The following is a 57,671-nucleotide window of genomic DNA, read 5'->3' as shown; positions in this document are numbered from 1 at the left end:
CGCCCAGCGCCGTGACCCCGCCGCGCACGTAGCCCGTGAGCGGCTGGACCTCCTTCAGCGACACGGTGTCGACCTTCCGGTCGCCGGTGAGCCTCGCCATCGCCTTGAGATCGAGCTGGGCGTTGCCCGGCACCACCGCGAAGCAGACGCCGTGGCGATCGCCGCGCGCCACCAGCGTCTTCCACACCTGCTCCGGCGGCAGGCCGATCTTTCTGGCCACGGTGCCCGCGGTCAGGTCGCTCGGGTCGACCTCGTAGGTGCGCAGCTCGTACGGGATGCCGAGGCTGTCGAGGATGCGCGCGGCGTTGGTCTTCATGGGGGTGAGCCGGGCCATGCTATACGCGCCGGCTGCGCCGATGACGACCGAGAAGAAGCTCCCCGAGGGCCGGCTGAACCGCTTCGTCCGCCTCGCGGGCCTCGGGGCGCGCGCGGGGGCGGCCCACCTGCTCGGGCGGCGGGGCGACGCCGCCGCGGACGCCGCGGCGCACGTGGCCGAGGTGCTGGGCACGATGCGAGGGCTCGCCGCGAAAGTCGGCCAGATGGCGAGCTACGTCGACGGCTTCGTCCCCGAGCCAGAGCGGGCGGCGTACGAGGCCGCGCTGCGCTCGCTCCGCGCCGCAGCGCCGACGTCGTCGCCCGAGGCCATCCGCGCGGTCGTCGAGGAGGACCTCGGGGCGGAGATAGGCGAGCTCTTCGCGGCCTGGGATGACGCGCCGTTCGCGAGCGCCTCCATCGGCCAGGTGCACCGCGCTGCGCTCGCGGATGGGCGCGAGGTCGCCGTGAAGGTGCAACACCCGGGGATCGACCGGGCGCTCGCGAGCGACCTCGAGAACGCCGGCGTGCTCCAGGCGATCGTCGGCGTGGTGGGGCCCAGGGCGCTCGACTCGAGGCGCGTGCTCGAGGAGGTCAGGGCGCGTTTCCTCGAGGAGCTCGACTATGTCCTGGAGGCGGAGCGACAGCGCTATTTCGCGGGCATCCACCGGGGGGATCCGACCATCCACATCCCCGAGGTCGTCGCGGGTCGCTCGTCGCGGCGCGTGCTCACCGCGGAGCTCGCGCGCGGCGCGACGCTGGAGGAGGCCGCGACGCGCGACGAGCGCACCCGGCGCGCCTACGCAGAGACGCTGTGGCGCTTCGTCTTCAAGGGCAACCTCGTCGGCGGCATGTTCAACGCCGATCCGCACCCGGGCAACTACCTCTTTCACGCGGACGGCCGGGTCACCTTCCTCGATTTCGGCTGCGTGGAGCCGCTCGACGGCGAGCGGCTCGAGCACGGGCGCGGGATGCACATCGCGGCGCTCCGCAAGGACGAGGCGGCGTTCGCGCGCCACGCGGCGCTCATCCTGGGCACGCGCGGCGGGCGGTTCGAGGAGCTCTCGCTCGCGTACACGCGGCGGTGCTTCGAGCCGCTGTTCAGCGCGCCGTTCCGCGTCTCACGTTCGTATGTGATGGGCCTCGTGGAGGGCGTGAAGGCCATCAAGCAGCAGATCCTCGTGAAGGACAGCGGTTTCGTGCAGCTGCCGCCGGGCATGCTCTTCCTGAACCGGCTCCAGTTCGGGTTCTACTCGGTCCTCGCGCGGCTCGACGTGGAGGCCGACTACGCCGCGGTCGAGGGCGCCTTCTTGCGAGAGGCGGGGCTGCTCGGGTAGGCGGCCTCGCGCGCGGCGCCGGCTCAGCGCGGGCGCCGGTCGTGGAAGAGGAGCATCTCGATGGTGCCGGCCTCGCGGAGCCAGGGCTGGTCGTGCGGGCCCGGCAGGACGCGGAGGGTGTGGGGGATGGACCGCTTCGCGAGCTGCGAAGCGAGGGCGGTGTTCGCGTCGCGGAACGGGTCTCCCTCGCTGGTGAGCAGGTGGAGGTCCCGCGGGCCCGCCGCGGCGATGGCCCTGGCGAGCCGGTCGGCGTAGGCAGGGGCGCGGTGGGCGCTGATGGCGGACTGCACGCCGCCGAGGGCGCCGAAGAGCTCGGGCCTGCGGAGGAACACCTCGACCCCGACGTAGCCGCCGAGGGAGCAGCCGTCGAGCGAGGTGCGGGCCGCGTCGTCGAACGCGGGCGCCTCGGCGCGGGCGCGGGGGAGGACCACCTCGGCGAGCCAGCGCGCGTAGCCGTCGAGCGCCGCGGAGGGGTTCGAGGCCTTGTGGACGTTGGGCGTGAAGGGGCACGCGATCGCGAGGCCGCGGAACGGCCGCGCCGCGAGCGCGGCGTTGACCTCGGCGAGCCGCGCGTCGGTCCAGTCCTTCCGGCGCGAGGTGCGCCCGAGCGGCGGGCGACGCAGCCGCTCATAGGCCGACCCGAGGCCGTAGCGCGAGAGCCACGCGAAGGCGCCGAGGCGCTCGTCGCCGGTCTCGCCGAGGCCGTGGAGGAGCACGAGCAGCGGCACGCGCTCGCCCGGGGCGAGGTGCTTCGGGACGAGCAGCGTGAACCGCCGGCCGAGGGCGCGCTCGCCGGGGACCTGGAGGTCGCGGACGTCGTAGGCGGGCGAGGAAGCGGGGGGAGGCGGCGAGGGTGGCGCGGGGTCGGCGAGGGCGGCGCGCGGGGCGAGGGCGGCGGCGCACAGGGCCAGGAAGGGGCGCCGGTGGAGGAGCATGCGCCGAGTGTCGCAGCTCCGCGGCCGTCAGCCAGCCCGCACCCGCGCATCGAGGCGCGCGGCGCGCGGCGTCTGCGAGCGGCGTCCGGGAGCGGCGCTGCGCGGGCGGTGGCCTTTCGGGATCTGACGCCAGGTCATCGAGCCCCAGAGTTCCTGGGAAGACGCTCTTCCAACGCACGTCCAAAACACCGAAGCACCGGAGTCGCCCCCTTCGCAGCCCGCGGCTTGACTCGGCTTTATGCGGTCGTAGGCTCCCTGCGACGGTGTCGCGCCGCTGCGCGCTGTTCTGGATGGACCGCGGCGGCGCGCGGATGGAACCGTATCGTGCTCGACAGAGCCGATCAGGGAAAACGAGCTATCGACATATTCTGACATGCGGTGTTGGCGGCCGCGGGCGGCGCCACCGGGGCTTGTCGAAGGGGGACGGTCATGTGGATCCAGATGGGGGCGATCGCGCTCGCGGCGGTCGCGGCGGCCGGTTGCGCGCACGCGAAGGGGGGCCGAGGCGCGGGCGATGTCGTGTACCTCGACCAGGGATGGGGCGACGAGGAGCGCCGGATCTTCTACCGTACCTCCCAGGGCGCCAGGCTGGTCCCGGTCGGGTGGTTCTTTGCGCTCGAGCGCGAGGACAGCGCCGAGCGGCTCGCCGCGAGCGACTATGTGGCGCGCTATCACTTCATCGAAGATCCGGACGCGAAGAACAACCCGGAGCGCCTCCCGGTCGGGTTCGCCAGGGACGTCGACCCCGCGACGGGCGAGGTGTACGTCGGGTTCACGTGCGGGACTTGCCACACCCGCCAGATCTCCTATCGTGGCGCGAAGATCCGGATCGACGGCGGCCCTGCGGTGATCGACGTGGTCGCCTTCACCGATGCGGTCTTCGGCGCGCTCGACCGCACGCTGAAGACGCCGGAGAAGCTGGATCGCTTCGCCAGGGCCGTCCTCAAGGACCGGTACGGCGAGGACTCCACGCGTGCCTTGCGAGCGCAGATGGAGAAGATGCTGGAGGGGGTCCGGCTGCAAGCGTTTACCGGGGGCGCGGCGGGGCCCCACGCCGCCGTTGCAGGGTTTGGCAGGCTGGACGCGCTCGGGCGCGCCGGCAACCTGCTGTTCGGTCAGCTCAATCCGGAGAACCTCCGCGCGGCCAACGCGCCGGTCGACTATCCCCACCTCTGGGATGCGCCGACCTACGACTGGGTCCAGTGGAACGGATCCATCCTGCAGCCGATGGGGCGCAACATCGGGGAGGCCCTGGGGGTGGGCACGCACACGCGGCTCGACCCTGCGCCGCAAGGGGCGAGGGTGCAACTCCAGTCGAGCATCCGGGTGGACAACCTGCATCTGATCGAGCAGCAGGTCGAGAAGCTCCGCGCGCCGCGCTGGCCAGAGCACCTGCTCGGCAGCATCGATCGGGAGCGGGCGTCCCGCGGCGGGCATCTCTACAGGATGCGCTGCGCGAGCTGTCATGACCCTGGGTGGACTCCCCCGAGCGAGCACGGCAAGCGCTTCCGGGTAGCGACGATGTCCCCGCTCGAGCTGATTGGCACCGACCCGACCCACGCCGTGAATTTCAACGAGCGCACGGCGGATCTGGGGGCGCTCGGGCTCGGGAAGATGGGGATGGCGCAGGCGCTGGAGCTCGGCACGTCGGCGATCCGCGACATGAAGTACGAGGAGTACGGCCTGTCGGCGGCGCAACGGCTCGTGTGGGACGGGTATCGCCCGAACCGTTGGCGCGCGCCGCGGGCGTACAAGGCGCGCGAGCTCAACGGGATCTGGGCGACGGCGCCGTACCTCCACAATGGCTCCGTCCCGAGCCTGTACGAGCTGCTCCTGCCGGCGGAGCGGCGCTCGAAGAGGTTCTACCTCGGCAGCGCGGAGTTCGACCCGAAGCACGTGGGTCTCCAGGTGAAGCCCTTTCAGGGAGGGTTCGAGCTCGTGACGGACATCCCCGGCAACTCCAACGCCGGGCACGAGTACCGCGACGGGCCGCTCGGAAACGGCGTCATCGGGCCCGCGCTGACCGAGCAGGAGCGCTGGGATCTTGTCGAGTACCTGAAGACGCTGTGACGGGCGCGCGCCTGGCGAGGCGCGCCGGGCCATGGCGGTGCGGGGGGAGCGCCGCCTGCTGGCCTGCCGGAGGGGGCTCGAGGGTCGCCGCGGAGGAGGTCCGGGCTGCCAGGGGCTGACAGGAAATGCCCGAGACGAGCGCGGCGGGGTGGACGCGCCGGGCGCGCAGCGGGTACACCGACGCGCCCATGGACACGACGCACGACGCGACGGACGACGAGGTCGGGCAGACGCGCCCGATCCACCCTGAAGATCAGGACCCCAAGCTGTGGAAGGGGAACGGGTGGACGGCGCGGGTGATCAAGAACGAGGACGACGACGGGTGGGCAGTCGAGATGACCTGCGACGGCCAGAGCGAGCCCTCGCTGGTGGGGCCGTGGACGATGGGGCGTGACAAGAAGAACCCGAAGCCCCTCGACGCGAGCGCCTTCGCCACCCTGGTGAAGACGGCGAACGAGATCCTCTCGCGGCACGCCCAGCAACGCCGGGCGCAGCTGCACCGGAGCGTGACGACGGTCGTCGAGGGCGGCGCCCGGATGCGGGTGGACCTCGACATCGTGCCCGACGAGGACGATCCGCACGCCATCCTCACCGGGCGAGACGCGGCAGGGGAGACCGTGAAGCAGTCGAGGGTGCCCCCGAACTTCAAGCTCACCGCCGACAGCGCGCGGATGTGGCTCGAAGGGGGCGTTCCCGAGCCGTGACGGGCGCGCGGCCGGCGATGGTCCGGTGATCTGGCGATGAGCGAGGCCGAGCTCCGCCTGTGCCAGCTCAGGGGGGCGCTGGCGCAGCCGCAATGAGCTGCAGCACAGCGGGATTCAGGCTCAGCCCGGGTGGATCGGCGTCCAGGCCGGCGGGTCGCTCGCCGGGAACGATTCGTCCGAGGCCTCGTCCACCGGCTCCCACCCCTCGCGCTGCGAGAGCGCCCCGCCGCGATCGAGCGGTGTCTGCGGGCTCCGCTCCTTCCGCGTCTTCTCCCTCGTCGCCTCGGGTCCGGCCGCGGCGCCTTCAGGCGCTTCCGGCTGTCGCTCCGCTGCCTTCTTCTCCTTCGCTCCCATGCCTCACCCTCCGGCGCTCCCGTGCCCGACACGACAGGTGGAGCCGCCGAGGCGTGCCGCAAGGGGACCCCGGGCTGGATCGAGACCGCTTTCGCTCGCTCCTCCTCGCTCAGCGCGCCGGCTCAGCCTCGACGAATCGCTCGAACACGGCCTTGCGCAGCAGCTTCGGCGGCAGGATCCCCTGGGCGAGCACGAAATCATGAAATCGCTGCGCATCGAAGCGAGGGCCCATCATGGACTCGACCTCTGCCCGGAGCTCCATCAGCCGGGTGAACCCGTAGAAATACGACGTCGCCTGTCCCGGCGCGCGGAACGTGTAGCGCTCCACCTCGGACTGAGCGAACGGCGCCGACAGCACCACTTCCTGCTCCAGGAAGGCGCGCGCGGCCGCAGGCGTGATCTTGCCGGCCTGGAGCTCCGGGTCCAGGAAGGCGCGCGCGGCCCGCAGCAGGCGGTATTGCAGCGAGACGAGCTGACCGTCGGGCGGCATGAACGGGAACACCAGGGCCTCGGAGTACAGCCCCCACCCCTCGGTGTTGGCGCTGTTCATCGCGAAGACCACCCGGGCGATCGAGACGCCGCGCTCGACGAGCGAGGCGAACTGGAGCTCATGCCCGGGGCGCGCCTCGTGCGCGGTGAGCGTCCACGACGCCGCTGCATGGGTGAAGTCGTCGATCTTCTGCAGCCCGTCCGCGGCGCCGGGGGGGCTCGGGAGGCTGAGCGGCAACACGAACTCCCCCTCTTCCCCCTGGTTGCCGAGCAGCCGCGGCGGCCGCATGTGGGGCGCTGGCGACTCGGCGCTCTCGGCGGCGGTGCCGAGCCGGATGCGCGCAGGCCGCTCGGGCAGCGTGACGAGGCGCTCTTTCCTGATGATGTCCTCTATCTGGGCCAGCCGCGCCTTGTAATGCGGCAAGATGGCCTCGCCCACCAGCTGCTCTTTCTTCAGGGCGCGGATCACATCGCGGTAATCCGCTTCTGGCAGCTTTCGCGCCCTGGCGACCGAGCTCGAGAGCTCCTGCATCTGCGCCGTCAGATCCTCGAAGGCGGCGTGGGCCAGGGGCGCAAGCTCGGTGGGCGGCAGATCGACCCCATGCGACTCGAGCGCGAACGCATAGAGCGGCCGCGGCAACGCGAAGTCGGTCCGCGCCCGGGGGAGCACCTCGCCGCGCAGCGCCGCGTCGTACGCCTCGAGCTGGCGATTCAGCGCCGCGAGCGGCTCGTCATGGCCGCTGATGCCGTATTTCCTGAAGAGCTCACCGATGCCCTCCCGCACGCGGGCATTCGTGGCGAGGTGCCGCTCGATCTCCATCCTGGGCGGGGCGAGCAATCCGGGCTTCCCGAGGTCCTCGCGGAGCCTCGCCAGGGCCTGCTCGGCGATGGGCACGTAGCCCGCCTCCATGCCGGCATAGCGCCGCAGGCGCGTGCGGGCCGCCGCCCGCCGCGCCGGTGGTACCCGGTCGTCCAGCAGGTTCGAGATCCCCTCGAACACGAGCCCCGTGACATGCACGTACGTGACGCTGTACTTCTCCTCGAGCTCCGAGCCCCGCACGGCCCGGGCCGCGGCGTCCAGCAAGATCTGCAGATCCTCGGCGACCGCCGGGTCCTTCTCGGTTTCTCGTCGCTTCTGGAGCTCCACGATGGCCGCGCGGTAGGCCGTGCGTTTCTGCGCCTCGACCCCGGGCGAGAGGTCCGCGATCTGCCGGTCCGCGCGCTCGATCCCCAGATAGCCGGCGCGCTCCGGCGAGAACCGGGCGAGCACGTCGAGCAGGATCTTCGCGTGCTCGTTGCTGCGCTCGACCCAGGCCGGGAGTCGCCGGGCCGCTGCAGGTGCCGAGCGCGCGGCGGGCGCCGTGCTCTCGGCCGCCGAGGGCGCCGGCGAGGGCAGGGGAGCCGGCGCGGCGGTCGGAGGCGGGGCGCCGCGGGCGCACGCAGCGGCGAACAGGGGAACGAGGACGAAGGTGCGGAGCGCGCGCAGGGCCATACCGCACACCTTGCGACGCCGTCGCCGCGCGCCAACGGCAACGCGGGGCAAATGCAGACGGCGTGAGCCCAGCTCAGCTGTGCTCGAGCGGGAGCCCCGCTTTCACCCAGCCGCTCGTACCGCCATCCAGGTTGTAGAGCTGATTGAACCCGAGGCGCTCGGCGAGCTTCGCCGCCGTGAGGCTGCGGGCGCCCTTCGCGCACACGAACACCACCCGATCGCGCGGCAGGGCCCGCTGCGGATCCGCTCTCAGTTGATCGAGGGGCACCAGCCGCGCGTGCGGGACGTGTCCGACCGACCACTCGCGTGGCTCACGCACATCCACAACGTCCACCTCCCCGCTCTTGATCAGCTCGTCCGCGTCCCTGGGCGATATCGTCTGGATCATGCGTCCATTATAACGGACGCGTGCGACGGTGGCAACCCGGGGGACACAAGTTCGCCGTCGAGACGAAAACCTTCGAAATCCCGTGTGTTCAGCCTGTTTCGAAGATCCAACCAGGGGGTTGAGCGGCGAGGGCGGCTGACAGAGGCCAGCGGTGTCCGTCTCAGCGGATCCGTCTCAGCGGATCCGTCTCAGCGGACAGCCGCCGGGCGGCCAGGTCAGCGCGACCTCCCGATCTGGATCCGATGCAGCGCGTCAACCAGCGCGTCGATGTCCTCGCACGTGTTGTAGGGGGCGAGCGACGCGCGCACGGTGCTCTCCAGGCCGAAGCGGCGCAGGATCGGCTGCGCGCAGTGGTGGCCGGAGCGCACCGCGATGCCCTCCCGGTCGAGCGCCCCGCCCACGTCCTCGGTGCGTTGCCCATCGAGGACGAAGGAGAGCACGCCCGCCTTGTCGGCCGCGGTGCCGATGAGCCGCAACCCGGGGACGGTCGCGAGGGCGTGGGTGGCGTAGTGGAGCAGCTCGTGCTCGTAGCGGCTGATGTTCTCGATCCCGATCCGCGTCACGTAGTCGAGCGCGGCCCCGAGGCCGACCGCGTCCGCGATGTTGCCGGTGCCGGCCTCGAAGCGCGCGGGCGGCGGATGGTAGATCGTCCGCTCGAAGGTGACGTCCGCGATCATGTTGCCGCCGCCCTGCCAGGGCGGCATCGCGTCGAGCACCTCGCTCTTGCCGAAGACAGCGCCGATGCCCGTGGGACCGAACACCTTGTGGCCCGAGAACACGTAGAAGTCGCAGTCGAGGAGCTGCACGTCCGCGCGCATGTGGGACACCGCTTGCGCGCCGTCCACGACCACGCGCGCGCCGTGCCGGTGCGCCATCGCCACCATCTCGCGGGCGGGCGTGATGGTGCCGAGCGCGTTCGACACCTGCGTGATCGAGACCAGGCGCGTCCGCGGGCCGAGCAGCTTCTCGTACTCCTCGAGGATCACCTGGCCCCGGTCGTCCACAGGAGCGACGCGGAGCCTGGCACCCTTCTCGGAGCAGAGCTGCTGCCACGGCACGATGTTGGCGTGGTGCTCGAGCCACGTGATGACGATCTCGTCGCCCGGGCCCACGTTCCTCCGGCCCCAGCTCTGGGCGATCAGGTTGATCCCCTCGGTGGTGCCGCGCACGAACACGATCTCGCGCGTGGACGGGGCGTTGATGAAGCGGCGGGTCGCCTCGCGCGCCGCCTCGTACGCGTCCGTCGCGCGGGCCGCGAGCGCGTGCGCCGCGCGGTGGATGTTCGAGTTCTCGTGCTCGTAGAAGTACGAGAGCCGATCGATGACGGCCCGGGGCTTCTGGGTCGTCGCCGCGTTGTCGAGCCAGACGAGCCGCTTGTTGTGGACCCGCTCCTCGAGGATGGGGAAGTCGCGGCGGATCGCGTGGGGGTCCAGGATGCCGGCGGAGCCGCTCACGCCGCGGACCAGCGCCGGATCCACGGCGCTGATCTCGTGCGCTTCGACCTGGGGAGGGCCGACGGGCGACTCGATGCCCAGCGCTGGCGCGCCGGGCACGAAGTAGGGGTCGGCGTCGCGGTTCGCGAGATCGCCCAGCACCGGGATGCGGAGCACCTCGTCGGCCGCTCCCAGGCTCAGCGGATCGGAGCCCACGAGCGGAACGCGGACGAACCCGGCGTGCACCGCCGAGTCCGGCAGCGACAGCTCGCCGGGGAAGGCGGGCGTCGCGCCGGAATAAGCGGGGACCGAGCCGGGAGCCGGGGGCGCCGCGGCGGAAGAGGCGGGGGCTGACCCGGGGTAGACGGGGGCCGCCGCCGCGGACGGCCCCGCAGCAGCCGGTGGCGTCGCGCCAGGCGCCTGCACGGGCGGGGAGGGCGACAGCGACGGCGAAATGCCGGGCAGCGACGCCTCGCCGGGGGAGGTAGGCGCCGCGCCGGAAGACGTGAGGACCGAGCCGGGAGCCGGCAGCGCCGCGCCGGAATAAGGGGGTACCGAGCCGGAATAGGCGGGTACCGAGCCAGAATAGGCGGGGGCCGACCCGGGGTATACCGGGGCCGCCGCCGCGGACGGCCCAGGAACCGGCGACGGCGACGCGCCAGCCGCCGCCAGGTGCGGGATGGGTGACTGCGACGGCGCCGCGCCAGGCACCGGCGCAGCCTGCGCCGCCGCCCCCTGCTTCAACGGCGCGCCGAGCATCTCGTTCGCGAGCTGCGCGATCACCGCGGCCAGGGAGGCGGGGTCGAAGCCCGGGACGTCGGGCGCGGACGCGGGCGCGACGCCGCCCGGCGCCGAGAGCGGCACGTTCGAGGGCGCGATCCCAGAGCTCCCTACGGCGCGAGTTACCTGCGGCAGAGCACCCTGGAGATCCGCTGTCAGGATCTCACTTGTACTCATAGTAGCTGTCCACCTGGACGCCCTCGAGCACGCCGAGCGCATCTTCGGTCAGAACGGCCGCCGAGCAGTACAGGGACGCGAGGTACGAGGCAGCCCCGAGCTGGTTGATGCCCATGAAGCGAATCGACAGGCTCGGGCTCACCTCGCCCGGGATCCCCGGCTGGAACAGGCCCACGACACCGCGCTTCTTCTCGCCGGTGCGGACCAGCAGGATATCGGTCTTGTTGCCCGCGAGGTGCAGCTTGTCGGTGGGGATGAGCGGGAGGCCGCGCCACGTGAGGAACGGCGAGCCAAACAGGGTCACCGTCGGCGGCGGAACACCGCGCTTCGTACATTCGCGACCGAACGCCGCGATGGCCCGCGGGTGCGCGAGGAAGAAGGCGGGCTCCTTCCACACCTTCGCGATCAGCTCATCGAGATCGTCCGGCGTGGGGCCAGCGCCGCGCGGCTTGATCCGCATGCTCTCATGCACGCTGTTGAGCAGGCCGTAGTTGCCGTTGTTGATCAGCTCGTCTTCTTGCTTTTCCTTGAGCTTCTCGACGAGGACGGTGAGCTGCTCCTTCACCTGATCCATGGGGCTGCGGAACAGGTCGGAGATCCGGGTGTGCACCTGGATCGTCGTGGTCACCGTGTTGAGCACGTACTCGCGCGGCTGCTCCTCATAGTGGATGCGCGCCACGGGCAGCTCGGCCGCGTCATCCGGGCTGCAATCGACCGCGAAATCGTTGCTGGCGACCCGGTTGAGGCGGTACACGCCTGCTTCGACGGGTGTCCAGGGGAGCAGCTGTACGAGCCAGCGCGGGGTGGCTCCGGCCCACTGGGGCGGAGTCTTGCTCGTGTTGGCGTGTTGCCTTGCGGCGCGCTCGCCAAGCAAATGGCTCTCATGGTTTGTCATGGCAGGGCTCTTCCTCGATCTCTGGCGTGTGGGGGGGATTATCTCCGCCAAAGCTGGGCCATTACTACAACTTCTACTCGGGTTGGCGCAATGGCGCTCATGATGCCCAGGACGCTTTCCTCCTGTAAAGCAGATGTGTTTTCCACCATGCTGGACTCCTCTAAAACGGATGGTTTTCCATGATCGTGGAGTACAACCGCGCGCGCCGTGGTGGATGGTGACGCTGGGGGACCTCTGTTGAGGTCAAGGCCCAAGGGTGTTGCGGCAGCGTTGCGGCATCGTCGCGGCGGCGTTGCGGTGTTGAGGACAGAAGCCAGGCGATGGAGTGACAGCCTCGAGCCACCGGCGCGCCACCGACCCGTGAGCGGCGACGGCATCGGCGGGCACAAAGTGCTTGGCGGATTTCGTCCGTTATGTTAGAGGAACATCCGTTGGTAATCAAGCGCGGCGTGCGCTGCCCGCTCGACGTCCTCCGACCTCGAGGGCGCTGCGGCATTCCGTCGCACCCCAGGGGCCCCATGTCGAACGTCACACGCGGCTGGTTCGAAGACAACGCAGAATCCATCGGCCGCACGCCGCTCGTGCGCCTCCGTCGCGTCGTCGACGGCGCGAGCGCGCTCGTGCTCGCGAAGATCGAGGGACGCAATCCGGCGTATTCCGTGAAGTGCCGCCTCGGCGCGGCGCTCGTGTGGGACGCCGAGAAGCGGGGGCTCCTCGGTCCGGGGAAGGAGATCGTCGAGCCGACGAGCGGCAACACGGGGATCGCGCTGGCCTTCGTCGCGGCGGCGCGCGGCTATCCGCTCACGCTGACCATGCCCGAGACGATGAGCATCGAGCGCCGCAAGCTCCTCGTGGGCTACGGCGCGAAGCTGGTGCTCACCGAGGGGGCGAGGGGGATGAGCGGCGCCATCGCGAAGGCGGAGGAGATCGTCGCGTCGAACCCGAGCCGGTACGTGCTCCTGCAGCAGTTCAAGAACCCGGCGAACGCCGCGATCCACGAGCGGACGACGGGCCCGGAGATCTGGGACGACACGGCCGGGAAGGTCGATATCCTCGTGTCCGGCGTCGGGACCGGCGGCACGATCACGGGCGTTTCGCGCTTCATCAAGAACCAGAAGGGCAAGGCGATCACCTCCGTCGCGGTCGAGCCCACGCACAGCCCGGTGCTCACGCAGACGCGCGCAGGTGAGCCGCTCAAGCCGGGGCCGCACAAGATCCAGGGGATCGGCGCGGGCTTCGTGCCCGACGTGCTCGATCTGTCGATCGTCGATGAGATCGAGCAGGTGACCAACGAGGAGGCGATCGCCTATGCGCGGCGGCTGACGCGCGAGGAGGGCATCCTCTCGGGGATCTCGTCCGGCGCGGCGGTGGCGGTCGCGGCGCGGATCGCGAAGCGCAAGGAGAGCGAGGGCAAGACGATCGTGGTCATCCTCCCCGACTCGGGCGAGCGCTACCTGAGCACGGCCCTCTTCGAGGGGCTCTTCGACGAGAAGGGGCTCGCGACATGAGCGAGGCCGATCACGGGGTTTATCGCGCGCCCGCCGCGCCCGCCGCGCCCGCCGTGTCCGGCGCGTCCTGGGCGCTCGGCTCGGTGGTGGCGGAGCTGCGCGCCGCCGGCCGGGGGATCGACGGCGCGCGCAAGAAGCTCGGGCGGCAGGCGCTGCCGTCGCGCGAGGTGCTCGTCGGCATCGCGCGCGATCTGCGCGCGGTGTTCTTCCCGGCGCACTTCGGGCCCGCGGATCTCACCGAGGAGGGGACCGACTACTTCGTCGGCCACACGCTCGACGCGGCGCTGCTCGCGCTCCACGAGCAGGTCCGGAGGGGCCTTGGCTTCCCGAGGGAGCTCGACGCCCGCGAGGCCGCCCGCCGCGAGGGCCGCGCGGCCGAGATCGTGCGCGACTTCGCTGCCGGCCTCCCCGCGGTGCAGGAGCTGCTCGAGACCGACGTGCGCGCGGCGTTCGAGGGCGACCCGGCCGCGACGAGCATCGACGAGGCGGTGTTCTGCTATCCGGGCATCACGGCGATCATGCACCACCGGATCGCGCACCTGCTCTACACGCTCGGCGTACCGCTCATCCCGCGCATCCTCGCCGAGATCGCGCACGCCGACACCGGCATCGACATCCACCCCGGCGCCGAGATCGGGGCGAGCTTCTTCATCGATCACGGGACGGGCGTCGTCATCGGGGAGACGTGCCGTATCGGCGAGCGCGTGCGCCTGTACCAGGGCGTCACGCTCGGCGCGAAGAGCTTCCCGCGCGACGCGAGCGGGAACCCCATCAAGGGGATCGACCGCCACCCCATCGTCGAGGACCAGGTGGTCGTGTATGCCGGCGCGACGATCCTCGGGCGCATCACCATCGGCCGCGGATCGAGCATCGGCGGCAACGTGTGGCTCACGCGCAGCGTCCCGCCGAACAGCCGTATCAGCCAGGCCCAGGTGCGGAGCGACGTCTTCGAGGACGGCGGCGGCATCTGACGGGTCCGAGCGCGTCGTGACGGCGCGCTCGGCGCAGGCGAGATCCGGCTCGTCCCCGGCGTCGACGCGGTGTATGAGCGCCGGGCGTCCGCCGAGGCCGCCCCGCGATGATCCCCCGCCGCCGCCTGCACCGCGCCGTCTTCGCGCTGGCTGCCCTCTACAACGCCTGCTGGGGGCTCTACGCCGCCGCCGACCCGCAATGGCTCTTTCGCTTCGCGGGCATGGAACCCCTCAATCACCCGCCGATCTTCGCCTGTCTGGGGATGGTCGTCGGGGTGTACGCCATCCTCTACGCGGAGGTCGCGCGCGCGCCCGAGCGCGGGTTCCTCCTTGCGGGCGTCGGTCTGCTCGGCAAGGTGCTCGGGCCGATCGGCCTCGTGGGGCTGCTCGTCACCGGGCAGTGGCCGCCTCGGTCCGCCGTGCTCTGCTTGACGAATGATCTCGTCTGGTGGATCCCCTTCGGCCTGTACCTCCACGACGCGTGGCCGTTCTTCGTGCGGCAGTGGAGGGATGCGCCGGGGAGCCCGTAGCTCTCCTGGGGGCTGACCTGCGGAGCGAGCCGGGGACGAGCTCGGCCGGCATGTGTCGTTCGCGCGGGCCAGGACGGGCTACGCTGCCGCGGTTCGCCGGCGCGAGGGCCGGCGGGAGGGTGTGCGTTCATGAGCTCGAACAAGGCAGCGGTCGTCGTCGGCGTCGGCCCCGGACTCGGGGCCGCGGTGTCGAGGCGCTTCGCGCGCGAGGGGTTCTCCGTCGGCCTCATGGCCCGGACGGCCGCCGCGTGTGAGGCCGTGCAGCGCGAGATCGAGGGAGCCGGAGGGCGCGCCTTGAGCGTCCCGGGGGACGCCACCGACGCGGCCGCCGTCAGGGCGGCCTTCGCGCGCGTGGAGGAGTCGCTCGGGCCGGTGGAGGTGCTGATCTACAACGCCAGCGCCTTCCGCGTGGCCGGCGCGCTGGAGCTCACGCCGCGAGAGCTCGAGGACGACTGGAAGATCAGCTGCCTCGGCGGTTTCGTGAGCGCGCAGGCGGCGCTGCCCGGCATGCTCGAGCGCGGCCGAGGGACGATCCTCTTCACGGGCGCCACCGCCTCGCTCCGCGGCGGAGCCCGCTTCGCGGCCCTCGCCGTCGGCAAATTCGGCCTGCGCGCCGTCGCCCAGTCGCTCGCGCGCGAGTTCGGCCCGCGCGGCATCCACGTGGCGCACGTCGTCATCGACGGGCTGATCGACACCCCGCGGGTGCGCGCGATGGTGCCCGGGAGGAAGGCCGACACCCTGCTGTCGCCGGAGGCGTTGGCAGAGACCTACTTCCAGCTGCACGCCCAGGCGCCGAGCGCCTGGACGCTCGAGATCGACGTGCGCCCGTCGGTGGAGAAGTTCTGACCCTGCCCTGAGGGGCGCGGTCACCGACCAGCGTGTGATGGTCGTCTCGAGCGAGAAGGGGTCGTGTCGATCGCTCGACAGGCCGCGCCATCGGTCGCGGGCTCCGCGCGCAGGCGCGCTGCCAGGCGGGCCCGAGCGCGTCGGGCGAGATCCCCGATCCATCTCGCGGAGCCCGGGGTAGAATCGTGGTGAGCTGGCCGTGGCGCCCGTCGCCGCGCGTGCAGCCGCGGAAGCGGGCGCGCCCAGGCGCGGCCCGCTCGCAAGGAACGAAGGATGACAGAGAGAGACAGGCAATCGACCCCCGCGGCGGCGGAGCCGTGGGGAAACGGGCGCGGTTACGGCCCGATCTCGCCGCGGCACCCGCTCGGCGGCGAGATGACGGACGTGGTGCGCGGCATCTTCACGCGCCTCAGGCTCCCGTGGCTCCTCCAGCGCTACTCCAAGATACCGGTGCTCGCGGTCTTCAGCTGCGTGAACGGGTTCGTGAGCATCGGCCTGATGGCAACCCTCGCCGTGGTGACGAAGTCGCCCTTCGTCTTTCCGTCGCTCGGGCCAACAGCATTCCTGTTCTTTTACACTCCAACGGCGGCGTCCGCCGCGCCGCGCACCACCATCCTTGGGCACAGCATCGGCATCGCTGTCGCGTACATGAGCCTGCTCATCACCGGGCTCACGCACGCAGGTCCGGCGACCGCGACCGGCGTGACCCTCCCGCGCGCCATCGCCGCGGCGCTCTCGCTGGGGCTCACGGCCGGCCTCATGGTGCTCGCCCGCGCGCCACACCCTCCCGCGGGCGCGACGACGCTCATCGTCTCGCTCGGCATCCTGTCCCAGCCGCCGATGCTCCTTGTGCTCCTCGGCGGGGTCGTCCTGCTCACGCTTCAGGCCATCCTCATCAATCGCCTCGCCGGCGTCGACTACCCGCTGTGGGCCCCGCGGCAGGCGCGCCCGGAGCAGGATCCGCCGCCGCCGCCTCCCCCTTAGATCCAAGGGCCTCCCGTCGCCGGGCGGCGCCAGGATCAAACACTCGGTGGTCGGGTACTTTGGCTGACGATGGCGTCGTGTGAACCGCCAAGCCGCCAAGGACGCAAGAAGACCTCAAAAAACTTGGCGTCCTTGGCGTCCTTGGCGGTTCCATCATCCCGGCAGGGTGGGGTGATTCTCCCACTGGTCATGGGGCGCGGGGGAATGAGGGCGAATGTGCGATCGCCGCGTCCGTCTCCGCTCCCGCCTCCCGCGAGCGCGCCGGTGGAACGAGATGCGGTTGACGGGAGCGCGCGCGTCGACGCCGGCGCGCCTTGACGTCCGGCGAGCGCTCGTGTGCTCTCGTCCTGCTTCGCGTCGCGCGACGTCGAGCGGCTCAACCAGGAAAGGGAGGATCATGCTCACGCACAGCTACACCTATGAGGCGACCCTGGCGGATTCGCACAAGATCACCTGGCGCGTCGAGGACATCATCGGCGGTGACAAGCAGCTCGACTTCTCGAAGCCCTTCCTGCCCGAGTCGCTCGCGGGCACGGCGTCGATCCGCTGTCTGAGCGCGCGAGAGAAGCTCCTGCTCAACCAGATCCGCGGCAACAGCTATCTTTACCTCTTCGGCTTCGTGGAGGAGTTCATCCTGCCGTTCGTGCTCGATCAGGCGCGCACCGCGGTCCACGGCGCCGACGCGGTCGAGGTGCGCGCGCTCGTCACGTTCGCCGACGAGGAGGCGAAGCATATCCACCTCTTCCGCCGGTTCTCTGCGGAGTTCGCGCGCGGCTTCGGCGCGGAGTGCGGGGCGATCGGCCCCGCGAAGGACGTCGCGGCGGCGATCCTGAAGCACGGCGCGCTCGGCGTCGCGATGGTGACCCTGCACCTCGAGTGGATGACGCAGCGCCACTACCTCGACAGCGTCAAGGAGGGTGACGCCGAGGGCCTCGACCCGCAGTTCTCGAGCCTGCTCCGCCACCACTGGATGGAGGAGGCGCAGCACGCCAAGCTCGACACGCTGCTCGTCGCCAAGCTCGCCCGCGAGGCCGGGCCGGAGGGCATCGCCCAGGCCTTCGACGACTACGTATCCATCGGCACGATGCTCGACGGCGGCCTCGCCGCGCAGGCCAAGCTCGACATCCAGGCCCTGGAGCGCGCCGCCGGCCGCCCCCTCGCCGAGGCCGAGAAGGCCGAGATCTTCGAGGCGCAGCAGCGCTCCTACCGCTGGACGTTCCTCGGCTCGGGCATGACCCACCCGAACTTCGTCCGCGCGCTCGGCGAGCTCAGCCCCGCCGGCGCCGAGCGCATCGCCGCGATGGCGAAGGCGTTCTCCTGAGCGCCCCCTGGGCAGCAACGCTCCGCCGGGCGGCGCGCCCGGCGCCGCGGCGTCACTCCGCGAGCGCAGCGTCGCCCAGCGTGTTCACGTATCCCGACTCGATGATCCTCTTGAGGAGCATCAGGAACACGCCAGCGTCGCGCCAGCACGCCGCCGGCAACCTCGCCACGCCGCCGCGCACGATGTCGACAAATCGCGCGACGACGCGGCCATCCCCGGCGCTGTCGTCGGCGGCGAGGTCGCGCAGCGTCGCCGCGATGACGTCCTCGTCATCGACGCCGACGAACCGCATGAGCGCGTCGACGAGCCCTCGGTTCGGATGGTTGAAGAGGTTGAGATCGAACCGGCCCCGGGGGCCTGAGCGTCGATCGACGTCCTGATCTCCCACGTCGTCGAAGATGCGCGAAGCAGCGTCGGCGAATCGCTCGCACACGCGCCTGACCGCCGGGGCGGCCAGCACCTGTCCGATCGTGGGGAGCTCGGGGCTCTCGCTCCGGTAGAGGCTGTAGACGACAGCGACCGTCCCGGCCGTCTGTATGCTCCCGATCGCATGCGCGACGAAGTCGTCGGCGTGGTCGTCCCAGAACGCACCCTCTTCGCGCTCGAGATAACGCTGGCTGAGCTGCCGCATGGCGGAGCCATGGCTCAGAAAGCCGGCGACAGGCGACTCGATCAGCGCGCCCGCGTCCTCCGGAGAGCTCAGGCGACGCAGCAGGCGCGCCACCTCCGCCAGCGGTCGGGCGCGCGCCGCGACGATGGCAGGATCGGGGCGCGGCGCCCTGGCCGCGTCAAGCTCGCTCCGGAGGACGGCGGACGCCAGCTGCTTCGTGTCGTTCGACGCAGAAACGAGCAGGCGCGGCGCGTGAACCTCGATGAACCGGTGCGTTGCGACCACCATCGCCAGGTCCCCGTCATCCATCAGGCCATCGAACAGGAACAGGAGTCCAAATACGATGGAGACTTCGGCGAGACGCTCGACATCCTCGATTTCGATCGCGATCGCGGCGCAGAACGCGGTCGCCTTGGGGCCGATCTGGCGCACGATATGCTCGATGTGCTCCGGATCGAGCTCGGGTAAGGCGTCCTGGACGATCGGGCGAAACCTCTCGAGAAAACACGCGTGGACGGCGCGCATCCGCTCGGAGAGCGCGCGACGGTCGACGGCGGTCGGGTAGGAGTCACCAAAGACATGGCTCTGCCACGTCCTCTCCATCAGATCGTCTAGCTTTCCCATGACGGTTGCGACACGAGGAGCGCGCCGAGGACCCACGCGCGGTCCACCCGCGCCGGGCAATACAGCTCCTTGCCGATCCAGCGGAGCTCTTCCTGGCCGGCGCCGATGTCGTGGTTCGACATCAGCCAGTCGCTCCCCCGTCGCCAGGCGCCCCGCGCCATCGATTCGAGCTCTCGGTTCCTTCGCGCGGCGCGGAGCGCGAGCACGGCGTACGCCGTCTCTGCCGCGGTGGGCGCGCCGCCGGCTCCCCAGCCGCCGTCGCCGCGCTGGGCGCGCAGCAGCGCCTCCATGCCGCGCTTCACAGCGGGCAGCTGCCCCTCGTGCGAGAGGGCCAGGATGACCTGGCTGGTCGTGTAAAGCCAGGAGCTGTGCCATTTGTCGCCAACCCACCGCCCGTCCGGCTGCTGGCGCTCGAGGAGGTACCGCGCTGGCTTCGACGCCTTCTCCCCGCGGGACGCGAGGGCGTGGATCGCGTGTGCGTTGGTCGTGAGCGAGGGCTGCAGCTCGTGCGTGTACGTGATGAACATCCCGCCTCGCTCGAAGCGCCGCAGCGTCTCGATGGCGCGAGGCGCCCCGAGCTCTCCCAAGGTGGCTATGGCCGTCGAGGTGATGTCGCCATCCTGCGTGAACGCGTCGCTCATGCCGATGCCCTCGGGGCGAAGCGCAGCGCTGAGATCGAGCAGCTGCGGCCGCGCGACGTCGCCCAGCCGGGGATGGTCAAGGAGATCGAGGACCCGCAGCGCATACAGGACCCAGGCCTGCTCGAACCGGTGGATGGGCCACACCGTGGGGACGATGCCGGGAATTCCGACCTCGGTCGCGTCGCTCGCTCGAAGCAGGTACTCGCGCGCCGCGGCTCGTGCGCCTGCGAGGCCGACCTTGTCCCGGGATGCGTGAAGCCAGGCCGCCGTGGCCGCAGGGCTGTGCCCGACGCCGCCGCTCGCGTCGAGGAGGTCAGGCGAGGGGCCGCTGCCCCAGCCCTCCCACGAGTGCGACGCCGCGCTGCCGGCCGCCGGCCGGGCCTTACCGATCAAGGCCCGGCGCCGCTCGCCGAGCGCGATGAGCGCCCTGTACGGGCCCCAATCGACGCCGAGGCCGAGCGAGGAGGCCCGGTCGAGGAGCCTGGGCATGAGCAGCTCCAGCCCGACAGGGATGTCGTCCGGCAAGGACGTCCCCCAATGAGCTGCCTGGTTGCGCAGGAACTCCAGGCCCCCCTCACAGGCGCGGCGTACCTGCGGCATGAGCTCGCGGTAGGGATGGAGGGCCACGATCGACGCCAGCGTCGGGAGATCGCGCGCGCGCGGCACCGAGGGCAGCCCCCAGCCCGCGTCCGACCGCTGCTGCTCGAGGAGCCAGGGGACGATGCTCGCCCTGGCATCGGGAAAGACATCGAACATCAGCACGGTGGCGGTGTCGTACACCGACGGACTGACGAGACCTCCGCCTCGCCCGAGCTCCGCCACGAGCTCGCGAAGCCCGGCCAGAGCGCGATCGGAAGGACTCGAATGCGGCGAGGTATTCATGTGCTGATCCACCCAGTGAGGGCCGGCTGCCGCCGGCGACCGTGTTGATGGTGAGCAGCGTCGTCCCGTCGGAAATCGTGGTCGATGGCTCGATGCGTTGGCGCGCTCGAGCTCTGCCCGTCAGCACGGGCGAAAGGCGACCCGTGTCGCCGCTGTCGGATGCCCCAGCGGGAGGTACACGTGCTTCGGTGACACTCCCTCCAAGTGTGGAACGAGCCCGGCGCTGCGCAACGCCCGGACGAGGATGAACTGCAGCTGGAGCGCCTCGATGCAAGCGACGTTGTATCCAAGACAGAAGTGCGGTCCCCCGCCGAACGCGGCCAGCTCCAGCGGCCCCGGTGGGCTCGTGCGATCTCTCCAGCGGCTTAGATCGAAGCGGTCGGGGTCCGGGAAGAGCGTGGGATCATAACCGAAATAGGTGGGGCTGAAGGCCAGCGGTGTACTTCGAGGTATGCGCCTACCGTGCAGCGTGATCGCGTCGGTGACCGTGCGAAAGATGAACCAGCCTGGCGCATACAGCCGCAAGACTTCCCGGAAGATGGCGTGGGCGACGGGGAAACGCTGCGCCTCTCTCGCAGACATGGGAACAGATGCGTCCGGCGCGGCGGTGTGCTCCTCGCAGAGCGCGCTCCACAGCTCGCTCTCACGCGACAGGACGATGATGATCCAGGCCAGGATCGAGGCGCTGGTCTCGTGGCCGGCGAGCAATATGGCGCGAACGTTGTCGATGATCTCCTGATCGGACAGGGGCTCGCCCTCGTCGTCCCGAGCGTTCGAGAGCATCTCGAGGAGAGAGCCTGCCGCGCCGCCCCCGCGAGCGAGCGCGAGGAGCTCCCGCAAACGGTCATCGATCCAGGCGCGCGCCCGAGCCGAACGGTACGCGGGCAAGCCCGGTAGACGGCCCGGGATCGGATAAACACTTAAGAGTAGCTCGTGATACGCACGGTTCCAGGCGCGCAGCTCCGCTGTCGGAACGCCGCAGATGCGAAGGATGATCTCGAGGGCCAAGTCCCGCATGGCGGCGTGGATGGCGAAGCTCTCTTGTTGGAGCCAGGCGTCGATCCTCGATGTGAGCACGGAGGCGATGGTGGCGGAGGCCTCCTTGGCGAAGCCACGCGGGGAGAACGATGGGTTGATGGCAGACCGCATGTGTCGATGCAGCGGCCCATCCTGCGCAGCCATCGAGCGGCCCACGATCTTCTCGAGGTTCTTCGGATAATCCATGACCATTTCGGGCATGCGCAGGAGATCGAGGGCGTCGGCTCCGACATAGAAGAGCCTACGGTGCGCGAACCCGAAGTTGACCCAGAAGAGCGGACCCAGCGCGCTGCTGCTGCTGCGCAGTAGGCCGATGGCGTCTCGGTGGAGGAAGGGCAGATGACCGACGAACGGCAGCTCGCCGGCCGCGGTGGGGATCGTGCCTCGGTCCGTTCGACCCAGGGAGAGCATGACAAACCTCGTTCTCGCTGCGACCGCGGTTGCGGCGCCTGTCTCGTCGTCCTCACGAACTCGGCCGCACGCCGCCGGAGGTGCTTGGGGTGCTTCCCGGATTGACGATGCCGAACGCCAGCGCCGCGCGGGCCGCGCAAGCGCAAGGGGAGGGGCCGCGGGTCAGCGGCCCGACGCCCCGTTCGTCGCCGCCGTCGTCGCGACCTGACGCATCTGGTTGATGCAGAACATGATTCCAGCCCGCAGGTTCGACCGCGTCACCATGCTGTTCAGATCGAGGCCCAGCTCGACGATCGTCTGCGCGACCGACGGCCTGATGCCGCAGATGATCCCGCCCGCGCCGAGGAGCCGGATGGCGTTCACGAGCTTGATCAGATGGTTCGCGACCTGCGTGTCCACCATCTCGACGCCCGTGAGATCCAGGATGGCATACCGCGCGTTGGTGCGGACGATCTCGTCGAGCAAGTTCTGCATGACGTCGGCGGTCCTCACGCTGTCGACGACGCCGACCATGGGCAGCGCGACCACCCCGTCCCAGACCTGGATGATGGGCGTCGAGAGCTTGCCGATGACCTCCTGCTGCTTCTGGATCTGCAACAGCCGTAGTCGGAGCTCCTCTTCCGCTCTCTTCGCCTCGGAGACATCGAGCGAGAGCCCGATCACGGACTCGACGTTCCCGAGCGGGCTCTGGATCGGCACCATCCAGTTCTCCCAGAACGAATTGTTGGTGGGGACGTGGCTCATCGAATGGATGGGAGACCCGCGGAGCGCCCGCCTCACGTGGTCCGTGCCTTCCGGAGCGTTGGCATAGACGTCGAAGAGGTTCGTCCCGACGAGCTGCCCCCGCTTGAGGCCGAGCCCGGCCAGCCCCTTCCCGTCGTGGCGGGTGATGACCCCCTCCGCATCGCACGACCAGACGATGACGGGGAGGTTGTCGGAGAGGGCGCGGAGCATGTCCGCGGTCTCTCTCTTCCCGGAGTCAGCGCCGGGGTGATCGTCGGCGCCGGACGTCGCGTGCAGCGAACCGTACACCGCCTGGCCGTGCGGCGCCCTGCGCAGCACGCAGGAGAAGGACGCATACACGTTCCCGGCCGTCATCACCCGCCCGCGGAGCTCGACGGCCCCGGTCGCCTCCAGAAGCCCGGACCACTTCGCCCGGGCCGCCTCGCGATCTTCGTCGTGGAAGAGCTGGAGGAACGCCGTCCCCGGCGTGGCCGCGTGCCCGACCGTGTGGCCGAATGACTCGCTCCAGTGCGACAGCGTGCCGTCGACGTTCGCTACGAACAGCGCCTCGGGAGAGTATAGATAGGCTGCCTCCCATGTGTCGCGTGAACTCGTGTAATGCTGTGTCATGACGAATGTTGCCCTCCCCCAAGCCCGATTCAGGCCTCCTACCGGTGCTCACCTCGTTCGTAGGGGCCGTGGATCGCGCATGTCATTGACCAAGAATCGGCATCAGCAGACTCACCCCTCTCGGGACCCACGAGAGCGATGACGAGCGCTCGGAGATGCGCAAACGCTTCGATCGCAGCGAGGGTTCCAGCTTGCATTGCGAGATTACAAGCCGCACATCTCCACCTGAGGCCGGGTAGATCCGGAACTCGCGCTAAGGCCATTCCCGATGCGTGATCGTGGTCGGCGTCCAGGATGCTGTTCAATCCGTTCGGCCCGGAAACGCCGCGAGGTAAGGGGGTTCAGACGAGATGCGAAGATCGAGCTCCTCATGTCGGCCGCCACGCCGTGAGGGCGCCGGCGACATCGTAGGAGCTCCGCGTATTTTCCAGGGGCTCGCGATCATTGCTCGCTCGACGATGCCGTCCGGTGGCTGTCCCGCGATCGTACCTCATGACGGTGATCGAACGGACGCCGCCCGGCGTTCCACGGGGTCACCTATGCTGTCGTCCCGCCAGGGGAAAGGACTTGACTTCCACGAACCGCTTGGATGTCCTGTCCGGTAGAGCGGCTGCGCCGCTGTGAGCTTGAGATGGAAACCGAGACCGCCCCGAGCCCCTCGCCCGAGCAGATCGACCTCTCCGCGCCTTCGGTGATAGCCGATCCTTACCCCGCATACCGCGCGCTGCGAGGGCGATCTCCGGTGCTCTATGCGCGCGTGCCCGCAGGCGGCGCGGCGGGCCTCGGCGAGCCAATCCGTGCCTACGCGCTCCTGCGCCACGCGGAGGTGCTCGCCGCGCTGCGGGATCCCCAGACGTTCTCGTCGAACGTCACCGACAAGATCCGTGTCCTGCCGCGGATCACGCTGCTGCACGACGATCCGCCACGGCACACCCACCTCCGCAGGCTCGTCAGCCGAGCGTTCACGCCGCGGCGCATCGCAGAGCTCGAGCCGTGGATTGGCCGCCTCGCCGCCTCGCTGCTCGAAGCGACGGGCGACGGGCCGTCAGACCTCATGGGCGCCTACGCGATGCCCCTGCCGATGATGGTGATCGCCACCCTGCTCGGCATCCCGGCGGAGCGTTATGCGCAATTTCGGAGCTGGTCCGAGTCCGTGGTGTCCTACAGCGGTATACCGGCCGAGGAGCGCGCGAGCCGCGGCAAGGTGATGGTCGACTTCTTCGCGGCCGAGCTCGCGGCGCGACGGCGCGCGCCGTCAGGCGATCTCATCTCGGCGCTCGTCGAGGCCGAGATCGACGGCGCGCGCCTCGACACACCCGAGGCGGTCGGCTTCTGCGTCGGCCTGCTCGTGGCCGGCAACGACACCACGACGAACCTCATCGGCAACATGGCGCACCTCCTGTCCGAGCGGCCCGAGCTCTACCGGCGCGCGCGGCAGGACCGGAGCTTGGTGGCGCCGATCATCGAGGAGACGCTGCGCCATTCGAGCCCGGTGCAGCGCCTCTTGCGTGTCGCCACGCGGCCGGTGGACGTGAGCGGCGTGATGATACCGGCCGGGCACCTGGTCGACGTCGTGTTCGGCGCGGCGAACCGGGATCCGGCGGTCTTCGAGGAGCCGGACGCGTTCCGGCTCGACCGGCCTCCGGTGGAGCACCTGGCGTTCGGGCAGGGGATCCATTTCTGCATCGGCGCGTCGCTTGCGCGAATGGAGGCGCGTATCGCCCTGAACGCGCTCCTCGACTGCTATGAGTCCATCACGCCCGGGGAGGCGCCTCCGCTGCGGCAGACGCGGGCGATGATGCCGCTCGGGTTCGAGTCGCTCCCGCTCGTGCTGCGCCGGAGGCGCGCCAACCCCTGAACTTCGAGAGCGCTTGAGCCGCTAGAGCGTGAGATCTTTCTCGATCTCCGCCAGCGTGATCCTGGCCATCGCTAGGTTGGCTCGGTTGCGGTCGAGGGCCACGTAGAAGAAGAGCGATTGCTTGCTCCGCAGCGGCCTTATCAGGTGATATTGCTTGGAGAGCGAGATCAGGATGTCCTCGATCTCTTCCTTCAGGTTGAGGTTGCGGATCGCCTTGCGCTTGGCCCTCACCACCTCGGTGTTGCTCGCGCCGGCGATCTCGAGGTTGAGCGAGCCGCCGCCCTCCTGGCCGAGCAGCATCCCGCTCTCGGAGTCGACGAGCGCTGCGCCGATAAAGCCATCGATGCTGTTCAACCTGCTGAGGCATTGCTTGACGTCCATGGATTCCTCCTGCTTTGGTAAGGTCTCGTCATCCCAGATCATGTCGAGAATCAAATGATCGCCGCTGCTAGGGCTCGCGGGCGGCGCCGCTCCGACGCGCATCGTCGGCGGGCCCGTGGCCGAATGTCCCTCCTGTGCGCTCGCGCCAGACATGGTGGCGAGGCTCCACCCGGCCTTGGAGGCCGGTCCGGTCGAGGACTCCAGCGTGCGCCGGCGCTCATCGATGAGCCGGCAGCTCTCCATGATGAGCTCGGTCCAGCTGGCGTGGATCGTCTGCTCGGGCGCCTTCAGCCCGAGCTGCATGGTGAACTCGCCCCCGCTCCAGAGCATGACCTGGTAGAAGGCGTCGACGCCGGTCGCCGTGGAGGTCGACGCGTGGACGATCCTCCCGCGCTCGAACCAGATCCGGCCCTCGCCCGTCCGGTGGCGGACCCGGAGCACGCCGGTCGCGTTGGACAGGGCGTAGAGCTGCACGATGTCGGGGAGCGTCTGGACGGAGATGGCCCCGGAGAAGCCGACCCGCTTCCGCTCCAGCACCTCATCGACGCTCCGAAGGAAGCGCTCGAACTCGAACGGCTTCTCGAGGTACTCGATCGAGCCCCGCATCGCGACCTCCTGGCGGATATCGGCGGTCGGATAGGCCGTCATGACGATCACCGGCAGCGCCGGCAGGAGCTTGCGCGCGGCCATGATGAGCTCGAGCCCGTGCATCCCCTGCATGCAGATGTCGGTGATCAGCAGATCGACCGGCCCCGACTCGAAGAGCCGGAGCGCGGCGTGGCCGTCCGTCACCGACTCCACCGCATAGCCGGGTCGCTGCTTGACGATGCGGTTGGACAGCGACCAGACGAGCGCCTCCTCGTCATCGACGAGGATGATGCGCAGCTTCGCGTTGTCCATCGATTCGTCGCTCATCGCTTCGGACTCCGTCGGATGGCTTGCGCGTGCACTCTCGTCGGACAGGTCAAGCAGGCGCCGTGCCGCGCGCCGCCTCCATGCCGAGGCGCGGTATTCGCGAAGAATCACGGATCCGCAGCGGGCCGACCGTGACCGGCGGTCACGCACGTACCGGCTCGGCGTGGACCAGCCGGTCAATCGCGGACCAGCCGGTCAATCGCGGACCAGCCGGTCAATCGCGGATCATGCCAGCCGTCGCGGACCACCGCGGCGCGAGCGCGCGCGCCGCCGCGCGACGCGGATGTCGCTGGGACAGCGCCGAGCCACCCGCGCGGTGGGCTCAGGTGCTCGCCGCGGTCCGTTCCTGATCCGTGAGGTAGAGTCGCAGGTGTCGCCGCAGGCAGACGCGGGTGATGCCGAGGGCGCCGGCGGTGCGCGTGACGTTGCCGCTGTGCGCGGCATAGACCGCCAGGATGTGACGACGGACGGCCCCTTCGAGCGACAGGGTGGTGTCGGCCGCGGGCGCCACGGCGGCAGGAGGGAGCGGCGCGACGTCGGCCGCGGACGGCGCAAGGGGCGCGGGCGCGGTGGCGCCGATCTCCGGTGGCAGGTGCTCGATGTCGATGACGCCGCCGCGCGCGAGCACGAGCGCGCGCTCGATGACGTTCCGGAGCTCGCGGACATTGCCGGGCCAGCCGTAGAGCTCCAGCTGCGCGACCGCGCGCGGCGCGATCGTCGTCGCGCGAAGCCCCATCTCGGCCCCGAGCGCCGCTATCCAGTGCACGACCAGCCTGCGGACGTCGCCTGTGCGGTGCCGGAGCGGCGGCAGCGACAGCTGGAACACGCCGAGGCGGAAATAGAGATCCTCCCGGAACGTCCCCGCCGCCACCATCGCTTGCAGGTCGCGGTTCGTCGCCGAGACGACGCGCACGTCGGTCAGGAGCTCCCGTTGCCCGCCGACCCTGCGGAACGGGTGGCCCTCGAGGACGCGCAGGAGCTTCGGCTGGAGCTCGAGGGGGAATTCGCCGATCTCGTCCAGGAACAGCGTCCCGCGGTGGGCCAGCTCGAACAGCCCCTGCCGCGACGAGCGCGCGTCGGTGAACGCCCCGGCCTCGTGGCCGAAGAGCTCGGATTCGAGGATCTGCGCCGGGAGGCAGGCCGCGTTGACGGTCACGAAGGGGCCGGCGGAGCGCGGGCTCGACGCGTGAAGGAGGCGCGCGACGAGCTCCTTTCCGGTGCCCGACTCCCCCGTGATCAACACCGAGGCGCGCGAGCGCTCGGCCAGGAGGTGGAGCTCGTCGAGCACGCGAGTCCATGCCGGGGAGGCCCCCACGAGGCCTCGGTCCTGGATGGCCTGCCTCGCCTGCTGCACCTCGCGGCGCAGCGCTGACTCCTCGCCAGCGCGGGCGACCGCACGCAAGAGCTCCTCCCGCTCGAAGGGCTTGACCAGGTAATCGGCGGCGCCCGCGCGCAGCGCGCCCACGGCCGCGCGCGCGTCGTCGCGGCCCGTCAGGACAACGACGCGACAGCTCGGATCGACGCCGAGGAGCGCGGTCAGGACGGCGACGCCGTCCGCGTCCGGCAGCCCGAGGTCGAGGACGACGACGTCGACGGTCGCTTGCGTCGCGATGGCGAGCGCCTCGCGCGCCGTCGCCGCCATGAACATCCCGCTCGCCTGCTTCTCCAGCGCCCGGGAGATCGCGTGTCGCACGTCATCGTCGTCATCGACGACGAGGAGCCGCGTCATCCAGTCCCCGGCAGCTCGATGGAGAAGACGCTGCCGCGCCCCACCGTCGACCGGACCCGGACCCTCCCCTGGTTCTCGCGGAGCAGCTTGAGGGCGATCGAGAGGCCGAGCCCGGTCCCTCTGGCCTTGCGCGTGAAGAAGGGGTTGAAGATCTGGCTCAGGATGTCGTGTGGTATCCCCGGGCCATCGTCCTCGATGTCGACGAACAACCGCCCGCCGCGGCCGCTCGATGGCTCGCCGTCCTCGGCCGGTCCATCGTAGATGCGGACCCGGACCTGATCCGCGCTGCCGGCGGCCTCGATCGCGTTCTCGAGCATGATGACCAGCACTTGCACCATCTGGTGCTCATCGATGACGACGGTGGGGGCCTTGGCGTCGCACGAGACCCGGATCGGCCCGCCGGGCGTCGTGCGCAGGCGGGCGCCGAGCAGCTCCAGGGCGCTCGCCACGAGGAGGCACGCGTCGTGCTCCTTGCGGATGGGCCGCTCGGGCTGCACGAGGCGGAGCGAGCTGCGCACGAGCCGCTCGATGCGGGCAATGAGGCCGCTGAGGCGCGAGATGTCCCGGCCCCACGGCTCCTCCGCCGCGGGCTCTGCCGAGAGATCCTCGACGATGGACTTCAGCGCCGCGAGCGGATTGCGGACCTCGTGCGCGAAGCCGGCGATCATCTGGCCCATCGCGGCGAGCTGGTCGCTCGACGGTCCGCCCGTGGCGCCGGCGCCGTCGGCCGGCGATATCAGGCACAGGTACCGGAGCGGGCCGCGCCCCGACAGGCGCCGGACGGTCAGCGTGGTCGGCCGGGGAGTGCCGTGCTCGTTCCAGAGATCGAGGCTGTAGGTGTGAACGCCTCCGTCGCGGTTGCTGAGCTCTTCGCGGAGGCTGCAGCTGAAGTTCAGCACCGCCTGGGCGGGCTGCCCTTCCCAGCCGTACGGCCCGAGCCGGAGCAGCTCCCGCGCCCTCTCGTTCGCCACCATCACGAGCTCCGCGTCGTCCAGCCCGAGGATCGGGGCAGGGATGTCTTCGACTCCGACCCTGTACCCGTGGACGTAGTTGGCCGGCTGACCCGACATCGCGCCTTTCATGAGCGCGTTCAGCACGGCCATCCCCGAGTCGACCGTTATCTCCCGCGGCGTCGCGTCCGGGTGCTCAGGCGGTGATACGCAGGCACGTTCGGTGAAGTGCATCAGAGCCCCCTCCTGCACGTTCAGATTCCTGCGGACGGACTCGCTGGGACCGCCCTCGTCGATGTTGGAGAGTCCATGTTACGCCTCCGTTCAGGGCTTGAAAAGAGTGAACAACCCGGCGGGCTTGTGTGCTTATGTCCGCGGCGCTTATGCGCTCTCGGCCGAGCTCGCTTGGACGATGGCCTGCAACATCGACGGAACGCTTGATTTACCGCTGCTCCAGGCGATGGGCCGCTCGTGTGATGTGCCCTGGAGCACCCGGAACGGTCGCGGTGCGAAGGCCTCCCACGTCGCCAGACGAGGGCGGGGCAGATGCGCTCGCCCTCGCCTCATGCGTCGATCCGTGCACAGCGACTCGTCTCATGCGCCGGCGCGCCGACTGGCGTGCAGCGACGAGGCGCGCCGGCTCGTCACGCGCGCGAGAGGAACGTCACCTTGCCGGTCTCGAGGGCGTACTCGGCGCCCACGATCAGCATGCCTTCCTCGGCGCACAGGCGCTCGAGCAGCCGGCTGCCGTGCCGGAGGTGATCGCACGAGTTGCGCACGTTGGCGCGCACCGCCTCGCGCAGGAGAAAGTTTCTGTCGGCGTCGCGGCCGGCGGCGCTCACCACCGTCTCGACGGGAGCTCGGCAGCGCTCGACGATATCGCGGATGTTGTCGGTGAGGGGGCCGCCGTGGTCCTCGTCGAGCAGCTCGCTCAGCGTGGCCTCGATGGCGCCGCAACGCGAGTGGCCCATCACCACCGCAAGGCGGGTCCCGAAGGCGGCGGCGGCGAACTCCACGCTGCCCACGAGCGAGGGCGCCACCACGTTGCCCGCGACCCGGATGACGAACAGGTCCCCGAGCCCCTGGTCGAAGATGAGCTCCGACGGCGCCCGCGAGTCCGAGCAGCTGAGGATGATGGCGAAGGGCTGCTGCCCCTCGACGAGCGCGGCCCGCGCCCGCGGTCCCATCACGACGTGCTCGCCGCGGATATTGTCCACGAAGCGCCGGTTGCCCTCGATCAGGCGTTCCAGCGCCTGATCGGCCGGAACGACGGGAAAGGCGGGCGGAGCGTTGCTGAGTCCCATGCTGACCGGCCACGGTGGGGGACCGGGCCGCGGGCGTCAATGGGTGAATATTCCGCCTTACATGTTAGCCGCCTGGCCCACGGCTTCACCCAGGGCCACCGCCGCGCCGCCTCCGCATCGCAAGCGCCGCGAGCGCCGCGGCGGCCCCGAGCGCGGCCAGCGGCCCGCGCGGCGCGTCCCCCGGGATCGCGCACCCGCACGCCTCGACGGGCGCCGCCGGCTCCTTCGCCAGATCGACCACCACGCTGACCTGGTCGGTCGCCTCGAGGATCCCGTCGCTGACCGTCACCTCGAACGCCAGGGTCGTCGTCGCGGCGGCCTCGGGCGCCACGAAGGTCGCCCGCGCGCCCTCGCCGGTCAGCTCGACCTCGGGCCCCGCCGTCTGCACCCAGGAGAACGTCAGCTCGTCCTCCTCGGGGTCCGAACTCCCCGAGGCGTCGAGCGTCACGAGCTCGCCGATCGCGACCGCCTGGTCCGCCCCCGCGTCGGCCACGGGCCCGCCCTGGCAGGAGGCGGTGTCCTCGACCACCGTCGCGAACGGCTTGTTCTTCAGGCCCGCGAACCCGATGTCGTCGAGCTCCCAGCCGGTGTCGCCCGCGGCCGCGTCCGTGCCGACGCGGAACCGCACCTGCACCGTCTTCCCGGCGAACGCGGTCCCCAGGTCGATCGCCACGTGGTCGACGTCGGGCCACGAGGGGCTCTGGCCGACGAAGGCCCTCCGCCTGCCCAGCGGATTGCCCGACTCGACGGTGACCCTCCCGTTGTAGCCGGGCTGCGCGCGACTCCCGATGTCCCGCCATGTCTCGCCGCCGTCGGCGCTGATCTCGACGACCGCGCCATCCCAGAACGTCTCGTCGCTCGTCTCGAACTGGTGCCGGTGCGCGAACGTCAGCACGAAGCGCTCGGTATCGCTGACCTCCAGGGCCGGCGACACCAGCGCCGTGTCGGACACGCTCCCGAGGTTGACGCCGCGCCACACGCGGTTCGGCGCCGTCCCTTCGGTGCGCGACCACACGAGCGCGCTGGAGAGCCCCTCGACGCTCCAGGTCGTGCTCTGCGCCTCCACGTCGTCGACCGCCGAGGACCCCGGCACCTCGTCGAAGTTCACGCGGCGCACCAGGGCCTCCACCCGCACCGGCGTGCACGCCGCGGCGCTCTTCAGCGTCAGGCTGAGCTTGAGGTCCTCGGCGGGCGCCACGGTCCGGTCGAGCTTCACCGCCACGGTCGCGGTCCCGGTCGCGAACGGCGCGATGTCGCCGAACGACGCGCGCGCGCCGTCCGGGAACGTCACCCCCGCGGAAGGCACCTCGATGGACGCCACCGCCCCGGTCAGGGGCGCCGCGCCGCGATTGACGATCTCGATCGCGATCGTGCCGGACTCCTCCGCGTCGAGCAGCCCGTCGCGGTCGCAGGAGCCGGCGCTGTCGTCGAGATCCGCCCGGACCAGCGAGATCTCGGGCTGGACGCTGAAGCTCTCCACGACGCCGGAGAGATCGTGCGAGTCGGCGCGCGGGGACACGGCGCACGTGCCGGCGCCGCGCCGGGCGAACGCCTCCGCCAGCGCGAGGAAGTCGCCCTGATCGCTGGCGAGCGCGGCGGCGAGGAGGGCGTCGCGCTGCTCGGTGTACGTCGGGCTCACCGGCGCGAGCTGCATGCCGGCCACCACGTAATCGCTCATCCGCCGCCGGGTCTGCTCGAACGCGCGCGGCGGGGTCAGGCCGCTGCCGTGCCGGATCAGCCCGACGTAGGCCTCGAACAGCATGCTCGCCCAGACCTCTCCCGCGTTGTGCTCCTCGGAGTTGTCGGAGAACGAGGAGTTGAGCGGGTGGTCGGGGAGGCGGGCGCCCTCGGAGATGTGCTTGAACGTCAGCCCGTTCCTGGTGAAGTCGACGGAGTAGGGGGCGCGGCGGATGCCGAAGTAGCTGTCGCCGAGCGCCGCGCTCCCGTAGCTCGAGAGCGGGAAGGCGCCGTCGAGGTCGTCGCCGTCACGCAGCGCCATGTGCAGGGCGATGAAGTCGCCCCACCCCTCGCTCTGCGCGCCGCACATCTTCGTGCCGCACGCGACCTGACGGAGGTGGATGTAATGGCCCCACTCGTGCGCCACGATGGTGTTGTCGATCGTGCCGTCGCGCTCGACGCTGGGCTCGCGGGTCATGGTGACCGTGAGCGGCGCGTCCGAGGCGGCGAGCGCCGCCTTGAGCGCGCTGCCGTCCTCCTGCGAGATGCTCTGGGCGGGGGTCGTCACCTCGGGGGCCTCGCCGAACAGCCGCGGGGCCCCGTCGCTCTCGCGGTTGTTGGCGATGATCACGCCGATGGCGCCCGCCGCCTGCGCGCTCTTCGCCTTCTCGGGGAAGGTGCACCCGCCCCGGTCGACGAGGGCGATCTTGCCGGCCACGTCGCTCGTGATCGGCCCGCACGCGTCGCCGCGGGGCTCGGCGCCGTCCTGGGCGAGGGCGAGCTCGCCGGTGATCTCGTAGCGCTGGGGCCCGAACAGGGCGGTGTTCGACGCGTAGCTGGCGTTCTGCGGCGTGACGCTCAGCGAGCGCTGGTCCGGCCCGGACCACAGGTACATCTGCATCCGGGGTGACGCGCCGTCGTACGTCGCGTCCATGTTCGCGTTGTCGCGGCTGCCGCCGGTCGCGTCGTCCTGCGCCTCCGCGAGGAGCGGATCGCCGTCGAGGCCGCCCCGACCGAGGTTGTCGCGCTGGGCGTTGCCCGCGGCCTCGGTGAAGCCGGAGTCGTAGTACCAGTCATGGAGCCAGTTGGTGACGTAGAAGATCTGGGTGACGGCCGCCATGGTCTGCTCGGGCGTGGCGAGCGGGTCGGCGAGCGGGTCATAGAGGTAATCGAACGAGCCCGGCCCCGAGAGCGCCGCGCGTATATCGCCGCTGGAGAACCCGTCGGGCGCGTTGTGGTCCGCGTAGGCGTCGACGTTGTTGCCGCGGGTCGAGGTCGCGCCGGCCGGCAGCCAGGGATCGGCCCCGCCGTCGAGGTTCGTGTTGAAGCCATCAATGGAGATGAGGCTCGGCGCGACGTACCGGGAGACGTGGCCGTCGGGTCGCCCGGTCGGGTGCGGCGAGAGATCGGCGAGGGGGCCGTCGAGCGGCCTGTGGTCGCCCCCTTCCTCCGCCCAGACCCGGTAATCGAACGCGGCGTGGGAGAGGTTCTCCCGGTAGAGCATCTGCCCGTCGCTGGCCCCGAACACCCAGGCATACGCCGCGGAGCTCGTGCCGCCGGCGTCGCCCGAGACGAGCTCGACGAAGTAGCCGGCGATGAGCCGGTCGGGCAGCGGAAAGAGCACCTTCCTGACCCGCGCCGGCTGCGTGAAGCGCAGGTTCCCGGCGCGCTGGCGCGCGTGATCGGTGTCCGCGATGTCGAAGAGCCGATACCCGCCCTTCGCCTCGCCGAGCTCGCGGAGGTCGGCCGTCTTGATGTCGATGCGGTGCGCGTCGCGCAGGGCGCGGACGACCGCCTGCGCCGGCGAGCCGGAGAACGCCCGGCCGCGGAGCGAGCCGGCCGCTGGCGAGGCGGCGCCGGGCGGCAGGGGGACGGCCGACGCGTGGAGGTTGCCCGCGAGGGCGACGAGCCCGAGGTCGCGCTTCATGAGCACCTTGAGCCCGCTCCGGAAGACCGGGGTCCCGTCGACGTCCTGGCCCAGCGTCACGACGATGCCGCCGCGCCCGGTGTCGTGGACGTGGCGCACCACGGCCGTGTCGAGCGCGGCCTGCGGAAGACCGTAGAGGCGCGCGTACCGCTGCACGTACCACCGGGCGGCGGCCTCGGGCGTCGCGTGGCTCGCGGTCAGCGGGCGGTGCGCCGGGGACGTCGCCCACACGAAGGTGGGCACCCCGCGCTGCGGATCGGTCGACGCGACGACGGCGCCCGGCGCGGCCTCGTCGACGCCACGCGCGGCGCGGGCGGGCGGCGCGGGCGGGGCCTTGAAGTATGCGTCGTAGTTCGGGCGCTCTCGCGCGTGGGCGATGGGGCCTGCGAGCAGCGCGAGCGATAGCGCGGTGTACCGAACTGAGACCTTCATGTTCCTCGATTCTCCGACTCCGAGGGGACGACGCATGACCGGCCGCGCGCGGGCAGATCGCGCGCTGCCTCCCCGGGCGCCTCGCGCCCACCCGTCGAATCCGCGGCGCAAGGCAACCTAGCCGCAGCGTGCACGCAGGGAAAGCGGGACGGCTCTCGCGCTGTCCGGCGTCGTAAGGCGCCTCTCATGCGATCTCGTCCGGACGCTCCACAGAGCGCGAGTCACGCGGAGCCGAGGCCGGAATGGAATAGAGAAGCAATCCTTGTTGTCACATTGCATGAATCCATGAATTGCCGTGTCATGTGTCCTCGCGAGGCGAGCTGAGCATATCGCTCGGTCGCCGCGTGGTGCAGGAGGGTGGTTGTCGCGCCCGCGATCTCCTCCGGGACCTGGTCGGCGTTGGGTCGGCTCGCGCGGCGCGTCGTACAGCGCCGGCTCGTGGGGTGCGGACTCACGCGGCGCGTCGTGCAGCGCCGGCTCGTGTGGTGCAGGCTCTCAGAGTGCGGGCTCGTGTGGTGCGGGCTCATGCAGGGCTGGCCCCGCGAGCCAGCTCACGCGTGGGGTGCTGGTATGACGAAGCGCTGACATGGCGTCCGACCCCCGGCGATTATCTTCGCAAAACCCAACGTGATCCACGCCTTGCACGTCGAGACCAAGCTCGTCTCCGAAGAGCTTTGCGTACTGTTGCGTCAGGTCGATCCCGCCGTCTTCGTCTTCCATGACGAGCCCGAGGTTCGCGCCCGGGTCGAGCGGGTGGCGTCGCGGCTCCGCGAGCTCGTCGTGGCGGCTGAGCGCGACGACGCTGGGGGCAGGCTCGAGCGGCTCCGCGAGCGGCTCCGTGTGTTGCTCGCGGCGGTCGAGCGGGCGACCCCGACCGGTACACCCTCGCCCAAGGCGGCGTGGATCGCGTTCCAGCGAGAGGTGCAGCCTGCCTACGAGTCGCTGCTGCTGACGCTGCGCGGCGTGGTCGCCGCGCCGCCGAGCGTCAGGCCGACGAACCATGTGCGCAGCCTGTGGCATGTGGGCTCGGGGCTCTCGGTGCTCGGGCTGATCCAGCTCCTGCCGGAGCGCGGCTGGCTCGTGGCCGCGAGCGGCGCGTTCGTGGTGGCGGTGTGGTCGATGGAGATCGCCCGCCGGGTCAGCGAGCGCGTCAATGAGCGGCTGATGGGGGCCTTCCGGCTCGTGGCGCACCCGCACGAGCGCTACCGGGTGAACTCGTCGACCTGGTACGTGACAGCGCTCTTCTTGCTGGCGCTGTTCGGGACGCGGCTGAGCCAGTCGCTCGCCGTGATCGTGCTGGCGGTGGCCGACCCGGCGGCGGCCCTCATCGGCCGCCGCTTCGGCCGCACGCGGCTGCGCGACGGCCGCTCGCTGGAGGGCACGCTCGCCTTCTTCGCGGCGGGCGCGCTGAGCGCCCTCGCCGTGATGTGGGCGCTCGGCCCGGCGTCGCTCTCCTCGCGGCTCCTCCTCGCCGCCGTCGCCGGCCTGGCCGGGGCGGCGACCGAGCTGTTCTCCACGCGGATGGACGACAACTTCACGATCCCGGTCGCCGTGGCGGCCGCGGTGACGGTCGCCGGCGCGGGCTGACGTCAGTTGACGGCAGTTGACGTCAGCTTACGTCAGCTTACGTCAGAGGCCATCTCGCCGCCGATCTCCAGCGCGAGGCGAGCGAGGTACTGTCTCATGAACTCCGCGCGTCGCGCGCCCTCGCGGCGCCCTGCGGCTGTCTTGAGGCTCTCGGCGGTCTTGAACAGCTTCACGTGGAAGTGGTCGATCGCGTTCACCCGGTCGTCCCACGGCCTCCGCTCGGCGAACGGATCCCCGGGATCATAGAACCGCACGCCGAGCAGGCCGCCCACGGCGAAGCAGCGGGCGATCCCGATCGCGCCCAGGCCGTCGAGGCGGTCGGCGTCCTGGACCACCCTGGCCTCGAGGGTCGTCGGCTCGATCCCCGCGCTGTAGCTGTGGCTCTCGATGGCGTGGGCGATGTCGGGGAGGAACGCCCCGGGGTACTCCACGCTCCGCAGGAAGCGCAGCGCCTCCTCCGCGGAGAGCCGCGACGCCTGGGAGCGCCTGGGGTCGTTCTTGGGGACGTTGACGAGATCGTGCAGCCACGCCGCGGGGACGACGATCTCGAGCCTTGCCCCTTCGTCCGCCGCGAGCGACCTGGCCGTGGCGACCACCCTCGTGAAATGCGCCAGATCATGGGCCGGATCATTGCCGAGGTCGGTCTCCTCGAGCTTCTTTGCGAAGAGCGCTTCCCAGTCCTTCATCTCCCGCCTCATAGACGCGGACCCCGACCCGCGCAACGGCTCAGCGCGGCGCCCGCGCTCTCAGGGGCGCCAGCCCCGTTCGCCCTGAAGCATCCTTTCTAATTTTTTCGGGAGAATTCACAGGGGGGCGGGGAAACGGGGAGTAAAATCCCATGAATCTCCCCGTCTCCCCGCCTCCCTGTTCAATTTCTTTTTCGCTGAGTCACCGGCGCACCTCGAATTGCCCCAGGGGGTGCGCCACGCCGTTGACCAGCACATCGATGCTGTGGCGACCGGGGTAGTGACGGCGGGTCGTCATCTCCTCGAAGGAGACCTTGCCGGTGATCTCGGCTCGACCCGATGGCGGCAAGGCGAGCTTCCGCAGCTTGAAGACCTTCGGCCGCGTCGAGCCGTTCGCCTTCACGAAGTGCACGGCGCAGTCGACGATCAGCTCCTGGTCGCGCGGGGCCGTCGACGTGAGCTCGAACGAGAAGCGGAGCTCGCCGCCGAGCTTCACCGATCGCGGGGACAGCGCCGCCGAAGCGATCGCGACGCTCGGCGCCGCGCCGAAGCCGAGCGCGTCGAGCGCGCCGCGATCACCCTTCTTGACGAGCGACCGCAGCGCGTGGCGCACGATCCATTGCCGCCCGGGCGGCGCGCCGTCGAGCCAGCGCCGGCAGAGGCTCGCCGCGATGCTCGGATGGTCCTTGCCGATGTCATTGATGTTGTTGGCGACGGAGCGCTGCACATAGCGCTCCGGATCGTCCTTCAGGAGCTCGAGCAGCTCGATGACCGGGCCTGGGTCCCGCTGGAAGGCGCGGAGCCGCGGGGCCCACGGCAGCCGTGGGCGCGTCCCCTCGGAGACGAGCCGGCGGATATGGACGTTCGGGTCGGCGGCCCACGCGCGGAGCCGGCCGAGCGTCGCGTCGGGGTACCTCGTCAGGAACGCGCGGATGCTGAACTCGGCGGAGAACCGCTTCGTCAGCTCGTATTGCGCGGTCATCGCGTCCTCGAAGTGATCGAGACCGCGCTTTGCCACATAGAACACGTGCGGCATGTACTGCAGCGGCTCGAGGCCGAACGCGTCGCTCCGAGCCAGCTCAGGCCCGAGGGAGGCGACGATCACGCGAGCTGCCTCCGGAAAGGGCTGCGGCAGGTGGTGGTGCATGACGTCCGCGATGTGGGAGGCGCGGCCCGTGAGCTCCAGATCGGAGAGGCCGGCCAGGCAGCCGCGGGCGAAGCCGCGCTCGTCGAGGCCAGGGTGCGCCGCGCGGAGGTTGCGGGCGATCGAGCGGACGCACCGCTCGTCGAAGAGGTCCTTCAGCCGGTCAGCCATGGGCATCTGTCGGTGCGAGGACGCCGAGGCCGATTGGCCAGGTTTTCGTCAGGTTGGACATGGGCGTTGACTAGCGCGGGACCCTGACAGATTCTGTCACCATATGTCGCGCGCCGTCCGCGTCATGGAGCTCTCCGACCTGCTTCGCGCGCGGGGAGCGACGACCGTCGGCGAGCTGGCCGCCACGCTCGGCGTCAGCGCCCGCACCGTGCGCAGGGACCTCGCGACGCTGCGGGAGCGCGGCCTCAACATCGAGGGCGAGGTCGGCCCCGGCGGGGGGATCCGGCTCGACGCGGGCCGGGGCGTCACCGCCGTGCACCTCTCGGTCGCAGAGATCGTGACGCTCTGGCTCTCTGCGCGCCTCTCTCAGGCCGCGAGCGATCTTCCGTGGAGCGACGCCGCCAGCTCCGCGCTGGCCAAGCTGCTCAGCAGCCTTCCTCCTGAACGAGCGCGAGAGCTGCGCGCCCTCTGCCGCAGGGTCATCGTCGGCGATCCGGCGAGCGGGCCAGTGCGCGCCGGCGCCGGGACGCCTCCAGCAGAGCTGGTGAGGCTCTTCGAGGAGTCGTTTTCCTCGCGCATCGGCCTCGGGTTCGACTACAGCGACCGCGAGGGGAGGACGTCGAGGCGACGCGTCGAGCCGCACGGCCTGCTGGTGCAGAGCCCTGTCTGGTACGTGCTCGCCCTGGACACGGGAAAGAACGAGCCGCGAATGTTCAGGATGGATCGCATCTCGACCCCCCGCGTCCTGCCGGAGATCGCGTTTCGTCCGAGCGCCGACGTCATCTGGGCGCTCTTGCCGGACGAATGCGCGTGGCGACCGCTCCTCGGCGACCGACCATGAATGCCGGCCAAAGCGGACGGACACCGTTCAGGCTCCGAACCTGTGCCCACCACGTATCGACCCAGCGAGCCTGGGACCCACCGTGTCGCACGGTTGCGCGTATCGGCTCTGCCTGATAGCTTAGGTTTGATACAACACACGACATCTTGGCGAGTGACCAGAACGAAGAGCGACGTCCGGTACACGGAGTGAGTGCTCGATTCCGGGCGAGTGCAGAGAGAGCTCTCGCCCAGGAGTGACCACCGATCGATGGCGCACGGCCGACCTGCCCCCTGAGGCCGTGCTCGCCTGCGCGCGGTGGCCGGTGTCGCACGGGTAGATACGGGCTTCGCGCTCGCCGAGGTTGTCGATGCATGCATCTCGTCGTTGGATGGCCCCCCATCCAGTCGACGATCGAGGGGCCATTGTGTGTGATGGCCATTCTTGAGGACTCGAACCAAGGAGCTTGAATGAACCGTTCAGCCGCGAGATGGGCGTCCATCTCCTTCGCTGCCCTGACTGCCTCTCTGCTCGGAGGTCCAGCGTCCGCGCACGTGCCGGCAGCGCAGGGAGATCCGCCAGACAGGGACGCGGTCCTCGACTGGAACGCCGTCGCTCTGGACGCGGTCGCAGAGGACACAGCCCGCGTACGCGGGCGGGACCAGCACGGGCCGACGCGCGTCTCACGGGCTCTCGCGATCGTTCATGCGGCGATCTTCGACGCCGTGAACTCGATCGTCCCGAGTTACGAGCCGTACTCCGTCCTCCTCGACATGCCGGATGCATCCGTCGACGCGGCGGTGGCCACCGCAGCTCACCGCACGCTGACGGCGTTGTTCCCGAGGCAGAGGGCGCTGCTCGACGTGAGGCTCGACGAGTACCTGGCGGAGATCCCCGAGAGCGACGCCAAGGAGGACGGTCGTGCGCTGGGCGGCGCTGTCGCTGACGAGATCCTCGCGGAGCGGGAGAACGACAGGTCAGACGCCCCGATGCGTTACACTCCAGACATCGCCCCCGGTCGGCATCGCGTCGATCCGCTCTATCCCGATCAGGGGTACTTGACCCCGAGATGGGGGACGGTTCAGCCGTTCGCCATCGAGAGCGGCGCCGAGTTCCGGTCTCCGCCACCGCCGCCGCTGGGGAGCCTGGAGTACGCGTTGAGCTTCTATGAGGTCTTCCTGCTGGGTGGCGACGGCGAGCGCACTCCGACCGTGCGCACTCCGGAGCAGACCGTCATCGGGATCTTCTGGTCGTATGACTCCGCCCCGCGCCTCGGTGAGCCGCCCCGGCTCTACAACCAGATCGCGCGGGTCCTCGCGGTCGAGGAGCGCAACTCGGAGATCGAGAACGCTCGTTACTTTGCTCTGGTGAACATCGCCTTGGCCGACGCCGCTATCGCCACGTGGGAGACGAAATACTATTACGAATTCTGGCGGCCGATCGTCGCGATTCGTCGGGCCGACAGGGATAGCAACTCGCTCACGATAGCTGACAGGAGGTGGACGCCCCTCGGATCCCCCGGCAGCAACCAGGGCCCGCCGCGCATGACCCCGGCGTTCCCGGCGTACACCTCCGGGCACGCGAGCTTCGGGGCTGCCATGTTCCAGGTGTTGACCCGTTATTATGGGACAGATCGTATTCCCTTCTGCTTCATGTCCGACGAGTACAACGGGGTAACGACGGACGAGCGGGGCAATGTCCGCCCCGAGATCACGCGCTGCTATTCCAGCTTCCACGAGGCGTCCTGGGAGAACGCGATCAGCCGCATCTACCTGGGCGTCCACTGGCGGTTCGATGGAGTGCACGGGATCCGTCAGGGCAAGAGCGTCGGTGACGCCGTCTTCGACAGGATCCTCCAGCCGCTTCCTTGACGAACTCGCCAGGGAGCCGCTCGATCCATCGAGAGGCGACCCCTCGCCTCGTGGCGGGTCTCCCCAGCCCCGGCCCGCCTCTCAGTTCATGAGCCGGGAGCGAGCGGGCGCCCACCGCTCGGGCCGCGGCGCGGAGAGCGGGCCCGCGTGGTGGTGGACCATCTTCCATTGCCCGTCTTCGAGGACGAACACGTTGGTTGCGCACAGGTGGGCAGGCTCGTCGCCGTTCGCCTCGAGGCACGTGACGAAGGCGAAGTCCCCGAAGAGGTGCGCCGAGGCGCCCTGGCAGCGCATGCGCAGGGGCGAGGCCTGGCGCAGGATCTGGCTCCAGCTCTCGAGCACGCTGGCGCGCCCCGAGAGCGCCTCCGTGCCGGGATGGGCGCAGGCCACGGGCGCCCGCTCGGCCCACACCCGGCACATCGCCTGGTAATCCCCGGCGCGGAACGCCTCATAAAAGGCCTCGTTTGCGGCCAGGACAAGCCGCTCCACCGCGACGCGCTCCCCGAAGCTCATGCTGCGACCATGCTCCCCGGCCAGCGCGGGCGCAAGAGCCTCGGCGGCGCGGTCTCGGCGCCTCGCCCGCTCGACCACACGCCTGGGCTGACTGCTCCCCGCTTCAGGACGGGGCCTTGCTCCGCTGATGGAGGACCAGCTGCGTCCGGTTCATCAGCTTGACGCCGGCCGCGTCGAGCTCCTCGAGCGCCGCGACGCGGAGGCTGTGCATGCTCCCGTCCTCTTCCACGGCGCTGTACCAGGCCGTCAGCGTGAGGTCGAGCGAGCCGTCCTCCATGTCGGTCAGGAACACGGTGGGGGCCGGGTCTTGCGCCACGCCGCTGGCCCGCTTGCCGGCGCGCACCAGGGCCTCCATCGCCGGCCCGAGGTCGCGCAGCCGGCCCTCCACGGTGAGCGTGACCGCGCCGCGCAGCAGCCCTCGATCCGAGTAGTTCACGATCGGGCCGTTGGTCACCGAGGCGTTCGGGATCACGATCTTCTCGTTGTCCGACGACACAAGCGTGGTGTTGAAGAGCCCGATGTCCTCGACGATGCCTTTGTGGCTCCCGATGGCGACCTTGTCCCCGAGCTGGAAGTGCTTGAAGAAGAGGATGAGCACGCCGCTCGCGAAGTTGCTCAGGCTCCCTTGCAGCGCCAGCCCCACCGCCAGCCCCGCCGAGGCGACCACGGCCACGAGGCTCGTCGTGTGGATGCCCACCGTCTCCATCGACGCGATGAACGTCGCCGCGAGCACGGTGTAGCGGAGCATCGACGCCAGGAACCGCGCGAGCGCCTGATCCAGGTGCGTCTTGGTCAGGGCCGTGACGGCGAACCGGTACGCCCACTTGCTCGCGAGACCACCCGCGGCGAGGATGATGATGGCGGTGGCGATCGCCCTGAGCGTGTCGGCGGAAGGTACCAGATCCTCGAGGTGCATGGTGCGGTGGCGCGCCAACGGCGTGCGCGCACCCCGGGCGTAGAGGATCTGCCAGCCGGCCTCAAGGGCTGCCGAGCAGCGCGCCACCCGCGCCTGTCCGGCCGCATGCGGGCAGGCGGCGCGCGGGCAGGCCGCGTGGTCGACAGCGCGTCAGGCCGTCGGGTGGATCTCCGAGCCTGCGGCGCGGTGGGGAGGCGCCGCCGCGAGCTGGTTGATGTGCACGTGCTGGCTCGGGACGGGGAGCCCCAGCTTGCCGAGCTCCTCGCGGATGATCTTGGTCGTGGCGAAGTAGACGTCCCAGTAATGATCGGTGTGGCAGAAGGGCCGGACGGCCAGCACGGGCCCGGCGAGGGTGAAATCCAGGATCTCGACGCTGGGCGCAGGGTCCTTCGCGACGTTGGGGATGAGCGCGAGGTGCGCCTTGAGCCGCGTGATCGCCGCCTCGTGATCCGCGCCGTGGGCGAGCTGCGCGGTGCAGTCGACGCGGCGGACCGGGTTCGTGCTGAAGTTCTGGATCGTGTCGCTGAAGATCTTGTTGTTGCCCACGATGGTGCGGACGTTATCGGGCGTGTCGAGGGTGGTCGCGAAGAGGCCGATCGAGTGGACGGTGCCCGTCACGCCGCCGGCCGTCACGTAATCCCCCGTCTTGAAGGGGCGCAGGAGGATCATGAAGACGCCCGCCGCGAGGTTCGACAGGAGGCCGGACCACGCCATGCCGACGGCGATGCCGATTGCGGCGAGCAGGCTGGCGAAGGTGGTCGTCTCGACGCCGAAGACGCTGAGCACGGCGATGACGAGCAGGATGTTCAGCAGCACCGACGCCGCCGACTCCAGGTAATGAGCCAGCGTCGTGTCGAGCTTCTTCAGCGCGGAGCTGCGCTGCATCATCGACAGGATCCCCCGGACGATCATGCGGCCGATGACCCAGACCACGATCGCGCCCACGATCTTGCCGCCGACGCTCACCCCGAGCGCTACCCCCATGTCCACGTACCGCTGAACCCTCTCGTCCATCTCAAGCCTCCTGGCGACGTGTGCGCCGCTCGCGGGGGCCCCGTGCAAGGCGCATGCGCGACGCGCCTTGCTGGATCTGCCCCCCGGCGGCCAGCTTTATCACACCGGCGGGTCGCTCCGCGAGGGGCGTGACCGAGATTTTCGAGCCTCAGCGTTGCGGCCTGCGGACATCAGGCGGCCGCGGAGCGGATACCTGGTTGTAGCGAAGGAGCAACGGGCGGCGGGGCCGCGCGCGGCGTGCGGCGTGCGGCGTAGATCGCGCGGCCGACGTGCAGGCGCACGGGAGCAAGGGAGCTCGCCAGGCGAGTCGCCGCCGAGGTGACGGTCGAGGAGGGGAAAGCGGACGCGGGCCAGCGGCACAGGGGGAGAATGGCGTGGCTGGCGTCTGGGGCTCTGAGCGGGCTCAATGAAGACTATGTCCGAAGGCTTTCGGGTTGATCGGGAATTTCAAGCCAATGACCAACCCGTACTCCGTGCCGTAGGAGGGCATCGTCGCGCCACTTCCCCCGTCGAAAGGAAGGGCGAGTCGAAAGCCCGCGTACGCGATGGGGATCGCGATGAAGGGGACGATCTGCGCCCCATACGTTCGGGCGTTCGACCGGCCCGCGCCCTCGGTGTACATCGAGAGCTCGGCGCCGATCGGGCCGAACCCACCCTGGAAACCGAGCGCCAACCTCTCATGGACCGGTCCGTCGGCGACGAGCTGCGCCTGCGCAACGGCGCCTATCCAAACGAACGAGCCCTGTGCGTACCATGCGAAGCTACCCTCGACGCCGGCGCCCACGGCGTCATCGGCGTTCTCGCGGCCAGTATAGCTGAAGAGGCCACCCACGCTCACGACCGGGTCGCCAGGACGCCCCACGTTGGGCCAGCCTTCCCCGGGATATACCACCGGGGGAGGGCTCCCCGCGGGGGGCAAACCGTCCGCCTGCGCCGACGCAGAGCCAAGGAGAAGGCAAGAGGCGACAAGAACCGCCGTGGCTGCCGGGTGCTTCATGCGTCTGTGATCTAACCGATGCAACTCGGCCAGTCACCACGAAGGCGTAGGCGAACGGAAGACGCGCTCCGGGAGCGCCGTGCTAGGCTCCCCGGCCATGGTGCAGCTCTCGCGCGCGGAGCAGGTCGCGGCGCTCGCGCGCATGATCGCCGCGCTCGACGACCGGCCGGCGCCGCACTTCGACGCCTTTGCGGCCCTGTTTCACGGGAAGAGCCTGCGGAAGGGCGAGGCGTTCGTGCGGGCGGGCGAGGCGAGCGACTCGGTGGCGCTCGTCAACTCCGGCATCGCGAGGATGTTTTACACGCGGAGCGACGGGAAGGAGTTCAACAAGGGGTTCATCTCCGCACCGGACTTCATGTCGGTGCTGGAGGCGCTGATCACCAGGGAACCCGCCCGGCTGACGATCCAGGCGCTGACCCCGATGCAGATCTTCGTCGCGCCCTACTCGCGGCTGAGCGAGCTCTGTGAGCGCGACATCTACTGGGAGCGGGTGAGCCGGCGGATCGTCGAGCGGGTGTACCTGAAGAAGGTGCGCCGCGAGGCGTCGCTGCTGATGGATCCGGCCGCCGAGCGCTATCGCGCGTTCCTCGCAGAGCACGGGGCCGTGGCGCGCCGCGTGCCCGACTACCACATCGCGGCGTACCTCGGCATCACACCCGAGGCCCTGAGCCGCCTGAAGCGCGCCGCGACCAGATCCGCTGCTTCTTGACCTAGGTCAAGGTGCGATTTCGCTCCGTTGGTCATGATCTCCCGCATGACGACGGAACGAACGAAGCGAGACGGCGAGCGCACAGCAACGGAACCCACCCGCGGCCCAGGGCGCCGCAGAGCGCCGCGGGGCGCGGTCCGAAGGACGGCGCTGATCGCGGGCCTCGCGGTCCTGCTCGTCGGCTCGGCGCTGGTCGCGTGCGGCGCGGCGGCGCCGAGGCTCCACCCGGTGTTCCCCGAGCGACCGGTGGAAGAGAAACCCAGAGGGAAGATCCTGTTCGTCCTCAGCGCCGCGCGAGAGCAGACGCTCGCCGACAGCTCGAAGCGCGCGACCGGCACCTTCCTCGGCGAGTTCTACGAGCCGTACCTGGCCCTCACCGGCGCGGGGCACGAGGTCGTGTTCGCGACCGACGGAGGCGCCGCCCCGGCGATCGACCCGGAGAGCCTCGATGAGCGGTACTGGGGAGACGGAGCGCGGCGCGCGCAAGCGCAGCGCTTCGTCGAGCGCGCCCCGGAGGTCCGCGCGCCGCTCAGCCTGAAGGCGGCGCGCGCCGCGGCCGACTCGTTCGACGGCATCGTCGTTCCGGGCGGACAGGGCGTGATGGTCGACCTGCTCGACAACGCGGACCTGCACGCGCTGCTCGCTCACTTTGGCGCGAAACACCAGCCCGTGGGGCTCATCTGCCACGCGCCGGCGGTGCTCACCCGCATGCGGCAGCCGAACCCGCTCAGCGGTCGGACGGTGACGTCCGTCTCGTCATTCGAGGAGTTTTATATCGAGACCTTCGTGATGGGGGCCGACGCCCAGGTGCGGGGCATCGGCGAGCAGCTCGAGGACCACGGCTACGAGCACGAGGCCGCATTCCCGGGGAGGGCCCACGCGCAGCGGGATTGCAACCTCGTGACCAGCCAGAATCCCTTCTCCACCGATCGGTTCAGCGCGCTCTATCTGGAGGCCCTGACCGACTATCGGCGCGGCGCCCGCTGCGCGGAGCCAGAACGTATCTAGTCCAGATGCGATCTTCGCACGGCTCACCCCTGTGCTCGACTGCGCGGTGCTATTGGAAGGTCACCGAGAGCGTCGGACGCCTCGCGGCATTGGACACCTCGCTCGAGCAGATGCGCAGATCCTTGCCGGTCGCGGAGTTGGCGAGCACGAGGCCTTGATTGGCGGCGCTGCTCCGGACCCACCTCTGCACGCTGCCGGGGTCGAGCGCGATCGATCTGCGCTGATAGCCGCTGGCGTCGATGTTCAGGAACTGAAAGGTCGGTCCCTGCACGTCGCCCGAGCCGATGCCCGGCGCGGTCCAGTTGCTGCCCGCGCCCCCGCTGGTAAAGCCCAGCGTCGCGGAGCTGTAGCTCCACGGCGTCTTCATGAAGTTGCCGTTCAGGGTTTGCGGCCCAACCCAGCTCTCGAAGGTCACGTCGAGCGTGGCGGCCGTCACCGTGGCGGTGGTGGGGATCTGCGATACGTCGAAACGAATGAGCGCCTTGGTGATGCGTCTGCGCGTGTCGGCGAGAAGCACGTCGTTGGTCCTGTAGACCGTACCGACAGGGTTGCTGGACGAGTAATTCAGGCTGGAGATGCTCAGATCTTGCACGCCGGTATAGCCATTGACGCCCTGAGTGAAGGTCAGAGTCTGCGCTGTCCCGCTGGGCGTCGTCGGCGTCGGCTCGGTGGGCGCCGTCGGTGTCGGCTCGGTGGGCGTCGTCGGCGTCGGCTCGGTGGGCGTCGTCGGCGTCGGCTCGGTGGGCGTCGTCGGTGTGGTCGGCGTCGACGTCGGAGGCGTCGAGGAGCCCGCCGTGACAGCGCCGGTGGCGCTGACCTTGAAGCTCAAGGTCCTGCTGGCGCCCGACACCTGCAGCGCGCCGCCCGCGCTCACGCGGATGCGCCACTTTCCGCCGGAGGCGACGGCCGTGACCGCATATCCGGAGCTCGAGGGCGCAACGTCGACCAGCACGTGCTCGGCTGCCGTTTGCGAGACCAGGTACTCCGCGCTCGACACGGTGCCGGTCGCGGCCTGATCGGCCGAGAACAGCACGACCTGATTCTGCGGCGCCGAAAGCTCGACGCCCACCACGTCGCCGGCGATGACGTTGCCGTCCGCAGACGACAGTCGCGTTTGCTCGCCGAGCGTCGCGCCCGCCGAGACGACGGTCAGCCACTGCTGCGCCGCCGCACGCACCGGAGCGTGCACCTCGATCCGCGCCATCGAAGCCGGCAGAGTCGTCGTCGTCGTGCTCGCGCTCTTCGGCAGCAGCGTGCGCACGCTTCCAACCAGCGTGGTACCCACCACGACGTCGAAGCGCTTCTGTGTCGCATCGTCGGTGGTCACCTGACGCGGCGCCACGGGTGTGTGAAAGCTCATCCACTGGTCCGCGCTGGCCTTCGCCACCGTCGTGCGGTCGAACAGCACGAAGCTGCCTGGACGGAAGAACACCACGTCGCGCGTGAACTGCGAGACCGGCTTGGCCGTGGGGCTGCCGTACTGGTCTCCGAGGCCCGTGGCGCGCGCGCGCACGAACGCGCCGCGGTCCTCGTACCGCTCTACATGGGCGTTCGAGTCGACGGGCGAGAGCGCATTTTGTCCGGGGTTGTACCGGTTCGTGGCGTCGTCGACGAAGAAGGTATTGTACAGCCGGCGCTGGCTCTTGCCGTAGCTGTCGTCGTTCACCATGGTCTCGCAGGTGTTGCCGCAGTTCTGGGGCAGCCAGCCGGTAGCGTTCATCAGCACCGGCTGATCGCCGACCACCACGCTCAGACCGCCGGCGTTGAACATCTGCTCACCGGAGTAGGCGGCGTTGATGTACGCGCCGCCAGACAGCGCCCCCCACACGGCCGTCTTGTCCCAGGACGAGCGCATGACGACGTGGCCAGGGCCGGCCGCGAAGTACGACAAGCTGCTCGACTGGTACCCGCTCTTGGCGGCGCCCGTATCGCCGTACAAGAACTTGGACCACGGCGCCGAGTCGTCGCCTGCTGCCGCGATCACGTCGGCGGCGAAGCCGCGCGCGACGGCGGCCGAGGTGTCACCCTGCTGCTCGAGCATGGTCGCCAGACCGAGGAACAGCGCCGCAGAAGGACGCATGTCGATGCCCGCGCGAATCGTGCCCTGGTCGTCCATGTGCTTGAGTGAAGGCCACGCGAAGTACCGAGCATAGGTCGCCTCCTCGCGGGCCAGCGGCAGCTCCTTCCACCAGTCGAGGCCGGTCGCCGTCTTGGTCGCCCACAGCGCCTCGACCATGTACAAGACGGCCCTGCCGCCGTAGCCCCAGCCCTCCGGCCAGCCTCCGCCGCCCATCATGCTCGTGAACTTCGGCTTCACGAGCTGTCCCCACATGCGCGTCACGACGTCGTTCCAGTACGCGCTGGCCTTGGCGTTCTCGCCCTCGGTCGCCAGCGCCGCCGTGGTCTTGGCCAGGTAGTAGCCGGCGAAGTAGTTGCCGATCGGGTCGTTCTTGATCAACCCGCTCTGGTCGTACCAATCGATCCACGCGTTCATCGAATCTACGAGGCGCGTCTTGGTCGCGGCCGGCAGCGCCGGGTAGAGCCAGTCGTAGCCGAACGCCATACCGACCACGTAGTTTCGGATGCCATAACCCTGGTCCGTCGACGGCTGCTGCCCCCCGGACGCGACCGGGGTGCTCATGGCCTCCAGCAGGCGAACGCCGGCCTCGCCGTAGCGAGCCTGCGCGGCCGTGTCGGTCGTCACGCGATAGCAGATGCCCAGCGCGCGCACGACCGGCGGATACTCGTCACCTTGATAGCCTTGCCCGACGTTCGGGTAGCCCGGGTAGGTACTGCCGTTCGGCGGGTACATCGTGCCGGTCGTGTAATCGTCGCAGCGCTTCTTCAACGCCGTCCAGGCGGCGTCGCCAGCCGCGGCGCGCGCCTTCAGTCGCGCGACGACGGAGTCGGTCAAAACGAGCCGCGCGGCGGGGCGCGCTACCAGCATTTCCTCGCTAGCGCCTACGTCTTCTTCAGCCGGTTCAGCCAGCTCGTCCGAATCGGGGTCGCCCAAGCAGCCGAGCAGGCCGGAGGTTCCGGCCAAGAAGGCCAAGGGAAGGAAGTGACTGATTCTACGCATTGAGTCTCCTTTGACTGAAGGCACACACGTGCCCCGTCGCAGACTTGCTTCGTCTGTTGGGGTTACCCGTTCAGCGACTGACTTCGAATCGGAGCCTGGGCGGCTCCTCCGCAGTCACGTCCTTATCGAGCGGCGCTCAACGATCGACATCACCACGAGCGAGGTGATGAGCTTCTCGGCGGCAAACGACCGCGACCCAAAGCCTCGAGAAATCGAATGCATGGCTTTTCCTCCCCGGCGTCGTCGAACCGCTGTGGTGGACAGGACCGTGACGGGCGAAAGCACCAGGGGGCCGAAGAGGAGCCTCCCGCTGCGTGCCTTCGCGCCGCGAACCATCGGTGCAGACCATCCAGCACCAGAGGGCGCGGATACCGGCGCTCTCGTCAATCGACTTATTCCCGGATCGATACGTCCGGTCAAGACGAATTACTTTCGAAGCTCAAACGATCGCCCAATTAGGTCGCATACTTCGGTCGTTCTTCACATCAAGGTTGCAAATTTTTGATGCAGGACTGAAGCGCTCAGCCCGCCCGCTGATGTGAAGTAAGGTATAGAGAAGCGATCGTTTGCTCGCTTGAATGTATGAATGCAGACGAAATCCACAGAAATGTTGGTGAACACCCAGCGCGACTGGGTTATCCATGCCAGCCAACGAACGTTATCTACCTGACCCCGCATTGGCTGGCTCGGCGGCGGCTCCCGCAAGGACGCATGTGGTGGGCGCTGGAGCTGGACAATGACGGGAGTGCTCGTGGGCGGCCCGCGCGCGGCCTCCGCTTGGCGCTACGTCGTGAGCGACAGGCCGCGCACGTACTCGGCGAGCGCCCGCTCCGCGCTGGCCACCGCCTCCCGCGCGCCCGGGAGCTTCGCTGCCACCGCCGCGATCCGGTCTTCCTGCTCGCCCAGCGTCTTGAGGTAGCGCTCATGGAGCGCGCTCCCCGGGGGCACGACCTTGAGGTTGTCGCGCACGCGCGCCTGCTCGGCGCGCAGCGCCTCGATCTCGGACTTGAGGGCCGAGAGCGCGCGCTGCCTCTCGGCGACCGCGGCCTTGAGCTCCGCGAGCCGCGCGAGCGCCGCGCGCAGCGCCTCGGGGATCTCGCGCGACGACAGGTACACCTCGATCTGCTCGCTGGAGAGGCTCGTGAGCGCCACCGTGTGCGAGATGGGCTGCTCCAGCGCCACGGTCACGCGCGCCGTCTCGCCCGCGGCGACCTCGCGCCGGACGCGGTAGCGGTCGCTGGTCGTCTCGACGCCTTCCCTCGGCTCGGCGAGGTCCCAGCCGGCGATGCGCGGGTGCTCGATGAGCAGGACGCGCGGCTCGCGCGCCGCGCCCACGATCGTGTAGACCGTCACCTTGCGGGCGGTCCTGACGATCTCGAGCATGCCGCCCTGGATCTTGGCGCGCGAGAACACCTCCTCGCCCCGCTCCTCGCGGTCGATTCGCACCTTCCGGTCCACGGCGAAGCTCACGATCCGCGACTCGCCCGGCGGCAGCGGCGAGAGGCGCGCGTCGCCCACGTAGGTGACGACCCCCCGGCCCGAGCGCTCGTAGACCGTGATCGCGCCGGGCGGCAGGGTCGTGTCGCCGTCGTTCCTCAGGCGGACCGAGGCGAGCGGGCTGCGCGCGCTCGCCTCCGGCTGATAGAGCCACAGCCGCTCTGCCGGGATCTCGCGCTGGATGATCGGGAGGAGCGCCGTCTGCCCGCTCGCGATCGTGAGCGGCGCCGGGAAGTGGAACACGACCTGCGTCGCCGCCTCCGCGGGCTCCGGCTCGACCTTCTCGGAGGGCACGGTGACCGCCGCGGCGGGCGCGCGGGCCTCGTCGGCGCCCCCGCCGGCGCGGTAGCCCATGCGCCGCGCCGCCCTGGCCGCGAGCCCCGCGGCGCCCTCGTCGAGCCGCGGCAGCACGCGCTCGGCGACGTCGACGGGCACCTCCGGCCGAGCCACATAATAGATCTCGTAGAGCGCCTGGCGGAACGTCACGGGGTCTCCCGACACCAGGGTGAAATCCACGTTCTGCCAGTCGCTGCCGCTCTGGTTCTCGACGACGGCCCACCCGGCGAGCGCCCCGGTCTTCGCCTGCGCGTCCTCCGGCACCGTGAGCCGATACGACGTCTTCCAGAGCGGCACCTCGATGACGTAGGCCACACGGACCACCCGCTCGCCCTCGCCGGCCGTGCGCACGACGAGCTCGCGGCGGTTGCGCTCCCGCCGGCTCGAGAGCCCGACCAGCGCCGCGCCGACCTGCTGCCGCAGGCGCTCCTCGACGAGCTCCACGCTCTCGAGCTCCTCCAGGACGACCTGCTTCAGCGCGCCCTCCGACATCACCGCGAGGCGGTGCCGGTCCTCCGAGCCGCCGTGCGGCAGCGCCGCCTGCGCCGTGGTGACCGCGACGATCCGCCCGGTGATGGCCCCTTGCACCCCTCGCGTCCGCACCTCGGCGCCGCGGAGCGCGTTCAGCAGGGCGGCCTCGGACTCGAGCGCGCCCTCGTCGAACGGCAGCTCGCGGAACAGGTCGCGCAGCGGCTCCCTCCCGGGAAGCGTGATATTCCCTATCACGCCGCGATCGTCATAGACCACGATGCTCTTCAATACATCGTCGACCTGATCCAGCCGCACCTCGAGCCGGAGCTCGGCGTCGCCGCGCACGCGCGCCTCATGCTCGAAATACCCGACGCCGCCCGTCGAGAGCACCACCCGGCGGAGCAGCAGCGTGTCCGACGCGGCCCCCGATCGGGCCGGATCCATCGCGGCGGCCCTCAGCGTCGCTGTGGTCCTCAATCCATGGTTCATCGTCGCCTCCCCCTGGCGGAGGCGTGCGATGGCCCCGCCCTGGGGGTGTCCATAACGCCCCTCCGGAGGGCGTCAACGACGGTGGCTGGCCGGGAGATGGGGCGCGGCGCCGCGCGTCAGCCGCGCCGCGAGGCCTCGAGCTGCTTCACGACCGCGAGCGCCTCGTCGACGTGGCGGGTCGCGCGGAGCTGGGAGGAGAAGGCATGTCGCACAATGCCGTCGCGATCGATGACGAACGTCACGCGGCCCGGGAGGAGGCCAAAGAGCGACTTGACGCCGTAGCGCGCGGCGGTCTCCCCGCCAGGGTCGCTGAGCAGCGTCATGGGCAGGCGGTATTTGTCAGCGAATTGCTGGTGAGACCCCGCCGAGTCGGCGCTGACGCCGAGGACCTCGGCGCCCGCCTCCGCGAACGCATCGTAATGGTCGCGGAACGCGCACGACTCCGCCGTGCATCCAGGGGTGTCGTCCTTGGGATAGAAGAACAGGACAACCGTCTTCTTGCCCCGGAAGTCGGAGAGGTTGACCGTCTCCCGCTTCTGCGATTGCAGGCTGAAATCAGGGGCTGTCTCACCGACGGACAGGGTGGATTTTCCGAGCATGGTGTCTCCTCTACCCGATGCGCCGCGCCGCGTCCAAGGCCCCAGCGGAGCGCGGCGGCTCGCCGGCTGGCCGCCGCGGGATCGCCTGCCGTGGCGGCCTCCTGCGCCCCGGATCAGGAAGAACTTGAGGAAGCGGTCATGAAGGCGCGCTGGGCGCGACAGACGCCGGCCGCGGGCTGGAGATCGGGTTACCCTGAGCGCCCCATGGCCACCACGTTCGCTGCGTTGATCTTTCGACCCGCCGAGATCCCGGACCGCGCGCTGTCCCAGGGCTTTGCCGTGGCGCTCGGTGGCTGGGACGTCGCCTCGCCGCGCCTGTTCATCGCGCCGCTCCCCGGCCTGCCCGGGCACGCCGCCGCGTTCTACTCGAGCGGCGAGCCCGCTGGCGCCGGGGATGACGAGCTCGACCACCTCGCCGAGCTCTTCGAGGACGAGCTCTCTCCGCCCGTCGCCGTGCTCGACGCGGCCGCCGAGCTCGGCCACCCCGGCGCGACGGTCTTCGCGCTCGTGTTCTCGGAGGACGTCCTCCACGACGACGGCTGGCGCTTCGAGGCGAGCGGGTTTGTCCGCCATTTCGTGAGGGAAGGGGACGAGGGCGTCGAGGCCGGCGTGGAGGCGCCCGACCGGAGCGACATCGTCGAGGTCGACGTCGACGTGCCGGAGGGCGCGACCACGGCGGAGGAGCGCGAGGCCATGGACGGGGCGATCCGGCCGCACCGCGGCTCGACGTTCCTCGCGGCCGAGCTGGGCGCCCCGGTGCTGGGCGCGCTCATGAGCGGCCTCTTCGCGCCCGAGCGCCGCGTTCAGGTGCACCTCGTCGCGCCGGGGCCGGGGTCGATCGCCGACGAGGTCGCGCGGCTCAACCGGGTGCTCCGGCGCGAAGACGGCCGCGGCGCGCCCGCGTCCCCGCCGCCCGTCCGCGGCGTCGCCCCGCCGGCGACGTATGCGGCGTTCATGCGCGCGTACGACTGGGCCGATCCGGCGGATCCGGAGGACCTCTTCCGCGAGCTCGCGATCGGCTCCATCGAGGGCACGCTGCGCTTCCTCCGCGAGGGCGAGCTCCTCGGCCACGACCGCGAGCCGGGCTGGGAGGCGGCGGCGGCGCGACAGCTCTACCCGATCGCGCGGCTCTCGGGCTCGGCGCTCGGCGGCGGCGCGGCGGCTCGACCCGAGCGCGCGGTCGTCGCGCTCGGGGCCGACGGCGAGCGGCTCTGGGTCGTCCGCGGCGGCACGAGCGCGGCGCTGGCCGGACCGACGTTCGGCGAGCTGCTGCGCTACCTCTCGCTCGGCTGGTCGCGCCGGAGCGACGCGGAGGAAGACCTCATCGGGGCGCTGATGCTGCGCGCGCGGCTGAGGTCGCTCGGGGGTTGAGCCCGCGCCCCGGCGTGTGATCCGCCTGTCGGGGTGAGGCGCTTTGCCTCGCGACGTGCGCCTCGGCTCAAAACGACGTGTCGTACGCGTGGTGCCGGTGGGCTTCTGTGTGGAACGACGTCATGTGCGGGTCGTCCAGGACCAGATGGAGCAGGCCGACGTCTCGCTCGCTTCGGGCGAAGACGCTCACGAGGATCCCGCCCTGCCGGACGCCAGCCTCGTAGCGTTCCGCCCAGTGCTTCGGGACGCCTGCGGTGAGGAGGATCTCGCGCAGGCCGCCCGTGATCCCGGCGCCGACCGCGCTGGCCACGACCGCGGCCAGCGGCCCGGCGACCACGAACCCGAGGTCGGGGACCACGACGCTCATCGCGACCGCGGCGCCGAACGTGTTCGACGGAGGCACGACGTCCGGGCTCGGAAAGCACCTGTCGCGTGTCGCCTCGGTCATCAGCAGGCTGACCTCCTGTCGTGTGTAGCCGCAGTCGATGATGCGTTCCGCCGCGGCTTCCGCCTCGTCGTGCGTCTGCACCAGGCCAATTACGAGCTTCTCCATGTGGAAGAGACCTCCTTCGCGTTGAGCGCGTCCCCGCTCTGGGCCCCGGCGACGGATACCGCACGCTCTGTGCCAATCCGAAATTCTCACGCCTCGGTGCGTTCGCGCCGATTTCTGTGCCCCTTCCGCTGGAGGAGCGAGGCGGGATGTCGCAGTGCGCCCCGTGGGCCTCACCTTCCGATGTCGACATCGCCCGTGCCAGCGCGGGTGATTCCATATTTTGCCGTCGAGCGGCGCGAGCGCCCCATTTCAACGGGCTCCGTCTGACCAGGTCGTCCGAAGGCCGCGTTCATCGGCGCCCGGGGCGGCCGGAGCGCGATGACGCCGGAGGCCGCGTCAGAAGCCGATCGTGTCCTCGACCGGCGCGGGCGGCTTCGTCCCCGTCGGGCGGCCCGTCGACGCGTCCCGTGGCGTGGCGCGGCCGCGCCCCTCCGAGGTGCCGCGCGGCGCCGCCGTCGCACCCGGCCTCCCTGCTGCGCCGGTGCGGACAGCGCCCGCCGGCTGCGCGGTCGCCGCCGTGGCCGCTGGCTGCGCGCTCTCGGCCGCGGGGGCCGCGCTCGCCGGCTCTGCCGGCACCGGCGCGGCAGCGCTCGCTGGCACCGGTGCGGCAGCGCTCGCTGGCGCCGGCACCACCGGCTGCGCCGGGACGGGCGCGGCCTGCTGGGCCGGAGCCTCCGACGAGGGGGTCACCTCTGCCGTGGGCGATTTCTTCGTTGCCAGGAAGACGACCGCCGCCACGAGCGCTCCGAACGCGAGCGCGGCCGCCAGGATGGCCGGCGCCCACCTCCGGGCCCCGTCCGTCCCCGAGGTCGCCATGCCGGCGAGCGTCCGCCCCGGCGCGCCGTCCGTCGAGAGCCGCGCGCCCGGCGCGGACGACGGCGGCGTGCCGGTCGTCGAGAGCCGCGCGCTCGGCGTCGGCGGCAGCGGCGTCGGCTCCCCGAACAGCACCGGCTGCGACGCGCTCCCGTGGTGGGCTCGCTCCCCCGCGGACGAGGGCTCGGTCGTGAACGCCGTGCGCGCGATCCCGAGGACCGCGCGCTCCAGCGCCTCCGCCATCTGCCGCGCCGACGCGAAGCGCGCCGCGGGATCGTGCGCCAGCGCCTTCTTCATCCAGGCGTCGATCGCCGGAGAGAGCTCCGGCCTCACCTCGCTCGGCGGCGTGAAGATCCCGGTGTGGAGCACCACCGACAGCGCGCCCAGCGTCTCGCCCCGGAACGGGACCTGCTCGGTGAGCGCGTGGTAGGCGACCACCGCGAGCCCCCAGAGATCCGCGCGGAAGTCGACGTGCTTCGCGCTGAGCAGCTGCTCGGGGCTCATGTAGAGCGGCGTGCCCAGCACGCTCCCGGTCGACGTCATGCCGAGCTCGCCGTGGACCCGCTTGGCCACCCCGAAATCGAGCACCTTCACGAACAGCTCGCCCTCGACGTCGAGCAGGAAGATGTTGTCCGGCTTGATGTCCCGGTGGACGATCCCGACCTGGTGCGCCCGGCCGAGCGCCTTGGCCGTCTGCGACACGATCGCCGTGACCTCGACGGGCGGCAGCGCGCCCAGCCGCTGCATGCGGCTCTTGAGGTCCTCGCCCTCGAGCAGCTCCATCACGATGTACGGCACCCCGTCCGGCGTGACCCCGTGGTCGAAGACCTGCGCGACGTGCGGGCTCTTGATCTGCGCGGCCGCCATCGCCTCCCGCCGGAAGCGCTCCACGAAGCCGGTCTGGTCCGCGTAGGCCGGCGCCATGAACTTCACCGCCACCTGCGTCCCGAGCGCGAGGTGATCGGCCACCCACACGCTCCCCATCGCCCCCTTCCCGAGCTCGCGCGCCAGCCTGAGCGTGCTCGTCACCTGCTGTCCGGGGTTCATCGGGGGTCCCTCTTCGATCGGCCGAGCCGACGGCCCTGGGGAGGCGTCCTGTGCGGGCGGCGCGGCGCTCTGGTTGTTGGCGCGTGTCGGCGCGTGTCGGCGCGCACAGCGTACAACAAACACCCTGAACCGTCACCACCGAGCGCTCGCGCCGCGCACCTGACGGGAGCTCTCGGATAAGCTGGCACCATGCGCGAGGGCACGCTGGTCGCAGGCCGGTTCGAGGTGCACCGCCTTGCCGGCGCCGGCGGGATGGGCACGGTCTACCGGGCGATCGACCAGCTGACCGGGCGCCCCGTCGCGCTCAAGGTCGCGCCCCCGGAGCTCGCCGCCCGCTTCCGGCGCGAGGCGCGCATGCTCGAGGCGGTGCAGCACCCGCTCATCGTGCAGCACATCGCGCACGGCACGGGCGACGACGGCGCCCTGTGGCTCGCCATGGAGTGGCTCGAGGGCGTCACGCTCGACGCGCGCCTCCAGGACGGGGCGCTCCCCGTGGCCGACGCGCTGCTCGTCGCGCACCAGATCGCGGAGGCGCTCGCCGCCATCCACGCGATCGGGATCACGCACCGCGATCTCAAGCCGAGCAACGTGCTCCTGCGCGACGGCAGGGTCGACGGCGTGGTCCTGCTCGACTTCGGCGTCGCCCGGGCGGCGGCGTCGACCTCGCTCGTCACGGAGGCCAGCTCGCTCGTCGGCTCGCTCGGCTACGTGGCGCCCGAGCAGGCACGCGGCGACACCGAGGTCGACGCGCGCGCCGACGTCTTCGGGCTCGGCGTCGTGCTCTTCGAGTGCCTCGCCGGGCAGCGCCCCTTCGCGGCCGACGACCCGCTCGCCGAGGTGTGCCGCATCCTCCTCGAGGAGGCGCCGCGCCTCGTCGAGCGGCGCCCCGACGTGCCGCCCTTCATCGACGAGCTCGCCGCGCGCCTCCTGGCGAAGGACCCGGCGGCGCGCCCTGCCGACGGCCGCGCTGCGGCGGCCGCGCTCGCGGAGGCGCGCGCCCTGCTCGCGCGCGCGTCCAGCGCGGGCGCGGACGGCGCGCCGGCGTCGGTCACGGACGACGAGCGGCGGCTCATCAGCGTCGTCCTCGTCGATCTGGGCGCCGCCGACCCGGAGCCGGCGAGCGATCGCGGCGTCGAGCGGATCGTCGCGGACCTCGCCGAGGCGTTCGGCGGCGAGCGCGTGCGGCTCCCGGCCGGCACGCGCATGGTGCTCCTGTCCTCGCAGACCGACGAGGTGTTCTCCGGCCGCGGCGGCGGCGCCGGCACGATGGCCGCCTTCGACCTCGCGGCGCGCGCCGCGCAGTGCGCGCTCGCGCTGAAGGCGCGCCTGCCCGGGCGCCCGGTCGCGCTCGCCACGGGCCGCGCGCAGGTGGGCGAGCGCCTGCCCGCGGGCGACGTGATCGACCGCGCGGTCGCCCGCCTGCGCGAGGCCGAGGGCGACGTGCGCATCGACGAGGTCACGGCGGGGCTCGCGGCGCCGCGCTTCGAGGTGATCGGCGACGGCCCCTCGTTCCTGCTGAAGGGTGAGCGCGACGGCACCGAGCCCGAGCGCACGCTCTTCGGCCGCGTCACCTCGTTCGTCGGGCGCGACCGCGAGCTCGCGACGCTGCGCGGCCTCTTCGAGCAGAGCGCCGACGAGCCCGTGGCGCGCGCCGCGCTGGTCCTCGGCGAGGCCGGCATCGGCAAGACGCGCCTCCGCTGCGAGCTCGTCCGCGCCGTACGC

44 protein-coding genes and 1 pseudogene (2 of these 45 only partly in view) are annotated in these 57,671 nt (G+C 70.5%); 17 read left to right on the top strand and 28 right to left on the bottom strand.

From position 1 onward, the window contains the following. Positions 1-316, bottom strand: the 5' portion of a protein-coding gene (gene ybaK / locus WME79_RS26290) for a Cys-tRNA(Pro) deacylase (protein ID WP_437520231.1). Its footprint begins 170 nt before the window's first position; the window shows 316 of its 486 coding nt (coding positions 1-316); the start codon lies at positions 314-316; its stop codon lies off the left edge, out of view. Between the two features lie 16 nt (positions 317-332). Here ybaK and WME79_RS26285 point away from each other — a divergent pair, with 16 nt between their 5' ends. Then, the gene (locus WME79_RS26285) at positions 333-1,649 is read left to right on the top strand and encodes an ABC1 kinase family protein (RefSeq protein WP_437520230.1); all 1,317 of its coding nucleotides are present in this window, start codon (positions 333-335) and stop codon (positions 1,647-1,649) included. A 23-nt stretch (positions 1,650-1,672) separates the two neighbouring features. On the opposite strand, the gene WME79_RS26280 is transcribed toward WME79_RS26285, so the two are convergent. Beyond that, positions 1,673-2,584, bottom strand: a complete 912-nt coding sequence (locus WME79_RS26280; protein ID WP_437520228.1) for an alpha/beta hydrolase — start codon at positions 2,582-2,584, stop codon at positions 1,673-1,675. Between the two features lie 429 nt (positions 2,585-3,013). Here WME79_RS26280 and WME79_RS26275 point away from each other — a divergent pair, with 429 nt between their 5' ends. Both WME79_RS26275 and WME79_RS26270 read left to right on the top strand, forming a co-directional pair. Continuing rightward, a complete protein-coding gene (locus WME79_RS26275) occupies positions 3,014-4,654 on the top strand; it encodes a di-heme-cytochrome C peroxidase (RefSeq protein WP_437520226.1) in 1,641 nt (546 codons plus the stop codon). A 188-nt stretch (positions 4,655-4,842) separates the two neighbouring features. After that, positions 4,843-5,358: a hypothetical protein gene (locus tag WME79_RS26270; RefSeq protein ID WP_437539958.1), complete on the top strand. Its 516-nt coding sequence runs from the start codon at positions 4,843-4,845 to the stop codon at positions 5,356-5,358. 120 nt (positions 5,359-5,478) lie between these two features. Here WME79_RS26270 and WME79_RS26265 read toward each other — a convergent pair whose 3' ends face one another. The 5 genes from WME79_RS26265 to WME79_RS26245 form a co-directional block, all read right to left on the bottom strand. Then, positions 5,479-5,712 (bottom strand): hypothetical protein, encoded by a 234-nt coding sequence (locus WME79_RS26265; protein WP_437520225.1) that lies wholly within the window; start codon positions 5,710-5,712, stop codon positions 5,479-5,481. Positions 5,713-5,821: 109 nt separating this feature from the next. Next, entirely contained in the window at positions 5,822-7,693 is a 1,872-nt protein-coding gene (locus tag WME79_RS26260) for a DUF885 domain-containing protein (protein ID WP_437520223.1), read from the bottom strand. Positions 7,694-7,766: 73 nt separating this feature from the next. Beyond that, positions 7,767-8,081, bottom strand: a complete 315-nt coding sequence (locus tag WME79_RS26255) for a rhodanese-like domain-containing protein (protein WP_272093559.1) — start codon at positions 8,079-8,081, stop codon at positions 7,767-7,769. Positions 8,082-8,296: 215 nt separating this feature from the next. Beyond that, positions 8,297-10,471 carry a family 2A encapsulin nanocompartment cargo protein cysteine desulfurase gene (locus tag WME79_RS26250; RefSeq protein ID WP_437520221.1) on the bottom strand — a complete coding sequence of 725 codons (2,175 nt, stop codon included), beginning with the start codon at positions 10,469-10,471 and terminating at the stop codon, positions 8,297-8,299. Next, a complete protein-coding gene (locus WME79_RS26245; protein WP_437520220.1) occupies positions 10,458-11,366 on the bottom strand; it encodes a family 2A encapsulin nanocompartment shell protein in 909 nt (302 codons plus the stop codon). Before WME79_RS26245 ends, WME79_RS26250 begins: the two co-directional genes overlap by 14 nt. 518 nt (positions 11,367-11,884) lie before the next feature. Between WME79_RS26245 and cysK the strand changes: the two genes are divergently transcribed. From cysK to WME79_RS26215, 6 genes are all read left to right on the top strand, one after another. Further along, the gene (cysK, locus tag WME79_RS26240; protein WP_437520218.1) at positions 11,885-12,874 is read left to right on the top strand and encodes a cysteine synthase A; all 990 of its coding nucleotides are present in this window, start codon (positions 11,885-11,887) and stop codon (positions 12,872-12,874) included. Next, positions 12,871-13,845: a serine O-acetyltransferase EpsC gene (epsC, locus tag WME79_RS26235; protein WP_437520216.1), complete on the top strand. Its 975-nt coding sequence runs from the start codon at positions 12,871-12,873 to the stop codon at positions 13,843-13,845. Before cysK ends, epsC begins: the two co-directional genes overlap by 4 nt. Before the next feature lie 107 nt (positions 13,846-13,952). Further along, the gene (locus tag WME79_RS26230; protein WP_437520215.1) at positions 13,953-14,375 is read left to right on the top strand and encodes a hypothetical protein; all 423 of its coding nucleotides are present in this window, start codon (positions 13,953-13,955) and stop codon (positions 14,373-14,375) included. 129 nt (positions 14,376-14,504) lie between these two features. After that, positions 14,505-15,221: an SDR family NAD(P)-dependent oxidoreductase gene (locus WME79_RS26225; protein WP_437520213.1), complete on the top strand. Its 717-nt coding sequence runs from the start codon at positions 14,505-14,507 to the stop codon at positions 15,219-15,221. Positions 15,222-15,494: 273 nt separating this feature from the next. Continuing rightward, a complete protein-coding gene (locus WME79_RS26220) occupies positions 15,495-16,205 on the top strand; it encodes an HPP family protein (protein WP_437520211.1) in 711 nt (236 codons plus the stop codon). Positions 16,206-16,602: 397 nt separating this feature from the next. Continuing rightward, positions 16,603-17,526, top strand: a complete 924-nt coding sequence (locus WME79_RS26215) for a hypothetical protein (RefSeq protein WP_437520209.1) — start codon at positions 16,603-16,605, stop codon at positions 17,524-17,526. A gap of 52 nt (positions 17,527-17,578) precedes the next feature. On the opposite strand, the gene WME79_RS26210 is transcribed toward WME79_RS26215, so the two are convergent. From WME79_RS26210 to WME79_RS26195, 4 genes are all read right to left on the bottom strand, one after another. Then, on the bottom strand, positions 17,579-18,760 hold the full coding sequence (locus tag WME79_RS26210; RefSeq protein ID WP_437520207.1) for a hypothetical protein: 1,182 nt from the start codon (positions 18,758-18,760) through the stop codon (positions 17,579-17,581). Beyond that, the gene (locus WME79_RS26205; protein WP_437520206.1) at positions 18,748-20,283 is read right to left on the bottom strand and encodes a hypothetical protein; all 1,536 of its coding nucleotides are present in this window, start codon (positions 20,281-20,283) and stop codon (positions 18,748-18,750) included. The genes WME79_RS26210 and WME79_RS26205 overlap by 13 nt, the downstream gene beginning before the upstream one ends. Before the next feature lie 120 nt (positions 20,284-20,403). Then, positions 20,404-21,732 (bottom strand): cytochrome P450, encoded by a 1,329-nt coding sequence (locus tag WME79_RS26200; RefSeq protein WP_437520204.1) that lies wholly within the window; start codon positions 21,730-21,732, stop codon positions 20,404-20,406. Between the two features lie 162 nt (positions 21,733-21,894). Further along, entirely contained in the window at positions 21,895-23,085 is a 1,191-nt protein-coding gene (locus WME79_RS26195) for a PAS domain S-box protein (protein ID WP_437520203.1), read from the bottom strand. Positions 23,086-23,716: 631 nt separating this feature from the next. On the opposite strand from WME79_RS26195, the gene WME79_RS26190 reads away from it, so the two are divergent. Further along, complete coding sequence (locus tag WME79_RS26190) at positions 23,717-24,943, top strand: cytochrome P450 (RefSeq protein WP_437520201.1); 1,227 nt, start codon at positions 23,717-23,719, stop codon at positions 24,941-24,943. A gap of 21 nt (positions 24,944-24,964) precedes the next feature. Here WME79_RS26190 and WME79_RS26185 read toward each other — a convergent pair whose 3' ends face one another. The 6 genes and pseudogenes from WME79_RS26185 to WME79_RS26160 form a co-directional block, all read right to left on the bottom strand. After that, a complete protein-coding gene (locus WME79_RS26185) occupies positions 24,965-25,324 on the bottom strand; it encodes a roadblock/LC7 domain-containing protein (protein ID WP_437539956.1) in 360 nt (119 codons plus the stop codon). A gap of 225 nt (positions 25,325-25,549) precedes the next feature. After that, a pseudogene (locus WME79_RS26180) lies at positions 25,550-26,224 on the bottom strand (response regulator); the annotation flags it as partial. Positions 26,225-26,561: 337 nt separating this feature from the next. Then, positions 26,562-27,968, bottom strand: coding sequence for a sigma-54-dependent transcriptional regulator (locus WME79_RS26175; RefSeq protein ID WP_437520199.1), 1,407 nt, complete (start codon positions 27,966-27,968; stop codon positions 26,562-26,564). Further along, complete coding sequence (locus tag WME79_RS26170) at positions 27,965-29,152, bottom strand: two-component system sensor histidine kinase NtrB (RefSeq protein WP_437520197.1); 1,188 nt, start codon at positions 29,150-29,152, stop codon at positions 27,965-27,967. Before WME79_RS26170 ends, WME79_RS26175 begins: the two co-directional genes overlap by 4 nt. Positions 29,153-29,562: 410 nt before the next feature. After that, a complete protein-coding gene (locus WME79_RS26165) occupies positions 29,563-30,222 on the bottom strand; it encodes a carbonic anhydrase (RefSeq protein ID WP_437520194.1) in 660 nt (219 codons plus the stop codon). Positions 30,223-30,307: 85 nt separating this feature from the next. Continuing rightward, positions 30,308-34,258, bottom strand: coding sequence for a M36 family metallopeptidase (locus tag WME79_RS26160; protein ID WP_437520191.1), 3,951 nt, complete (start codon positions 34,256-34,258; stop codon positions 30,308-30,310). A gap of 627 nt (positions 34,259-34,885) precedes the next feature. Between WME79_RS26160 and WME79_RS26155 the strand changes: the two genes are divergently transcribed. Then, complete coding sequence (locus WME79_RS26155; protein WP_437520188.1) at positions 34,886-35,845, top strand: diacylglycerol/polyprenol kinase family protein; 960 nt, start codon at positions 34,886-34,888, stop codon at positions 35,843-35,845. 32 nt (positions 35,846-35,877) lie between these two features. On the opposite strand, the gene WME79_RS26150 is transcribed toward WME79_RS26155, so the two are convergent. Both WME79_RS26150 and WME79_RS26145 read right to left on the bottom strand, forming a co-directional pair. Continuing rightward, on the bottom strand, positions 35,878-36,531 hold the full coding sequence (locus tag WME79_RS26150) for an HD domain-containing protein (protein WP_437520185.1): 654 nt from the start codon (positions 36,529-36,531) through the stop codon (positions 35,878-35,880). Between the two features lie 202 nt (positions 36,532-36,733). After that, positions 36,734-37,846, bottom strand: a complete 1,113-nt coding sequence (locus WME79_RS26145; protein ID WP_437520182.1) for a DNA alkylation repair protein — start codon at positions 37,844-37,846, stop codon at positions 36,734-36,736. Between the two features lie 103 nt (positions 37,847-37,949). On the opposite strand from WME79_RS26145, the gene WME79_RS26140 reads away from it, so the two are divergent. After that, a complete protein-coding gene (locus tag WME79_RS26140; protein ID WP_437520180.1) occupies positions 37,950-38,687 on the top strand; it encodes a helix-turn-helix transcriptional regulator in 738 nt (245 codons plus the stop codon). A gap of 449 nt (positions 38,688-39,136) precedes the next feature. Next, positions 39,137-40,537 (top strand): vanadium-dependent haloperoxidase, encoded by a 1,401-nt coding sequence (locus tag WME79_RS26135; protein WP_437520177.1) that lies wholly within the window; start codon positions 39,137-39,139, stop codon positions 40,535-40,537. A gap of 81 nt (positions 40,538-40,618) precedes the next feature. Here the strand turns inward: WME79_RS26135 and WME79_RS26130 are convergent, their stop codons facing one another. The 4 genes from WME79_RS26130 to WME79_RS26115 all read right to left on the bottom strand — a co-directional run bounded on the left by WME79_RS26130 (position 40,619) and on the right by WME79_RS26115 (position 43,818). Beyond that, entirely contained in the window at positions 40,619-41,050 is a 432-nt protein-coding gene (locus WME79_RS26130; protein ID WP_437520174.1) for a nuclear transport factor 2 family protein, read from the bottom strand. A 103-nt stretch (positions 41,051-41,153) separates the two neighbouring features. Continuing rightward, on the bottom strand, positions 41,154-41,966 hold the full coding sequence (locus tag WME79_RS26125; protein WP_437520171.1) for a mechanosensitive ion channel family protein: 813 nt from the start codon (positions 41,964-41,966) through the stop codon (positions 41,154-41,156). Positions 41,967-42,116: 150 nt separating this feature from the next. After that, positions 42,117-42,980 (bottom strand): mechanosensitive ion channel family protein, encoded by an 864-nt coding sequence (locus tag WME79_RS26120; protein WP_437520168.1) that lies wholly within the window; start codon positions 42,978-42,980, stop codon positions 42,117-42,119. A gap of 403 nt (positions 42,981-43,383) precedes the next feature. Continuing rightward, the gene (locus WME79_RS26115; protein WP_437520166.1) at positions 43,384-43,818 is read right to left on the bottom strand and encodes a hypothetical protein; all 435 of its coding nucleotides are present in this window, start codon (positions 43,816-43,818) and stop codon (positions 43,384-43,386) included. Between the two features lie 256 nt (positions 43,819-44,074). On the opposite strand from WME79_RS26115, the gene WME79_RS26110 reads away from it, so the two are divergent. Beyond that, positions 44,075-44,686, top strand: coding sequence for a Crp/Fnr family transcriptional regulator (locus tag WME79_RS26110; protein ID WP_437520164.1), 612 nt, complete (start codon positions 44,075-44,077; stop codon positions 44,684-44,686). A gap of 45 nt (positions 44,687-44,731) precedes the next feature. Then, the gene (locus WME79_RS26105) at positions 44,732-45,694 is read left to right on the top strand and encodes a type 1 glutamine amidotransferase domain-containing protein (protein WP_437520161.1); all 963 of its coding nucleotides are present in this window, start codon (positions 44,732-44,734) and stop codon (positions 45,692-45,694) included. Between the two features lie 49 nt (positions 45,695-45,743). Here the strand turns inward: WME79_RS26105 and WME79_RS26100 are convergent, their stop codons facing one another. The 3 genes from WME79_RS26100 to WME79_RS26090 all read right to left on the bottom strand — a co-directional run bounded on the left by WME79_RS26100 (position 45,744) and on the right by WME79_RS26090 (position 52,165). Continuing rightward, positions 45,744-48,641, bottom strand: coding sequence for a DNRLRE domain-containing protein (locus WME79_RS26100; RefSeq protein WP_437520158.1), 2,898 nt, complete (start codon positions 48,639-48,641; stop codon positions 45,744-45,746). A gap of 915 nt (positions 48,642-49,556) precedes the next feature. Beyond that, positions 49,557-51,566 (bottom strand): DUF4139 domain-containing protein, encoded by a 2,010-nt coding sequence (locus tag WME79_RS26095; RefSeq protein ID WP_437520156.1) that lies wholly within the window; start codon positions 51,564-51,566, stop codon positions 49,557-49,559. A gap of 116 nt (positions 51,567-51,682) precedes the next feature. Next, positions 51,683-52,165 (bottom strand): peroxiredoxin, encoded by a 483-nt coding sequence (locus WME79_RS26090; protein ID WP_437520153.1) that lies wholly within the window; start codon positions 52,163-52,165, stop codon positions 51,683-51,685. A 138-nt stretch (positions 52,166-52,303) separates the two neighbouring features. Between WME79_RS26090 and WME79_RS26085 the strand changes: the two genes are divergently transcribed. Beyond that, the gene (locus tag WME79_RS26085) at positions 52,304-53,536 is read left to right on the top strand and encodes a hypothetical protein (RefSeq protein ID WP_437520150.1); all 1,233 of its coding nucleotides are present in this window, start codon (positions 52,304-52,306) and stop codon (positions 53,534-53,536) included. Positions 53,537-53,603: 67 nt separating this feature from the next. On the opposite strand, the gene WME79_RS26080 is transcribed toward WME79_RS26085, so the two are convergent. Both WME79_RS26080 and WME79_RS26075 read right to left on the bottom strand, forming a co-directional pair. After that, positions 53,604-54,089 carry a hypothetical protein gene (locus tag WME79_RS26080; protein ID WP_437520148.1) on the bottom strand — a complete coding sequence of 162 codons (486 nt, stop codon included), beginning with the start codon at positions 54,087-54,089 and terminating at the stop codon, positions 53,604-53,606. Between the two features lie 336 nt (positions 54,090-54,425). After that, positions 54,426-55,949 carry a serine/threonine-protein kinase gene (locus WME79_RS26075; RefSeq protein WP_437520146.1) on the bottom strand — a complete coding sequence of 508 codons (1,524 nt, stop codon included), beginning with the start codon at positions 55,947-55,949 and terminating at the stop codon, positions 54,426-54,428. Positions 55,950-56,138: 189 nt separating this feature from the next. Between WME79_RS26075 and WME79_RS26070 the strand changes: the two genes are divergently transcribed. Continuing rightward, positions 56,139-57,671 carry the 5' portion of a protein kinase domain-containing protein gene (locus WME79_RS26070; protein ID WP_437520144.1) on the top strand. Its footprint extends 1,212 nt past the window's final position, so only the first 1,533 of its 2,745 coding nucleotides appear in the window; it begins with the start codon at positions 56,139-56,141; the stop codon falls past the right edge of the window.

The sequence above is a fragment of the Sorangium sp. So ce726 genome (assembly GCF_051521405.1).
In the GTDB taxonomy this organism is placed as follows: Bacteria; Myxococcota_A; Polyangia; order Polyangiales; family Polyangiaceae; genus Sorangium.
The sequence above is the reverse complement of the archived record's forward strand: the minus strand, read 5'-3'. Positions and strand labels throughout refer to the sequence as shown.

Excerpts from the sequence above, each read along its gene's own strand:
- WME79_RS26285 (WP_437520230.1), top strand. The coding sequence starts at position 333 with ATGCTATACGCGCCGGCTGCGCCGATGACGACCGAGAAGAAGCTCCCC.
- WME79_RS26280 (WP_437520228.1), bottom strand. The coding sequence starts at position 2,584 with ATGCTCCTCCACCGGCGCCCCTTCCTGGCCCTGTGCGCCGCCGCCCTC.
- WME79_RS26275 (WP_437520226.1), top strand. The coding sequence starts at position 3,014 with ATGTGGATCCAGATGGGGGCGATCGCGCTCGCGGCGGTCGCGGCGGCC.
- WME79_RS26270 (WP_437539958.1), top strand. The coding sequence starts at position 4,843 with ATGGACACGACGCACGACGCGACGGACGACGAGGTCGGGCAGACGCGC.
- WME79_RS26265 (WP_437520225.1), bottom strand. The coding sequence starts at position 5,712 with ATGGGAGCGAAGGAGAAGAAGGCAGCGGAGCGACAGCCGGAAGCGCCT.
- WME79_RS26260 (WP_437520223.1), bottom strand. The coding sequence starts at position 7,693 with ATGGCCCTGCGCGCGCTCCGCACCTTCGTCCTCGTTCCCCTGTTCGCC.
- WME79_RS26255 (WP_272093559.1), bottom strand. The coding sequence starts at position 8,081 with ATGATCCAGACGATATCGCCCAGGGACGCGGACGAGCTGATCAAGAGC.
- WME79_RS26250 (WP_437520221.1), bottom strand. The coding sequence starts at position 10,471 with ATGAGTACAAGTGAGATCCTGACAGCGGATCTCCAGGGTGCTCTGCCG.
- WME79_RS26245 (WP_437520220.1), bottom strand. The coding sequence starts at position 11,366 with ATGACAAACCATGAGAGCCATTTGCTTGGCGAGCGCGCCGCAAGGCAA.
- cysK (WP_437520218.1), top strand. The coding sequence starts at position 11,885 with ATGTCGAACGTCACACGCGGCTGGTTCGAAGACAACGCAGAATCCATC.
- epsC (WP_437520216.1), top strand. The coding sequence starts at position 12,871 with ATGAGCGAGGCCGATCACGGGGTTTATCGCGCGCCCGCCGCGCCCGCC.
- WME79_RS26230 (WP_437520215.1), top strand. The coding sequence starts at position 13,953 with ATGATCCCCCGCCGCCGCCTGCACCGCGCCGTCTTCGCGCTGGCTGCC.
- WME79_RS26225 (WP_437520213.1), top strand. The coding sequence starts at position 14,505 with ATGAGCTCGAACAAGGCAGCGGTCGTCGTCGGCGTCGGCCCCGGACTC.
- WME79_RS26220 (WP_437520211.1), top strand. The coding sequence starts at position 15,495 with ATGACAGAGAGAGACAGGCAATCGACCCCCGCGGCGGCGGAGCCGTGG.
- WME79_RS26215 (WP_437520209.1), top strand. The coding sequence starts at position 16,603 with ATGCTCACGCACAGCTACACCTATGAGGCGACCCTGGCGGATTCGCAC.
- WME79_RS26210 (WP_437520207.1), bottom strand. The coding sequence starts at position 18,760 with ATGGGAAAGCTAGACGATCTGATGGAGAGGACGTGGCAGAGCCATGTC.
- WME79_RS26205 (WP_437520206.1), bottom strand. The coding sequence starts at position 20,283 with ATGAATACCTCGCCGCATTCGAGTCCTTCCGATCGCGCTCTGGCCGGG.
- WME79_RS26200 (WP_437520204.1), bottom strand. The coding sequence starts at position 21,732 with ATGCTCTCCCTGGGTCGAACGGACCGAGGCACGATCCCCACCGCGGCC.
- WME79_RS26195 (WP_437520203.1), bottom strand. The coding sequence starts at position 23,085 with ATGACACAGCATTACACGAGTTCACGCGACACATGGGAGGCAGCCTAT.
- WME79_RS26190 (WP_437520201.1), top strand. The coding sequence starts at position 23,717 with ATGGAAACCGAGACCGCCCCGAGCCCCTCGCCCGAGCAGATCGACCTC.
- WME79_RS26185 (WP_437539956.1), bottom strand. The coding sequence starts at position 25,324 with ATGGACGTCAAGCAATGCCTCAGCAGGTTGAACAGCATCGATGGCTTT.
- WME79_RS26175 (WP_437520199.1), bottom strand. The coding sequence starts at position 27,968 with ATGACGCGGCTCCTCGTCGTCGATGACGACGATGACGTGCGACACGCG.
- WME79_RS26170 (WP_437520197.1), bottom strand. The coding sequence starts at position 29,152 with ATGCACTTCACCGAACGTGCCTGCGTATCACCGCCTGAGCACCCGGAC.
- WME79_RS26165 (WP_437520194.1), bottom strand. The coding sequence starts at position 30,222 with ATGGGACTCAGCAACGCTCCGCCCGCCTTTCCCGTCGTTCCGGCCGAT.
- WME79_RS26160 (WP_437520191.1), bottom strand. The coding sequence starts at position 34,258 with ATGAAGGTCTCAGTTCGGTACACCGCGCTATCGCTCGCGCTGCTCGCA.
- WME79_RS26150 (WP_437520185.1), bottom strand. The coding sequence starts at position 36,531 with ATGAAGGACTGGGAAGCGCTCTTCGCAAAGAAGCTCGAGGAGACCGAC.
- WME79_RS26145 (WP_437520182.1), bottom strand. The coding sequence starts at position 37,846 with ATGGCTGACCGGCTGAAGGACCTCTTCGACGAGCGGTGCGTCCGCTCG.
- WME79_RS26140 (WP_437520180.1), top strand. The coding sequence starts at position 37,950 with ATGTCGCGCGCCGTCCGCGTCATGGAGCTCTCCGACCTGCTTCGCGCG.
- WME79_RS26135 (WP_437520177.1), top strand. The coding sequence starts at position 39,137 with ATGAACCGTTCAGCCGCGAGATGGGCGTCCATCTCCTTCGCTGCCCTG.
- WME79_RS26130 (WP_437520174.1), bottom strand. The coding sequence starts at position 41,050 with ATGAGCTTCGGGGAGCGCGTCGCGGTGGAGCGGCTTGTCCTGGCCGCA.
- WME79_RS26125 (WP_437520171.1), bottom strand. The coding sequence starts at position 41,966 with ATGCACCTCGAGGATCTGGTACCTTCCGCCGACACGCTCAGGGCGATC.
- WME79_RS26120 (WP_437520168.1), bottom strand. The coding sequence starts at position 42,980 with ATGGACGAGAGGGTTCAGCGGTACGTGGACATGGGGGTAGCGCTCGGG.
- WME79_RS26110 (WP_437520164.1), top strand. The coding sequence starts at position 44,075 with ATGGTGCAGCTCTCGCGCGCGGAGCAGGTCGCGGCGCTCGCGCGCATG.
- WME79_RS26105 (WP_437520161.1), top strand. The coding sequence starts at position 44,732 with ATGACGACGGAACGAACGAAGCGAGACGGCGAGCGCACAGCAACGGAA.
- WME79_RS26100 (WP_437520158.1), bottom strand. The coding sequence starts at position 48,641 with ATGCTGGTAGCGCGCCCCGCCGCGCGGCTCGTTTTGACCGACTCCGTC.
- WME79_RS26095 (WP_437520156.1), bottom strand. The coding sequence starts at position 51,566 with ATGAACCATGGATTGAGGACCACAGCGACGCTGAGGGCCGCCGCGATG.
- WME79_RS26090 (WP_437520153.1), bottom strand. The coding sequence starts at position 52,165 with ATGCTCGGAAAATCCACCCTGTCCGTCGGTGAGACAGCCCCTGATTTC.
- WME79_RS26085 (WP_437520150.1), top strand. The coding sequence starts at position 52,304 with ATGAAGGCGCGCTGGGCGCGACAGACGCCGGCCGCGGGCTGGAGATCG.
- WME79_RS26080 (WP_437520148.1), bottom strand. The coding sequence starts at position 54,089 with ATGGAGAAGCTCGTAATTGGCCTGGTGCAGACGCACGACGAGGCGGAA.
- WME79_RS26075 (WP_437520146.1), bottom strand. The coding sequence starts at position 55,949 with ATGAACCCCGGACAGCAGGTGACGAGCACGCTCAGGCTGGCGCGCGAG.